The following is a 57,671-nucleotide window of genomic DNA, read 5'->3' as shown; positions in this document are numbered from 1 at the left end:
TATCATTTGCTGTTTTGAATAAATCAGGAACCCTTTTATATGGTCCAGCGGCCAATAACACCGTTTGGTCTGGTTTTGGTGGTGCCTGCGAAAATGAAAATTCGGGTGACCCCATTGTTTTGTACGATCAAATTTCTGATCGTTGGTTGTTGTCACAATTTACCTCAGCTGGCCCCCAGTATTATAACTGTGTAGCCATTTCACAGACTTCTGACCCAACCGGTGCTTATTATCGATGGGCCATCTTGAATAACAATGGTCCAGGCAACGGTAACCAAGACTTGTTTCCAGATTACCCTAAATACGGTATATGGAGCGATGCGTTTTATATATCAACCAGAGATTTCAGTGGTGGTTCCTATGAAGGTGTAGGCGCTTATGCATTAAACAGAGCGGATTTAGTGTCTGGTAACCCTTCACCAGGCATCATTTATTTTTATGTTCCCAGAGGAACCAGTCCATGGCAAGTTGGTGATGGCTTGTTACCTGCAGACCTTGATGGAATGACATTACCACCCAATGGTTCTCCTCAATATTTTGTTGGAACCATGGATGACGGTGCCGGCTACTCTGCCGCTGAGGATGCTTTGACTTTTTGGGAATTTCATGCAGATTTCAATAACATAAGCAATTCCAGTTTTACCCGTACTGCCATCATCAGTATGACTGATATTGACACTCAATTTCCATGTGTCAGTGGCAGAAATTGCATACCACAGTTGGGAACAACCAATGGTATTGACATCCAGTCTTACCGCCAAAGACCCCTACACAGATTGGCGTATAGAAATTTTGGTTCCCATGAATCATTGGTAACCAATCAATCAGTAGAAGCCTCTGCTGGTATGGCTGGCATTCGTTGGTGGGAAATCAGAGACTTAGATACCACACCCACTTTATTTCAGGAAGGCACTTTCGGTCCTGGAGCCACAGACGGCATTCATCGATGGATGGGGTCAATAGCTCAAGACGGTGATGGCAATATGGGACTGGCTTACAGCGCATCCAGTGCCAATATGAATCCAGCCATCCGATTTACTGGACGTTTGGTCAGTGACTCACTGGGTGTAATGGACAGAACAGAAGGATCAATCATTGAAGGTACTGGCAGCCAAACGGGTTCTCAACGATGGGGCGACTACACATCCACCAATATCGACCCACTTGATGATTGTACTTTTTGGCATGTCAATGAATACTTGAATGCCAATGGTGGTGATTGGCAAATACGGGTAGGCTCATTTAAATTTGACGAATGTGGTGACCCTGGCTTTTACTTAAATGCCACCACCAGCTCCCAAGCCATCTGTGTTTCTGAAACAGCCAATTATGCATTAACCGTGGGTCCCGTTGGTGGGTTTAATGACTCAGTCACTTTAAGTGCCAACGGAACACCAGGGGCTGCAACCAGCAGTTTTACAGTCAACCCAATTCCCTCACTTCCTGGAAACACCACATTAACCATTGGGAACACCGCAGGATTATCTACGGGAAATTATGCCATCAGTGTCCTCGGTACAGCAGCAGGTGTCAGTAACCAATCAATTGATTTATCGCTCAATGTTTTCGCCATGCCTCCTGAAGTTGTCACATTGGACTCACCAACAAATAATGCGGTGGCGGTCGACTTACAACCCAGTTTAAACTGGACCGGGACCAACGCCCTAAATTACACCGTTGAAGTGGCCTCTGACAGCAACTTTAACAACATAGTTTTCAGTGATGTGCTCAGTAGCAATACAGTGGCGCCAACCAACAGCCTGGCTTCCAATACCACTTACTATTGGCGCGTTAAGTCAGCCAACAGTTGTGGTGAAAGTACATATTCATCCGTTTATGTGTTCACCACCATGCCGGCTCCTGGCGATTGTCCCTTGATTGTATCTACAGCCAAAACTGCCTACGCCAATGATTTTGATGGCGATGTGTCTGATTGGGGTTCGAGCAGTTTAAACGGCAGTAACAGTTGGGATATTTCCAATAACCAATCAGTTTCAGGTGCCAACTCTTTTTATGCAGCAGACATTGGAACGACCAGTGACACGGTGTTGATTTCACCACAAATCACCCTGCCATTGCTTGATGAATTACAGAACAACCTGACTTTACAATTTTGGAATAAACAAACCATGGAAAGCAATGGAGCAGAATGTTGGGACGGTGGGATGATTGAAATTTCTACCGACAGTGGTAACAATTTCACGCAAATCAGTAATGATAAATTATTAACAGACCCATACGATGGACCCTATACAAGTGGTCTATTGTCAGGTGCTGATGCATGGTGCGGTGACCCACAAGCTTGGCTAAATTCTGTTATCGACTTGACAGATTGGGCAGGTATGAACGTGGTATTTAGATTCCGGATAACCACAGATGGATCCGTTGCTCGTGAAGGCTGGTATCTTGACGATTTTAAGGTCCAATCCTGTGAATATCCAGACTTGATCTTTGAAGATGGGTTTGAAGCACAGCTTTAATCACGCAGCAATATCAGTTATCAAGGAGTGTTTAAAGCACTCCTTTTTTATACAGAGAACAGTTTCTTATCATCAAGCCTCAATGCAGTCAGTTGACCACCCCAAACTTTTCCTGTGTCCAGACAAGTTACATTGTTGTCTTGATAAAAACCCAATGCAGACCAATGTCCAAACACCAGGTGTTTTTCTGTGTTGGAAATGCTTTCAAATTGAAACCATGGTTTCAATGATTTCATCGTGCTGATCTTTTTATTTTCGGAAAAATTCAAACGGCCATCGGTTTTAACAAAACGCATGCGAGTACAGGCATTAATAAAAAAACGATGGGTGGAATTCATGTCCAATGAATCAATCCATTTACTGGGTTTGTTGCCATACATTGCAGCAAGGAATGATGAAGTGTTGCTCACCAATTCCTGCTGAGTATTGGCAGCCAAAGCTTTGAATTGGCTTAAGGTCCACAACGGATATAATCCGGCATGGTTAATAAAGTAGTCATTGGTTTCAATATAAAAAGGCCGCTGTAACAGCCAGCCAATCAATAAGGAGACATCACTGGCTAAAAAAACTGCATTGAACTCCTTGTTTGTGCCTATTTTTTTATCACTGAAGTACTTACTCAACAGGCTCAAATCATGGTTGCCTAATACAGTGTCACAACTATTTTGGTGGGCATAGACCCAGCGCAAAACATCGAGAGACTTACCACCACGATTAACCAAGTCACCACAAAAGATCAATCGATCTACTTTGGGGTCATAGTTAATCAGTTTTGTTAATTGCATCAATGGGTCGAAACAGCCTTGCACATCGCCGATGACATAAGTAGCCATATCAGTTAAACACCATATTTTTGTCGATAATTGGCCACTTTGTTCAACTTATTTTCGTCTCCTTGTAAGTAATCAAATAACGAATCTAAATTGGCAATACTGATGGTAGCCAAATCAAATGTTTGTGCCAGTTCTTGCATGGCAGATAACTCGCCATCGCCCTTTTCCTGTCGATCCAAGGCCACCGCAATACCAACCACTTCTGCAGCTTGTTGGTTAATCACTACAATAGACTCACGCACAGAAGTACCTGCAGAAACCACGTCATCAACAATCAATACATTGCCTTGTACTGGAGCTCCAATGAGCACCCCTCCTTCACCATGGGATTTTTTTTCTTTGCGATTGAATGCCACTGGTATATTTTCATCATACAAACGATACCAAGCAACAGCAATGGCAGTAGCCAAAGGAATGCCCTTGTAGGCTGGGCCATACAACATATCGAACTTCAGTCCTGACGATTTGATTGTTTGGGCGTAGTATTCGCCCAGTAATGACAATGAATAACCATCATCAAATAATCCAGCATTAAAAAAATAGGGACTGACCCTCCCTGATTTCAAAGTAAATTCCCCAAATTTAAGAACTTTTTTCTTGATGGCCAGCGCCAGAAACTCATGTGCAATATTCATATCAATATCTATTTTGATCAAGGATGTTATCATCGGAGAACTGATGTCATTTTTCAAGTGTTATAATTCGTGCTTTTGATAAATGACCTTAAAATGAAAATCATAACCCTCAATGCCAACGGTATTCGTGCAGCACAAAGAAAAGGCATGTTTGACTGGTTCAAAAAACAAAACGCCGATGTTTTGTGCATTCAAGAAACCAAAGCACAATTGGACCAACTGGACCCCAAATTATTTATTCCTCAAGGTTATCATTTTTACCAAGCGGATGCCGTAAAAAAAGGCTATTCAGGCGTCTCTGTATATACCAAACATCAACCTGAGGCCGTAAATTATGGCATTGGATGGGACTTGTTTGACAATGAAGGAAGGTGGTTACAGGTTGATCTGGGACATATCATTGTCGTTTCCTTGTATTTGCCATCTGGATCTGCAAAAGATGAAAGACAAGATTTTAAGTATGTTTGTATGGAACGCTTAGAGGCGGTTTTGCAACAACTTAAAAAAACTGGCAAACCCTTTGTGGTTTGTGGGGATTGGAACATCGCTCACAAAAAAATAGACATCAAGAATTGGCGTGGCAATCAGAAGAATTCAGGTTTCTTACCTGAGGAACGTCAGTGGATGACTAAACTGTTTGATGAGTTCGAATTGGTTGATGCATTCAGAGAAGTCGAACCTGCAGAGGAACAATATTCTTGGTGGTCAAACCGAGGTCAGGCTTGGGCCAATAACACGGGATGGCGGATTGATTATCATGTGGCCTCTCCTTGCTTAGCAGGCAAAGCAAAAACAGCCAGCATTTATAAAGAAGAGCGGTTTTCAGACCATGCACCTGTAATTATTGAGTACCAGCTATAAAGCAGTTTAAAGACCCAGATCAATACTTGTTTTTACTGCCTAAATCTTCAATCAAACTGGATTCATCCCAGCCTGAATCTTTATTCATGCTGTGTTGTTTTACGTGCTGATCATTGGACAGCACTTTAGCCAAATTATCTAATTGTTGTTGAACTTTAAGCAGATGCCCTTTTTCATCTTCCGCAAAAAATGATTCTGCCAATTGTGCAACCAAAGCTTCGTCTTCTTGTTGGTACCTGAGTTTGGCGCGCTTGGCTTGATAGGCCCTCATACCCAGGTGTTTCAAGACATCCTCACCCATGGTTGCTGATGACTCAAAGGTTTCACGGTATATGTTTTTAACCCCCATGCGGTGAAGTTGATAGGCCACAGTTCGGTCTCTGGCTCTGACAAACAGTGTAAGGTTTGGATGGTGTTTGATTAAATAAGCAGTCAACTCCAAAACTTTATCTGGATCATTCATTGCTATCACCATTCCTGTGGCTGAATCGATACCGGCAGCATGCAATAAATCCATTCGGGTGGCATCGCCAAAAAACACTTTCCAACCATACTTCCTTAAGGTGTCGATCATATTAGGGTCATTATCTAATGCCGTGACATTAAATTGATTGTATTGCAGCAATCGACCCACTATTTGGCCAAATCGACCAACACCAGCAACTATGATTTTATTCTCTTCATCTATGTCATCGGCTGCTCTGTCATCAGAATCAGTGGTCATCATTTTTTTGAGCAATACTTTTTCATACAATAAAAACAACAATGGAGTAATGGCCATAGACAGGGCGACGACAATGCGCAACGTGTCAGCGATGCTGGGATCAATCACGTTTTGCCCCACAGCCAAGGTGAACAAAACAAATGCAAACTCACCGCCCTGAGCCAAGGCCAAGAAGAACAAGGCATGTTCAATTTTTTTCAATCGAAGGACCTTGCCAACCAAATACAACACCGAAGCTTTTAACAAAATAAGGCCAACTGTCAGCAATCCAATCAGCATGAACTGCTCACCGAATAAACTGAAATTAAAGGCTGCACCAACGGTCATAAAGAAAACACCCAACAACAATCCTTTGAATGGCTCAATATCGGCTTCTAACTCATGTCGGTATTCACTTTCACTCAAAATTACCCCAGCAATAAAAACCCCCAAAGCGGGAGACAAACCAATCAGAGACATGAATGCCGCAATGGTGGTTACCAATCCCAGGGCAGCCGTGGTAAATATTTCTTTTTGTCTGGCCCTGGCAATATAATCAAATAAAGGGTTAATCAAGTACCTAGACAAGATATAAACCAAAACAATGGCGAGTATAACGACTATGGGCTTGAGCCATGTGGGCAAATATGCCGTGATGTCGATGCCGTGTGCGATTTCATTGTGACTGGCCACGCTCGACACAGCCAATAAGGGAATCACGGCTATGATAGGAATGACCGCAATGTCTTGAAACAACAAGGCGGCAAATGAAGCTTTTCCTCCAACAGTGTTCTGCCACCCTTTTTCTTTTAAGGTAGACATGATGATGGCCGTAGAGGACAATGACAAAGTTAATCCAATGGCTAAGCCAACCTGCCAAGTTAAATGAAAGACCAGCATGGATACAGCCATAATCAACAATGCAGTGATACTGACTTGTAAACCACCTGCACTCAAAATGGTCGATTTCATTCGCCACAAATGACTTGGGCGTATTTCCAGACCAATGACAAACAACATCAAAACCACACCAAATTCTGAAGCGTGGTTTAACTGCTCCAACAAATGGGTCGTCTCCATACCCAACATCGGTGCTACGTAGGTCAGGACAATTCCAACAATGGCTCCTGCAATCAAATAACCCAACACTGAACCCAAATTCAATCGATGGGCCAAAGGCACCAAAATAACGGCCATACCTAAAAACAAACTGGCAATAACAAACGCAGCTGTCATTGGCTAACCTCAGTCAAATCAAAGCGCTCATTCATGGTGGCATATTGTTCACAGGCTTGTGGGTCGATGCGATCATGAATCAAATCCTCAATCAATTGATTGAAATTACTGACCTGCTGCGTTAAATAATCTGTTGTCAGGTTTTGATCAAAATTGCCCGCTTTGATTTTGAGGCCACCATAGGTTATGAAGGGTGGCAAAAATTTCATATTGCATAAATTCGCTGTAAACTCAAATGGTTGCAATAAATTTCTGATGTTCTTTTCACCTTCATAGTTACCTACATCTCCACCCGATGTGATGGATGAAATAAAATACTTGTCCTTTAAGGCAGTGGCACCTGTGCCATAAGCATAACCATGTTCTAACACCAAATCCATCCACTCTTTAAGCAAAGCTGGGCATGAATACCAGTACATAGGATGTTGAAAAACGATCACATCATGAGACTCAAGCAAGGCCTGTTCTCGAGCGACATTAATCATGAAATTAGGATAAGTCTCATACAAGTCATGCAAGGTTACATGTTCTGAATTTGGTAACCCAGCAAGTAATGACTTGTTTAATAAAGAAGTTTGGTAAACAGGATGTGCAAACAGAACCAGTACTTTATTCATTACTGGTTCCTTGAGATTATTGGGTCCATTAAAAAGTCATCAATCTGTTTCTTTATTGATGTCTTTATACCTTGCTTTTGCTGACAACAATGCATCGCGTAACTGGGCTTCGGTTTTCTGTAGTTCAACCACTGCACCTTCTCGCTTCGCTTTGCCTTCTTCGGCAATTCGCAAACTGTCATCGATGGTTTCAATCAGTTTTTGATTGGCCAATTTAACCACTTCTATGTCAAACACCCCACGCTCCATTTGTTCACGTACTTTGCGGTTTGCAATCTTCAGGTTTTCCGCATTGGCAGCCAACATGTCATTGGTTAAATCAGTGGCATCTTTGATGGTATCAGCTGCTTGCTCAGAACGCCAAATGGTAACTGTTTGTGCCAGTTGTTGACGCCACAGCGGCACTGTATTGGCAATGGTCGAATTGATTTTGTTGATCAATCCTTTGTCATTTTCTTGAACCAAACGGATGCTTGGTAAGCTTTGTAAAGTCACTTGTCTGGTTAAGCGTAAATCATGAACACGGCGTTCTAAATCAGCTGTTGACGAGCGGATGTCACGAAGCTTTTGTGCCAGTAGCATGTCATCACTGCCCTCGGCTTCTTTCTCCATCGCTGGAATGACATCACTGTGTAGCTGTTTTATTTTTTCTTCGCCAGCTTTGATGTAATCTTCTAGCGTATGAAAATATTCAAGATTGGCAACATACAAACGATCAAGACTAGTGATGTCTTTCAATAAAGTGGTCTTGTGTGATTCGAGTTTGTTGGTGATTTTATCAATTTGTTTGCGCACCTCTTCATACCGCTGAAGAAATTTAACCAAAGGCTTGGCACGACCAAATAACCGAGCGAAAAAGCCTGGTTTTTTATTGGGATCTAATTCATCAATATCAAAACCACGAATGGTGGCTACCATTTCATTCAGTGCTTCACCGGATTTACCCAAATCCTTGTTTTTAACCCCATCGAGCATTTTGTCCGAAATTTCCGTGACTTTTTCTTGAGCTTTGCTACCGAAGAAGATCACAGAATTGGCGTCAGAAATATCAATTTCATTCATCAAAGCATCAATTCGAATCCTTTCTTCGTCATCAACATCTTTGTATTCAACCATTTCGTTCATTACGCCAGGGACAATTTCACCTTCAATGGTTCCCATTTTTACATCAGTTGCTGTTTTGGTATCTTGTTCGTTCATTATATTTTACCTATTAATTAATGCCTTGTTTTTCCATTAAAGTATTTAACACCTCAATATCCACATCTAAATCAAACACTTGATTTTGTAATAACTTTTGATTTTGTTCGTTAAAAACTTGATCAATGTTTTGTAAAACTTGTTTAAAATTTTGTTCCAGCTTTTCATCTTCAACCAACGTGTGGGTGTCTGCATAACGCTTAATAACACTTTCCGTGGCTGCCAAATATGAATGTAGGAATCGCCTCGCTTGTGGTATCTTTTCTGGATGATTGACCAGGGTGTTGACCACTTCCCTACTGGTTTTCACAATGTTATTGAGGTAATTTGATAACTCATGGTTCTTGATGTGTTTATTGGATTGTTCGATGTTGACGATGGATTGTTCACTCAAAGCCAATATTTCTTTTGAATCTTGATCTTGTACAGCTCCAAATGATGAAGAAGCCACTTCATCCAATCCATACCACAACACAGAACCCACTGCTGCACCTAATCCATAAGCCAAAGATTCAAAGAGACCAAAACCACCAACAAACCAAGAACCAATGAACGAGCATGCGCCCAATGTCAATGAGGCCAACATCATCAACGGAAACGGTTTATTGATAACAAACTTTCTTTGGCGGTAATGAAATTTATTTCTCAAGCCTTTACTCATCCATGTTGCTGACAACAAGGTGCCAAAAAACACACCGCCACTGATCAAAAACTTGAATAAATTGGCCTGTGCCAATTGTGAAAAGGCCGCTATCATGAATAAAATAGAACCGATGTACAACAACCAAGCTGTAGACTGAAATTTCACAATTGAAATTTGGGCCTTTTCACGGTATTTAACTGGCATTAAAACATCCTCACAGCAACATAAGCCAATGAAATGGTCATCAGACCAAAGCCAGCAAGTTTTCTAATAAATTCAAGCATATATACTGATCTCTTTATTTAATAATCTTAAAATGTAGCAACTCGTCACGGTTTGAAAAGTCCAATTCCCCAAAAGCAATTTGTCCTGCTCCGTGGAGCACCATTGATTCACGGTGAATCCGAATGGGCTCACTGCCATCTTGTTGAATCCAAGTGCCATTGGTGCTCTCATCGGTGTATTTGAAATTTCCACCGCCAAATTGAATGTCACCATGAAAGCGTGATGCCATCAACATCGCCACTTGAATGTCACAATCGTCTCCACGTCCAATGGTTTTAGTTGGTGATTGGTCTGTCATGATTTGTTTGCGACCATTCAATTCAATTTGTAATTGAGATTTACTGGTCGGGATTTTAATGTCAATTGCAGAAGTCACACGGGTAACTTGACTGGTGTCCTGTTGCCATAAGATTTCGACAATTTCAACCGGCAATAACTTCCCCTTTATTTTGGTTTTACCGAGTGACCTGTGGTTTAAAAATGGCGGTAATATACACGCTTTAAAAGTAATTGAATTGGTAATGACTTGTCCTTTTTTGGCATAGCCAGTCATCCTGGCAGCCACGTTCACCGCATCACCAAATACATCACCATCCTCTTCAATGACATCGCCAAAATGAAAACCAACTCGAATGGCAATAGGGTGGTTTCCTAATACAAAATTACCACTGACACTGTTTTGCATTTCAATGGCTGCCAGTAAAGCGTGATTGGCTTTAGGAAATACACACATGATTTCATCGCCGATCGTTTTAACCAACTCACCTTGGTGTTTTTCTGCTTCTTTTAATAAGGCATCCAGAACAGCTGCGATTGCACTGCGCGCGGCTTCATCCCCATGTTTTTCAAACAATGAGGTGCTATCAGCAATGTCAGCAAATAATATGCAAAGTTCAGTCAATTCCAACCTCAGATTCAATAAGTGTTTGTAAAATTACTTCTTCATCTGGCAAAACCAATTTAGCTGCATCAGCCAATGGAGTGAATGTATCAGCTCCTGTAATTAATTTTAAATAACGACTGTTCATACCATGTTCTGCCAAAATACTGATGACCCCCTCTCCCACACATGCAGATCGACGGCCTTCATCTACAATGATTATTCTATCAAATTTTTCGGCATGTTTCTGTATTGCTTTTTCGTTCAAGGGCTGTAACCAACGCAAATCCATCAGCTTCACCCTGCTTTTATGGGTTTTCTCAAATGCTTTGATGGCTCTTAAACTCATTAAGACCCCATTGCCATAGGTTATGATTAAAATGTCTTCAGCTTTGCCCTGGTAAATCCTGGGAGTCCCTAAGGGTGCATACATACCAGGTTTGGGATATGGCTTATTCCACAAGCCATCTCCCTCATCATACAAGTCTTTCTGCATATATAGCGCAATCGGTTCAATAAACAATGAAACCCTTTTGTTCACTTTTGATAAGGCCACCAAGGTTCTCATCATGTTAACTGCATCATCGGGACGTGAAGGACAGGCCACTGTTACGCCGGGTATGTCTCTGATGGCTGCGATGGAATTGTCATTATGAAAGTGACCACCAAACCCTTTTTGATATCCCAGTCCTGCAATTCTAACCACCATCGGGTTACTGAATTGGCCATTTGAAAAAAACTGTAAACTTGCCGCTTCACCTCGAATTTGATCACATGCATTGTGAAAATAAGCCAAATATTGAATTTCTGGTATCGGTAACAAACCCAGTGTTGCATAACCTTGGGCCAAACCTAAAATGGTTTGCTCATCCAACAAGGTATTGAAAATCCGTTTGGCACCAAACTTTTTATACAGTTGCTTGGTTATGGTGTAAACACCGCCTTTCTGAGCCACATCTTCACCAAAAATAACCGTTTCTGGGTATTTAAGCATCAGATCCTGCAAACCCCGATTAATTTGAATGGCCATGTGTTTATGATTCATTTGTTCAGGCAATGCTTTTTCACCACCAAAGGATTCAATCCTCTTTGTCTTGTCGATGGCTCTGGCGGCTTCTTGATGCACTTTTTCGATGTCCAGTGGCGCCAAAGGTGCCATCACATCTTTCAGTGCAGTTATTTTATGGTCGGTATGGGCTTTATTTGCTTTGTCCATACATTCTTCGTGGATGCGGTGATACATATCAAGGACTTCACCTGATCTCAAAATACCATGATTGATTACTGCCGCAGCTGATTGCAACAACGGATCTTGTGCTTCACAAGATTCCAAATCCTGCATCTTTCGATAATCCACTTCAAAATCAGTCCCTGCATGACCCATCAAACGAGTGGTTTTCATATGTAAAAAGACTGGTTTCCTCTCTTGTCGACAGTAATCTACGGCCCTTTTCACTTGTTGATATCCGGTTTCCAAATCCAAACCATCAGCATAAAAATATTGCAAACCGGGCCTGAACTTAAAATTCTCACTGATCCAGTTTTCTGGCGTTTTAACCGATATACCGATTCCATTGTCTTCACAAACAAACAAAATCGGGGTTTTCAAGCCTTGGAATGATGACCAACTGGCTGCATTAAAAGCTCCTTGAGCCGTTGAATGATTTGAACTTGCATCACCGAAGTTACACAACACAATTGAATCGTCAGGAATAGGTAAATCGGCTTGTGTTCGCTGCGCCAATTCAATTCCCAAAGCACAACCAAGCGCCTTAGGCAGGTGGCTGGCTATGGTGCTGGTTTGTGGAATCACCCACATTGGCTTAGAGCCCCATACTTTGTGTCTACCACCGGAAGCTGGGTCGTTTTTACTGGCTGCAAACGATAAACAGGTGTCCCAAATAGGATCAATACCAGCAACATGCCTAGATCGCTCCATCATCAGTCCACCACTGCGGTAGTGTAAGAAAGCTGGGTCTGTGTGTCTGAGTATTTCACCCAACATCACATTGCCTTCATGACCTGATGAACCAATGGTATAGAAAACTTTATTTTCTAGCTTCAAGATTCTCGCCATTAAATCCAATTGCCTGGAACGCACTTGAGATTCAAATAGATTAAACAGTTTCTTTGCGGTCAGGCCATTGGTCGCCAAGTCTTGCTTGGGTTCAACGGCTTGGTATTTTTTAACAAAATCGATGAAATTTTGATTGACAACTTCTGCACGATTGATGACCTTACTTGCTGGATTGGCCATAATCAGAATGCGTTTTTACCCGTTAACTCACGACCCACAACCAATTGATGGATGGTTTCTGTACCTTCATAAGTAATGACACTTTCTAGATTTAACATATGTCTGATAGCCACATGTTCAGTCGTGATTCCGGCTCCGCCAAGCATGTCCCTGCACTCTCTGGCAATATCAATGGCCATTCTGACATTGTTCCATTTAGCCATTGAAATTTGAGTCGGTTGCAATTGATCGGCATCTTTTAACTGCCCAAGTCGCAAGGCCAGTAATTGTGCTGTTGTAATTCGGCGAGACATGTCGGCTAATTTTTGTTGAATGATTTGATTACAATTCAATGACCGATCAAACAACACACGTTCCTCAGTGTAATCCAAAACTTCTTGTAAACAGGCTTGAGCCGCGCCAATCGGGCCCCAAGATATTCCATACCTGGCATTAGACAAACAGCTTAACGGCCCTTTCAAACCTTTGACTTTAGGCAAACGGTTGGCATCGGGAACCCTGACATCATCAAAGAACAGTGCTGATGTGATGGATGCCCGCAGTGACATTTTTCGATGTATCAGTTCAGTATCAAATCCAGGCATGTCTTGCTCAATAATAAACCCTTGTATGCCCTCTTCAGTTTGCGCCCAGACGATTGCAATGTTGGCAATAGAACCATTGGTGATCCACATTTTTGACCCATTGATGATCCAATCATCACCGTCTTTTTTGGCATGGGTTTTCATTGATGCTGGGTCAGAACCTGCGTGGGCTTCAGTTAAACCAAAACAACCAATCACTTCCCCTTTGGCCATTTGTGGTAACCAACGTTCTTTTTGTTCATCACTGCCAAAAGCAAAGATTGGGAACATACACAAAGAACTTTGAACCGAAGCAAAGCTTCGTAAACCACTATCACCACGTTCCAATTCTTGACAAATCAGTCCATAGGAAGTGTAGTTTAAACCGGCACAACCATAGCCATCGATGGTGCTACCAAACAATCCCAGGTCTGCCATTTCAGGAATTAAATCCATTGGAAATTCATGATTGTCAAATGCCAGTCCAATGATGGGCAAAATACGATCATCGACCCAACGTCCAATGGATTCCTGAACCATCAGCTCTTCTTCTGAAAGTAATGATTTGATGTTAAAAATGTCTAACTTGTCGAGTTTTGCCGACATAGGTGTCCCCGCTTGATTTATGAGCGCTGTGACACCTGAGCAGTGAATGAGGGTCTTGCGCTGGATACAAAAAGTCTTACCCAGTCAATTTCATTCAAATATATGAGAAAGACTTCAGCAAGACGCTTAATAAACCAATATTTTACTCGAGAGAAAGGATAAGAGATAGGGCTTACCAACAATTTAAAACGAGTGTTTAAATTGTTGGTAATCTTTAAAGTCCTGATAATAAATTATTAGGCTTTTGCCATTTAATTTATTCAATGCCTTTTTTAGAACCTTGTGTATACATCAGGTATTTTTCTAACTCACTGTCATATTTTTCTTCAGTGGTGGCAATTTCTTCTGTTTTGTCCTGAATAAATCCTTTCTGGTTTTCTATTTGCGCCTTGATTTGATCAATTTGTTTTAAAAACGTATCAGAGACCACTTCACCACTGCGTTCTTTGTCAGCGGCTCTTTTTAATAAGTCTTCCAAGTTTCTATTTTGTATGACCAGATTTTCTTCTGCCATTTGGATGTTGCGTTTCAATGCTATCACTCGTTCTGATTTCAAACGAGTAATTTGATCGGCACTGGAGTAGGATTTAATTAAAGCATTGCGCTCCTTTTCAATCCTTTCGGCTTCAAGTCTTATATTCTCTAATATTTCGCGCTCTTTTTTCAGTTCAGCTTCTTTGATTTTTCGTTCTTCAGGAGTAAGTGCACGTTCTACTTTGTCTTTCACTATGCCATCTTTATTCAATTCTTGATGGGCATTTTTTATTTGGTCAGGGGGCATTTTATCGCTGTAATGAACCTTGCCATCTTCATCAACCCATTTATAAAGTTTAGCTTCTGCTGTAAAGGCACATGCCAGCAGCAAAAGTACCGAAATTATTACTGTATTTTTCATCTTGTTAACCTATTGAAAATATAACCATAAGTGCTGAAAACACCAACCAAACCACCAACATTCTTTTTAACACTTTATAAGTTGTTAACTCAATGATTTGAGACTTGTTTTCATCATTTTCTTCTATTTCACATTGCTCAACAGCAAAGTCCATAGATTTATACATATATTGACTGTTTAAACCAGTGATGGTTTCAGTTGTTAAATATTGTTTACAATGTTTCCATATCTGATCAAAGTCGCTGGCCAATGCCAATGACAATGTCATCACAATGGTGACTGGAAATTCAATCACTTTCATCACAGATTGTAATTTGACTTTAATGACTTCACTTTTTTCCGATTGACTGATATGACACAGCAGTCGATAAGCCAAAGCACCATAAACATTAAACACCACATACCAGAAAAAAATTGCAAACCAACGATGCAGTGCCGCATCGGTTAATTTATAAACAACTTCAGCGGGGGCCTCTTCCTCATTGATCCCTAGATGTTGCTTAGTTTGCCCTTTTTGAATCATTTCAAAAATTGTCGCAGGGCCCAAACAATAATACAGCACCGCAACATGTACCAACAAATAGCCAATCGAATTATCAGCGAAGTTAAATAGGTGAGTCATCAAAATACTGAGTATCAACAGCGGTAAGATCACCACTGTAACAATCAGTGCATATTGATTTTCAATCCATTTTTTCAAACTTTGCTGCAAATCATGCAGCCAATCAAATGACCGCAAAAACATGGGTTTATTCACATATTGAAACAAACCAAAAGCCAAAATAATTGCCAACAACTTCATCTTAAATTACCTTCATTTTCGGGTGAATATAGCCATCGATTCAACATGTGATGTATGAGGAAACATGTCCATGACGCCAGCTTTTTCTAAGGTGAAGCCCAATTCATTAACCAGCCGGTCTGTATCGCGAGCCAAACTGGCTGGGTGGCAAGATACGTAAATCAGGGTTTTAGCAGCCGTTTCAGCAATCAAAGGCAATATTTCCCAAGCACCACTTCTTGGTGGATCAATCAAAACCTTGCTGTATGGAACATTAAACCAAACACTTTTGCTGTGATCGTGTGTAAGGTCGGCTTCATAAAACTGTACTTGATCAAGTTGATTTATTTCGGCATTGTGCTTTGCGCGAGCCACCAACTGAGCATCACCCTCGACCCCAACCACTTGAGCTGCTTTTTGAGCCATTGGTAAAGTAAAGTTGCCTAAACCACAAAACAAATCGAGGATCACATCATCCGATTGGATGTCCATGGCATGTAAAGCTTGAGTAATCATTTTTTCATTCATTTTTCTATTAACTTGAATGAAATCATTGGGTAAAAATTCATATTTCAAATTAAATGACTTCAATTCAAAACCCAGCGGATCATCATATGATTCAAGGGCTTTGATTGTTTTAGGCCCTTTTGACTGTAAATACACTTGCAGGTTGTAATGATGTGAAAAATCAACCACTTTTTGGTGGTCATCACTGGATAAAGGCTTCATGTGTCTGATTATGATGGACGTGTTTGACTCACCCATTGAACATTCTACTTGAGGAATAAAGGCTTTGATTGACATTGACTCGAACAAGGTCGCTAAAGGCTGAAGTAAATCAGCCAACGGTTTTTCAAGCACTTGACAATTGTTCATATCAGCCACAAAACGGCCATTTTTTTCTCTGAACCCAACCAAAACTTTTTCTTTCGCAGCCACCCATTTAACGCTGAGTCTGGCTCGACGTCGGTAATTCCAATGAGAATCAGTCAATGGCTCCATCCATTCATTGGGTTCCACATGAGACATTTTATGAAAATTACTCTTTAATGTATTGAACTTAAAGCTAATTTGCTTTTCTTCTTTTAAGTGCATCATAGAACAGCCATTGCACAATGTATAGAATTCGCATTTAGGATCAACACGATCAGGAGATGGATTTTGAATTTCAGTGGCCAAGGCCTCATCAAAGCTTCTGGTTTTTCGATTCAATTTAGCCATCACAGTTTCACCCGGTAATGCATTTTGAACAAACACCACTTTATCATTCCATTTAGCCACACCCCTGCCATCATGACTTAAATCTTCAATCACCAATTCAATGGGTTCTTGTGGCAGTTTACTCCTCGATCTTCTGTTCATATCCTATTAATTCCTTATTTTTTTATCCATTGACCATCGGCATTTTGGTAGAACCAACCTGCTTCAGCTTGTTCATTCCATTGTTTTACGAAGGCCTGTCTGATTTGATCTTCCCATTCAGGGTGATTGTTGGCAATGGCCACTTCACGATAAAGAGCTGCCCTGTCTCGGTTTTCATCCGCCACGATTTTTTTAACCAATTGGCGGTCTTTAAGCCCCAGTGCGCCAGCATCAACAATTTCAACAAATCCATCATTGGTAAAACCAACGACATTGCTGGCTAAATAGCCACGTAATGATTCGGATATGCGAGTCTTCATTTTATTTTTTAATGCAGTGATTGCAGGTGACGACAATGTGATGTCAGCTTGAGCATGGGCACTGGAAATAAACCAATTTATTGGGTTCATATGATGGGCCACATTTCTCATGGTCGCAGGATTCATCCATTGAGATTGGTCATCATTGGGTGACTCAGTCTCCCCTTTTAAAACATCTTCAACAAATTCTTTGGCTGCAGATTCAACTTCTGCCGCTGGGAAATACACATTGATGGTGACACATGCGGCCACCCAAACAAAGGAAAACATCAACATTGATTTAGACCACTTATTCATAATTGATTACCTATTTGAAAATTAAGCTCATTATACAATGCGCAGATAAATGTAGTCTGAATCAATTGTTATAATTTGCATTCAATAATCGATCCATAAATTCTTCCCAATTGATGGTTCTGATATAACCCACAATATTGATTTTGGGTATGCCACCCCCTTCAACAATAACAAATTGATTGTTCTGATTTTTCAACCCGCCAATCAAACACACTGAATTGTGTAACTTGCAACTGAGTTTTATTTTCTGGTAACTGAAATCATCGAAAAAACGCAGGAATGTCTTCGAAATCGCGCCCTTTATACCACCCAAAGAAGAAATGTTTTCAATTGCACGTTGACTGATGGTTTGCTTAACCCCTTTGGTCTTTACGGTATAAACCTGAGCATCTAGGCGATCAGTTTTCCAATTGGTTATTCTCAGTTGATTGATGACTCCTGAAAGCCTCCCAGTGATTTCCCCAAAACCAAAAGCTTCCGTTAAAAGTGACAAATTGAAAAGTTCAAATGACACATCCGCAGCAATCACAGGAGCAACCCCAAACAAGCGTTCTAAGGACAAATTTTCAATCAACATTTCACCTTCCAGTACCGACAATTTCAATGCCCCAAGAAACTCTATCACACTGCCTGTTTTTACCATGCCTGGTATATCACCACTGATTGTACCTGCCATCACCGGCCAGCCTAATTTTTCGGTAATTTGTTTCAATGAAATGGGCAAAACCTTGGCATTTAAACTCATGCCTACAGATGAAGAAAACATGGAATCTACTGTCAGCTCATTGAGTTGAATTGATCCGTCAAAGATAGGAAAATCGTGGGAGTCTAATAGTTTAAAATGATCTTCTGAAAAATTAAAAGCCATGGCAGCTTGGCTGATTGGCATCCCCGCCAGAACCAAAGTATCCCAGTTTATTAATGAATTTTCTGCCAAACCATTCCTGTGCCAATTGACCACACCATCTAAGGCATCAATTTGAATTTTCCTGTTGTTGTTTAACACGTAGTAGTCATTGAATTGAATCTTCCAAAAGTCAAATGGCATGACTGCTGATTTGATCATGAGTTTAAAACCACCTGACATTTCAGTTTTGCCAAAACCATAAATGCCCAAGACACTGCTCAGTATATTTTGATTGAAATGATGGCTATCAAAAACATCAATGGAAACCATGGGTAAGACCCAGTTGAACGAATCATCGATGTTCAGCCTGGCATTGAGTTGCAGTGACTGTTTATTAGCGATGGATAAATTGGCTTGGTAATTAACCCCATCATTGGTCGTTAGTTCAAGCTTGATGCTGACTGGATAATTGGCAAAATTAACATACAATTCATCAAGCAACATCTCACCCGCAGTCATATTAATATCAAGGTTGAGGGTTTGATTGGCCAGGTTAAAATTCACCTGCAATTCACCAGATAAATCCGCAACAATTAAGTCGTCTGAATACTCGTAATTAAATTGACTGAATGTTATAGGCAGGTTTGTCTTGGCAGACAAATTTTGAAAATCGGTAACCAGATTACCATCAAAAATACCATTGATTGATTTCAATGAATTTTGATGGTCTTTGAACAAATTCTGTATTTCAAAACCCTTCAACTGAACCGCACCCGTTGGCTGTTCGCTGGCTAAGTTTAAAATCAATTGTTGATTGGTTGAGGAAAGTTTAACGACCCATTGCTTGTCAATGACGTTCAGTTTTGTATCAAGAATGGCTTCATAGACTTGCTGATTAACTGTAAACTCAATAAAAGCATTGTCACATGTATGCATTGGATAGAGCTTAACTGCACCAGGACAAGAGTAATTGAGATGACTAACCGCATTGTCACCTATGGATATCCGGTCAATTTTCATTCCAACACCAGAATCATCTCCATTGATGGTTAGTCCTGAAAAGTTCCAACGCTCATCAGCATGTACTGAAAGCGAACAAATCAACAACATCAATGAAAATCCTACAGCCGGTTTCAAATAAAGAACTTGCAATATTAGATGGCTGACATTATTCTTTAAAATCAAGGACACGATGATTATTGTATGGATAAACTTCACATTTTAGTGGTAGATGACAACCACATCAATCGACTTTTCTTTCAATCCTCATTGAAAAAACTCAACTGTGTGGTAACGACTGCAAAAGATGGTTTTGAAGCCATCGCTCAATGTAAATTAACTGCATTTGATCTGATCCTTATGGACATCAGAATGAATGGCATGAATGGTATCGAATCCGCAGCACTGATAAAAAAATCAGTCAACAACAGCATAACACCCATTGTAGCAATTTCCGCAGAAACATTTGATACTGATGAACATTCAGATTTTTCTGACAGCTTACTCAAACCTGTCAAACTGGAACTGTTGGCTCAAACCATCAATCAATTCACCCAAAGAGTTCATTGTTTCAACCATGAAAAAGCATTAAAAATTTCACACGACAATGCAGAAATTGTAAAACACTTAAGGAAATTATTTGTTACACAGCTTAATCAAGTTAAAACCGAGTTGATCAGCTTATATACAACCCAAAACCATGATGAATTAGAAGATGCCCTGCATAAATTATTGGGCTCTGCAAAGATTTGTGCTGCTGAGTTGTTAATAGAAAGGATCGAAAGTTATCAACTTGCGGTTGAAAAGTCACAAAATGATGCGGAACAAAGATTCAATGAATTGTTAACTGCCATTAATCAAACAATTCAGTCCTGACGGCAAACTCAAGTAAGTCTAAAATACTTAAGAACCTACTTTGCCTTTGACTTGTTCTTTTAAATCTTTACCAGGTTTGAAATGAGGTGCATATTTGGCACCTAAAGGAACAGGCTCTCCTGTTTTGGGATTTCTTCCCATACGCGGATTCCTTTGACGCAAAGTAAAACTGCCAAATCCTCGTATTTCAATGCGATCACCATTGGCAATCGTCGAACTCATGTGATTGATGATTTCTCGAACAGATAAACTGATATCTGATTTAGAAAGTTCACTGCCTTCAAATTGAGAAGCCAATAAATTGATGAGTTCAGAGCGTGTAATAGAATCTTTCATTATCTTTAATTATAACTAAACAATCCAAAATAGAAAGTGAATTATTTCAGAAAATAAAAAAGGAACCGATTTAACTAAAAATCGATTCCTTTCAATGACTTAAATCAAACGATTAATCGTCCAATTGTTCTTTCAGTAAATCACCTAAGCTGGTGGTTCCTGAGCTGCCTTTTTTGTATTCATTCAATACATCATTCAACTCATCACTCTCTTTCGCTTTAATCGAAAGTACCAACATTTTCTTGCGGCGATCCATTGAAACAAATTTAGCTTCAATTTCATCACCAACTGAAAGTACAGCGCTGACGTCTTCTGTGCGTTCTTTGGCTACGTCAAAAGCTTTGATCAAGCCATTAACACCTTCTTCCAATTCAACAACAGCTTCTTTTTCGTCAACTTCAATCACTTTACCAGTCACCAAAGAACCTTTAGGGTTATTAGCTACAAATGAACCAAATGGATCTTGTGCCAATTGTTTAATACCTAAAGATACACGTTCTCTTTCTGCATCGATTACCAATACAGTGGCTTTAACCAAGTCGCCTTTTTTGAAGTTTCTGATTGCAGTTTCACCTGGCTCATTCCAAGAAATGTCAGACAAGTGAACCAAACCATCAATACCGCCTTCCAATCCAATAAAGATACCAAAATCTGTAATAGATTTAATCTTACCTTCAATCAAATCACCTTTCTGAGCACTGTCAGAGAAGATAACCCATGGATTAGGTTTACATTGTTTCATACCTAAAGAGATGCGACGTTTGTTTTCTTCGATTTCTAGGATACAAACCTCAACTTCATCACCTGGTTGAACCACTTTAGCAGGGTTGATGTTTTTGTTAGTCCAATCAATTTCAGAAACGTGAACCAAACCTTCGATACCGTCTTCGATTTCAACGAAACAACCATAATCTGTGATATTAGTTACGTTACCGAAGTGACGTGAACCAACAGGATGACGACGAGACAAATCTTTCCATGGATCTTCGCCCAACTGTTTCAGGCCCAGAGAAACCCTTTGTTGCTCTTTGTCGAACTTCAATACGCGAACCTCAAGCTCTTGTCCAATTTCAACCACTTCAGAAGGATGGTTTACTCGTTTCCAAGACATGTCAGTGATGTGCAATAAGCCATCAATGCCACCTAAGTCTAAGAAAGCGCCGTAATCAGTTAAGTTCTTAACGATGCCTTTAACGATCACGCCATCTTCCAATGAATCCAGTAATTTATCACGGTCTTCAGAGTAATCAGATTCAACCACTGCGCGTCGTGAAACCACGACATTGTTGCGTTTTTGATCTAATTTAATGACTTTGAATTCCAAGTCTTTACCTTCAAGGTAACCAGGATCACGAACAGGTCTTACATCAACCAAAGAACCAGGCAAGAAGGCTCTGATGTCTTTCAATTCAACAGTGAAACCACCGCGAACTTTAGATGTGATTTGACCAATAACGATTTGATCGGTGTCCATAGCGATTTGTAGTTGGTCCCAAACCAGCATGCGCTTGGCTTTTTCACGAGACAATACGGTTTCGCCGAAACCATTTTCATATTTTTCCAGTGCCACTTCAACAACATCGCCAATTTCAACTTCGTTGCCAAATTCTTCTAGTGGGATGACACCCTCAGATTTTAAGCCGGCATCAACAACAGCAAAGCCGTTTTCAATGTCAACAACTTTACCTTTAACAATGGTACCTGGGATTATGTTCTTACTGGACAGCTCGGATTCGAGCATTGCTTCAAAATTATCACTCATTTAATTATTTCCGGTAAACCAAAAGATCTGTTTACCTTAGTTTTCTGTATCAGTTTGCCCGATACTCGTTAATAAAACAGTTGTCATGGAAATCATTCCATTCAAACTTTCACATTCTGCTCAACCAAATTCATGATTTGAGCCAAAACTTGTTTGATACTCAAATCACTGGTATCAATGACATGGGCATCTGCTGCTGGCACCAAAGGCGCCACTTTACGAGTAGAATCTCGAAAATCACGAGCTTCTATGTCCTCTAAAAGCGCGCGGATTTTAACATCTACACCTTTTAGTTTCAATTGTTTATGCCTTCTTTTCGCCCTTTCTTCGGCATTTGCCGTCAAAAACACTTTTAAGGGTGCTGATTTAAACACCACAGTACCCATATCACGACCATCTGCAACCAATCCTGGATGCCGTTGAAATGCTTTTTGTCTTATAAACAAAGCCTGTCTTATCGCTGGGATGGGTGCTATTTTAGAAGCCATATCACCACAGGCTTCACTGCGCAATTGTTCATTGACCACTTCTCCATCCAATTTAATTTGGGTGGTCCCGTCATCGGCCACTGTAAAAGACAACTGTAATGATTTGGCGGTTTCAATTAACAAGGCTTCATCTTTGGTATCTATGGACGCTTTCATGACTTTAAGTGCCAGTGCGCGATAAATTGAGCCAGAATCCAACAAATGCCAGCCAAGCTGCTCCGCCACCAAAGCACATGTGGTGCCTTTACCAACCCCTGATGGACCATCAATGGTGATGACTGGGATGGGTTGGTTAACTTGAATCCCCAAAGATTTAACTAAATCAAAGAACTCAGGAAATGAAGTACCAATGTTGTGGCAGCCTTTAACGGCAATTTCTTGTCCTTGGCTTAAAGTGCCGGCCAGTAAAAAACTCATGGCACAACGATGATCACCATGACCATCCACCAAGCCACTTTGTAATTGACCACCATGGATGACAGCCCCATCAGGCTGTTCCGAACATTCAATGCCTAATAATTTCAGCCCATCAACCATGACTTTGATTCGATCACTTTCTTTGTGTCGCAGTTCTTCAGCACCCGTCAATGTGGTTCTGCCTGTTGCCAATGCAGCAGCAACAAACAGTACAGGAAACTCATCGATCGCACTTGGGATAAGTTCATGTGGTATGTCTATACCTATAAGTTCTGAGGATTGAACCCTGATATCAGCCACCTGCTCACCTGCCTGGTTTTTGATGTTATCCATTGTCAATCGGCCGCCCATGGCTTTTAATATTTTAATGACACCGTCGCGCGTAGGATTGATACTCACATTTTTAATCACAAAATCAGCTTGAGGGTGACAAAGACCCAAAACCATAAAAAATGCAGCAGATGAAATATCTGCCGGCACTTCAATTTTTTGTCCAGCTAAATCAGGTTTCCCCTGAACACTGATGGTTAAACCATCGATATGTACATCACAGCCGAAGCCTTTGAGCATGGTTTCTGTGTGGTCTCTGGATTTATTCGGTTCAGTAACTGATGTTGTTCCATCAACATATAAACCAGCAATCAGTATGGCTGACTTGACTTGAGCACTGGCTATGGGACTGATGTAATGTATCGGAGCCAATTTTTGCTTATAGGAAAATTTCAAAGGAGCCTTGAAGTCAATAGAATCAATCGATGCACCCATTTGTGTCAACGGTTTAATCACTCGGCCCATGGGGCGACCAGACAATGATTCATCGCCGGTTAATGTGGCGTTGAATTTTTGTGCTGCCAACAATCCTGACAACAAGCGCATGGCCGTACCAGCATTGCCACAATCTAAATCATGTTTTGGTGCTTTCAAGCCATTAAGACCAACCCCATTAATCACAATTTCAATGCCATCGTCAATAATGTCAACACCCAAATCTTGCATCACTTTTAGGGTTGCTAAACAATCTTCCGACCTTAAAAAACCTTTAATTTGGGTGATTCCCTTGGCAATAGATCCGAAAATAATTGATCGATGTGAAATGGATTTATCTCCAGGTACAGAAAACTGACCGGAAAGTTGATCAATTGCGCCTAAACTAAAAACATCCAATGAATTTATTTTAGCCACAGACTTGTTCCAGCACTGTCGTCATGCGTTGCATCTCTTCTTCTGAACCTATGGTGATGCGCAAACAATTGGGTAAGCCATAATTCGCAACGGGTCTGGTGATAACCCCCAGTTCTAACATTTGTTGGTAAATGGGCATGGCATCTTGGGCGAAATCCACCAGTAAGAAATTTCCTTTTGATGGCACAAATCTTAAGCCCAATCTATCGCAGGATGCCGCCAATAATTTCATTCCTTTGGCATTGACTGCCATCGATTTGGCTAAAAACTCATCGTCTTTGATGGCTGCAGTGGCCGCAGCCAATGCCAATGAATTGACATTAAACGGCTGTCTTATGCGATTCAATACATTGGCAATGTCTGGGTTACTCAAACAATAACCCACCCGAAATCCTGCCAAGCCATAGGCTTTAGAAAAGGTTCTGGTAATCACCAAATTTTCGAATTCATTCAGCCACAAACTGCCATCAACACGTTCCTCAACAGATGAATATTCCAAATAAGCTTCATCCAAGACCACAATGACATCTTGAGGCACGCTTTTGATAAAAGCCAACAATTCATCTTGGCCCAAAAATGATCCTGTTGGGTTGTTTGGGTTGGCGATAAAAATCAATCTGGTTTGCTCATTAATGGCAGCCTTCATTGCTGGTAAATCACAGCCCAAGGGCATTTCATCATCCCAAGAAGTGGCATCAATCATTTGGTGTTGAGCACCAACGGCTTGAATTGCAATGGGATAAACCGCAAAACTGTACTGGGAATATATGGCATTGTGTTCAGGTGATAAGAAAGCTTCAGCCAATAACACCAAAACATCATTTGAACCATTACCCAAAGTAATACAAGACATGTCAATGCCATGCTTTTCTGCCAAGGCTTTTTTCAACTCAAAACCATTGCCATCTGGGTACAATGCCAACTCAGACATTTCTGCTTTGATGGCTTGCATCGCCAAAGGACTTGGTCCCAATGGATTTTCATTGGAGGCTAATTTGATGATGTTTTGAATCCCCAGCTCTCTTTCTAATTCAGAAATGGGCTTTCCTGGAATGTATGGATTGAGTTTTTGAACGCCGGGTACGGCCATTTTTTTGAAATCAGTCATGCTAAGTGGGTGCCAAAGTCAGAAGCGGATATTTTGCCCATTTAGAGCGTATAAAGCAAGCAAGCTAACGGCATATAACGACTGATTCAGTGAATTGATTGGATTTACTTATATTCCTCAAATGAAAGATACCTTGACTATAGTCAAGGAAATTTTATGGTTGATGACTAAAATATGTTACATTCAATTTAATGGTCTGACTATAAAACCATGACACAATCAAATGTAAGCTTTGACGTCGAACTGATAAAAAAATACAACTTATCAGGCCCTCGCTATACTTCCTATCCAACGGCAGTGGTTTTTAACGAATATTTCAGAGAATCACAGCACCGTAAAAATTTATTGAGCTATTTCAATGAATCAAAAAATAAGCCCCTGTCATTGTATTTTCACATTCCATTTTGTGACACGCTATGTTTTTTCTGTGCCTGCAACAAAGTGGCCACTAAAAAACGTGAAAAGGCTGACATCTATTTAAACTATTTAGAAAAAGAAATTCAAATGCAAGCCGCTTTGATTCCTGCTGAACGTGTGGTTGAACAGATGCATTTTGGTGGTGGAACCCCAACCTTTTTGACTCACCCACAATTAAAAAGAATGATGGCCATGATTGATGCCCATTTCAACCTTTTAAAAACTGATGACCGAGACTACTCAATTGAAATTGATCCCAGAGAAGCCGCCCCTGATACCATTCAATTATTGGTAGATTTGGGTTTCAATCGATTTTCCATGGGCGTTCAAGATGTACAGGAAAAAGTACAAAAAGCAGTGAATCGAATCCAACCGATTGAATTAACTGCACAAGCCATAAGCATGTGTCGAAATAATGGCGCCAAGTCCATCAATGTAGATTTGATCTATGGTTTACCACACCAAACACAGGCATCATTTAAGGATACATTGGCTCAAGTAATCCAATTATCCCCTGATCGATTATCCGTGTTTAACTATGCCCACCTGCCACATTTGTTTATGCCACAAAAACGCATCTCTGAAGCCGACTTGCCTTCACCTGATGAAAAGCTAGGTATCTTACAAATGACCATTCAGGACTTAAGTGATGCCGGTTACGTTTATATTGGCATGGATCATTTTGCCAAACCAACTGACGAACTGGCTGTGGCTCAAAAAAATGGTGGCTTACAAAGAAATTTTCAAGGATATACCACCCACGCAGCCTGCGATTTATTGGCCATGGGTGTCAGTTCAATCAGTTTAATCAACGGTACTTTCAGTCAAAACAACAAAAACTTGGAAGCATACTACCAACAAATTGAATTAGGACAAATTCCTGTTATGAAAGGATACCAGCTGAATCAAGATGACAAAATCAGAAAACAAGTGATTCAAGACCTTTGTTGTCACTTTAGTTTAAACACTGACAAAATCTCACATCAATTTGATGTTGATTTTTCTGACTATTTTGCTGAAGAAATCAAGCGATTGTTACCCTTTGAATCTGATGGACTGATCTCAATAAACGATGGGGATATCACTGTGAGTAAAAAAGGCAGGTTATTGATAAGAAATATTTGCATGGTATTTGACCAGTACTTAAACCAACAATCCCAACAACAATTTTCTAAAGTCATTTAACTACAATACCAAATAATTTTATGGATAATGGTTAACTAACAGCAAGAAGCCAAATCAATAGACCTGGCCTCCTTGGTCATGTTAGTTAACCATGGTTTTGACCTTTAATCAGTTATTTCTTGATGATTAAAACACCAAAAGTAGCCAGCAAAAAGCTTAACAACATCATCATAAGCACCGACAAAGTAGGCACTGACTGTGGTGGGCCACCAGACCACGCATTTGGATTTGCGGTACTTGAAGAACCAGCAACACCAAAAGCAAAAGTGCCACAATCTACATTTCCTTGTGAAGCATCAAATCCAACAGATTCTGGCACTGGTGTACCAAAAAACAAATCTATTGTGTGTTGGTTTTCAGTTGGCGCCGTATCTGACTGTCTTATATAAAGCGTCCATGATGCAATGTTTCCCTGACTGTTGGTTGTTACATCAAATTGACACAGGATTGAATTACTTTGGTCTCTGGTTGCAACCCCATCAGTAAAACTAAACCCTTGAATAGAATTGGTTAAATCTAAAGTGCTGTTTTCAGGTAATGCATCTGCCAATTCAATTGAACCAACCACTCTTGAATTTGCAGTATAGGGAGGATCGAACTGATCAAAAGCAGTACCTTGATATGTGTATGTGACTTGTGCACTCACTGAGCCCACTGACAACAACAAAAAAACAACTGAAATGATTCGATTTAACATAAATTCCGTCCTCATAATTAATAAAACTGCATCATAACATTTCACAGCAATTTTGTTAAAAATTAATTTTAAACCATCAAATAATTTTGCTTTTGAAGTATCAGTTTATGATTGCGCCATAAAGTCATATCTGTTGGTTGACAATCGGTAATTCTGGTTCAATTCGACCTTCCGCTTGTTGTTGTTTGAATTTTTCAGTGGCTGCATCCAACTTGGCCTGCTCTTCCAGTAAAGCGATGTGCATTTTGCGGTACATTTTCAGAGAATAAAAACTAAATGGGCTGAAAAATAATTTAATGATGACAGGCATCAGTTCAATCGCAATGAAGAAAATTTTAAGCATGTAACTGAATAACAGTGCAGCCTCACCAAGTTCAGGGTCTGTATGTATTTTATTCAAAGCCAGATACCGCACCAACATGCCAGTTTTTTGTTCATAAAACAAACCATCATTAACCAACTTGGTTTTATAATCTTTCAATTTATTTTGTTTATCATCGATCTGGTCAGTTAGTAACACTTGCTGTTGTTGTAAATCAGCGTTCAGTTGATTTAACCGTTCATCATTGATGGTTAATGTGGTTATCTTTTCACTCAAAGTGTTACTTTTTAATTGATATTCATTCAAGGTGTTGGTGGTATTCATGATATTTGCTTCAATACCAATTAAACGTTGTTTGGTGTCTTCAATTTCAGCTTCTATCACTGGAATCAATTCAGCCAATTGTGTGTAAGTTTTCACTGCTCGCTCGTATTTAGGGCCCTCAGTTGCCGGCCTACCGTCTTGGCCGGTGCGCTCAAGAATGGATTCATTGAACCAGTACTGGTAATCTGACCTGGTTTGGGACAAACGCTCATTCAAAGCACCGATGGTGTTGATGGTGTTCTTCTGATCTCTTTGCAACTCTTCCAATGTAACTTGGTAGTTATCAATGCTGTTAGCCACTGTGTCTTCATCGTACGATTCATCGGTGTTCTTAATTTGTTCCTGAGCAGTCCTTAAAGTCAATATCTCTTGTTGAATTTGAGCAATTTTATTTTCTGTGGCATTGACTGTGGTGTCCAACTCTTGCTCATACTCACTCATGCGAGAAAAATACACTTGATTATTTTCAACCACGTTTTTTTGAATTTGTTCATCAATGGCATTCGACTGCAAGCTGATTTCTGCCAAAGTTGCCAAGCCAATGGCGATAATCAATGAATAAACCAATCGTGGAATCAAACCCAATAGTTGTCTGAATGGCAAACCTCGCTTAAATGGGTTGCGCAAAGCCCAATCTGAACCAATGATGGCTTGATCCAAAAAAAACAAAGTCAAAGCAAACACAAATCCAACGGTATAGGCCGCCACTGGGTTTAAAAATATGGATACACCATAGGTGAACAACAGGAAGGTAAAAGCAAAGGTGACCAATTGCCTGAACACCATGGCATACGCCATCATCCGATCATAACGACCACTTTCTGCCAACACATCGGTATCAGTTAAAGATAAAAACGCACAAAGTTTAAACCAAAGTGATTCTTTGGCGATGGAGGATTGACTCATTTTAGACCTCTTTTTAAAATACTGAAGTCCAATACAGACCTCACAAAATATCCGATTGCCATGGATTTAGGAAAGCCACTAACCATCACTTCATAGAACTTGGTTTAGCAGATCTCTGTATTTGTGACTGTCTATTCTGAATTAAGTTCATTTATATTGCTACAAAATCAGCACTTAATTCATAGACAGGGAAAAGTCTTTAATTGACAACAAACATAAATTGAATCAGTTTGATGCTGGAAACAAATTGTTGATTTGTGACTCCAAATCCTCAATTTCATCCGTTTTCCCCATTGCTTTTAACACAGTCATAAGGTGTTGATAAGATTCGATGTCTCGCTGGTTATTTTTAATGGCCAACCTCAAGTATTTTTCAGCTTGTGCCAAATCTCCTTTCTTGTAATAGATCCAACCAACAGAATCTAGCACTGCTTTATCATTCGGTCTGATTGCATAGGCCCTCATGATAAGATCATAAGCACGGTCGAGGTTCATGTCTCGATCTGCCCAGGTATAACCCAAAGCATTAAGCGCATCGGCATTTTCAGGATTTTCTTCTATCAAACTTAATAAATCTTTTTCTAACTCTGGTATGTTATCTACACGTTCATAAATCATGGCTCGGGTGTATAACAGCCCTGCATCTAGGCCAAACATACTTAGCGCACGATTCACTACAGCCAAAGCCTCTTCATATTGACCTTGCTGCCTCAATAATTCGACTTCAAATTGGTAGGCCGGAATGGCTTGGGCTTCTGGCCCGTTCTGAACTTGGTTAAAGACAATAATGGCTCGATCTGTATCTCCCTGTTCCATCAACACTCGACCAATCAATAACTTCGCTTCACTCAATTCATCGCCCGAATTAACTTTCTGCAGCAACTCCAAACTGGTTGCATAATCCTCCAACCAATAGGCCAATTCACCAAATTGCAAATACTCTTCAGTGGTTAAACTTTTCCCAGCTATCAACATTTTCAATTGATTAAACTTCTCATCAACAGCTTCATTTTGCTCACTTTGCAACAACAAAACAATGAGCCTAAATAACAATGTGGGCTCAGTTTGGTGTTTTGCCAGCAAACTAATGGCATCATCATCTCGGTCCAAATGACTCAATAAAGTGGCATATTGTCCAATATAATCTACATTATCATTGTCCTGATTAATCAACCAAATATAATCCTTTTCCGCCAAATCTTCTTGCTCAGCCAACAAATACAACCTAGCCCTCCAATATACAAAATCATCTTTCTTGTCTTTTTTCACAGCCTGATTAATCAACTGCAAAGCCCTTTTTTGATTTTTGAATTGAGTTAAAACACGACTAAACCCATAAAGTTGTGCTGCGTCCTTTCGCACAGATTTAAGGCCCAAAGCTTGATCAATCAAAGGCATGGCCAAATCTTTTGGCATGGTAACCAGAGCCATTCTGATGTATTCCCAACGCTCGTTGTCAGAACCAGCGAGGTCCATCATTTGTTTTATCTGATTTCCTGCAACACCGTAGTTTTTTTCTTGAAGGTTGAAAAGTATTTTTTGTTGTAATGAAGTCCATGCCAAAGATGCTGATTCCACTTGTTCTTGGGTCTTGGTAGATTGCTTTTCACAGCCCATTAACATGAGCATCAGCATCAGTGGGAAGGCGTAATAATATTTTTTATTGGTCATGGGTTTATTGGTTCATTTGAGTCAAAAGTTCAGCTTGGGCTTCTTGGTTTAACGGTTCAACCACTAATCCCAAATCTCCATCTATGATTTCATTCAACTTATAGATTGTCAAGTTGATCCTGTGATCGCTTATTCGACCTTGTGGATAGTTATAAGTTCGTATTCTTTGTGACCTATCACCACTGCCCACTTGCAATTTTCTTTCTTTGGATTGCTCAGCTTTAACTTTGGCTTGTTCTGCATCTAAGATTTTGGCCGATAACAAAGACATCGCTTTGGCTTTATTTTTATGTTGGGAACGTTCATCTTGACACTCAACCACTGTATTGGTCGGAATGTGCGTAATCCTGACTGCTGAATCCGTGGTATTGACATGCTGACCGCCTGCACCTGAAGACCTGAAAGTGTCGACTCTTAAATCAGCAGGATTGATGTCAATCGCTTCAACACTTGCGACTTCTGGTAAAACAGCCACGGTACAAGCTGATGTATGCACCCTGCCCTGTGATTCTGTATCTGGAACCCTTTGTACTCGATGGGTACCCGATTCAAATTTAAATTTTGAATAGGCACCATCACCTTCAACCAATGCGATGATTTCTTTAAAGCCGCCATGATCACCTTCATTAACACTGATTATGCTGATGCGCCATTTTTGTTTTTCAGCGTATCGGCTGTACATTCTAAAAAGATCGCCTGCAAAAATGGCCGCCTCATCCCCTCCTGTGCCAGCCCTGATTTCTAAGTAAATGTTTTTGCTGTCATTGGGGTCTTTAGGTAATAACAGAATTTTTAATTCTTCGTCCAGTTCATGCAATAATTTTTCAGCTTCTTGTAAACTTTCCTTCGCTAAATCAGCCATTTCGGAGTCAGCCATCATTTCTTGTGCTTCAGAGGCATCTGTTTGCGCTTGTTTATAAGAACGATAATTCAAAACCAGAGGTTCAATCTGGGCATATTCTTTAGAATAATCTCTGAATTTATTTTGATTTGCCATCACATCAGGGTCAGATAACATCAAGGCCAATTCTTCATAACGATCCTGGGCATGTTCTAATTTTAATTCAATTTCAGGCGTCATCATTTATTTCCAAATCAAACAGTTGTGCAATTAACTTAATGTGGTCTTCATTGCCAGATTCAATGATTTTTTTCATACCAATCATTTGATGATGTGACATTTTCTTACTGACTTGATGTGCTATGGTCGTTAATTTATTGGCCTGATCATCAGGCAAATCTTTACTCATATGTTTAGCGACAACCGTGTCTTTGATGTTTTCAATTTTTAATTGATATTGTTTGAGCAAATCATGGTGCTTTTTGGTTTGTAACCACTGCCCAAAGAGTTCAGCTTCAGCATGAATGATGCGTCCGGCTTCATCAATGGTGCTTTCTCTGCGCTGCATATTTTTGGTGATTACTGTTTGCAAATCATCAACCGTGTATAAAAAGACATCATCTAAACTTTTAACATCTTCTTCAATGTCTCTGGGTACCGATAAATCAATCATTACAATGGGTTTATACTTTCTTAGTTGCAGCGCCCTTGCTGCCGTATTGAATGAAACGATTGGCCTTGGACTTGCAGTGGCTGTAAAAATCAAGTCAAATTCATGAAATGTCGATTCAAGGGATTCAAATGAAAGGGTCTTGGCATTGAAGTGAGCCGCTAATTTTTGTGCGTTTAGATGCGTTCGGTTGCATATGGTCATGTTTCCAGCATGATGATTAATCAAGTACCTTACCAACAGTTCTGCCGTTTCTCCTGCACCTATAATCAAAACTTTTTGTTGGTCTAATGAACCAAATATTTGTCTACCCAATTGAACCGCACAATGAGCCACAGAAACTGGGTTCCTGCCTATTTCAGTTTCAGAACGAACCATTTTTGCAGTTTTAAAAGCCATTTGAAATAATTTGTTTATTTCACTGTTAACACCACATCTTTTGGCTTCATCAAATGAACGTTTGACCTGGCCCTGAATTTGGGTTTCCCCTATAACCAATGAATCCACACCGGCTGCGACTGAAAATAAGTGTACTGCACAATCATGGCCTGATTTCAAATATACAAACTTGGCTTTAAAGTCAAATTCAAAAATTTTAATTAAATGCTTTTTCAGGAATTCAATTGATGGTGTAGATAAATAATATTCGGTTCGATTACAGGTACTCAAAACCACAGCTGAATCAATGGCAGGATGCTTCAATAACAATTCATTGTGTTTTTGGTAATCTGACTCCGCCACAGTGAATTTTTCTCTGATATTGATGTCAGCAGTTTTGTGGTTAATTCCGAGTAAACAAATGGCCATGTTTGGTTGTGGCTGTAAGGCATTAAAAGCCTGAACAGCTAAAGTTGAACGCCCAGTTTCTTGACTAAATTGACTATTTTATCATGCAACTGTTGTGGCGATGAGGCCAATAATGTTGAGTGACCAATTTTTCTGCCTGGTCGTGGTTCTTTGCCATATATGTGCCAAAACAGGTCGGGTTCGGTGATACTCAAAACACCATCAGGAAATGCACCAATCCAATTCAACATGGCAGCCATACCAGTCATTTCAGTGGATCCCAGCGGTAAATTCAGGCCAGCCCTGAGGTGATTTTCAAATTGAGAAGTATGTGCACCTTCAATGGTCCAATGACCAGAATTATGCACACGTGGTGCCATTTCATTAACAAATATATGGTCTTCAGTTTGGAAAAATTCAATCACCAAGACACCTATGTAATTCAAAGCAACCGCCAATTGTTTGGCATATTCAATAGACAAATCATCTAGAGGCAGTGACTTTGCAGGAACGATGGTGGTGGTCAGAATGCCCTCTTTGTGTTTGTTTTCACAAAGTGGCCAAGTTTTGATGTCACCCAAACCATTTCGAGCGACTATCACTGAAACCTCACGCTTAAAAGCAACACGCTTTTCTAATATCAAATCTTGTGAAAATATATCTTCTGGTAATTGATTGATATTTTCAGCTGACTTTATTCTGTATTGACCTTTGCCATCGTACCCCATCCGGCGGGTTTTGAGGATTGCATCATAATCAAACTTTTTAGCCGCAAATTTTAATTCAGATCGACTGTTGATGGTTTCAAATTCGGCTGTTGGAACACCTATGGAGTGACAAAACTGTTTCTCTAAAAGACGGTCTTGAGCAATTTCTAACACTTCTGGGCTGGGAAAGACGGGCTTCTTTTTTTGCACAAACCTGAGAGTCTCTACAGGCACGTTTTCAAAATCTAAGGTCACAATATCGACCTTTTGACAAAACTCTTCTAATGCCAATTCATTGTGATACTCGGCAACCATTAGTTCCCCCACATGACCTGCACATGCTTCGGGGTTGGGGTCAAAAAAAACAAATTCAAAACCCATTGGATAGCCTGACATTGCCATCATTCGAGCCAACTGGCCAGCACCCAATATACCAATTTTTGGATTCATTATTTTATTTCCGGATTTGGATGATTGGTAACATGTTCACTTTGTTGTTTTCTGAATGTATTCAGCGCTTCTGCTATGTCAGAATTATTCAATGCCAAAATAGCTGCAGCAGACAAGGCGGCATTTTTGGCACCTGAAACACCAATACTCATGGTTAACACAGGAATACCAGCCGGCATTTGTACAATAGAAAGTAATGAATCAATACCATTCAAAGTTTTGGACTGAATGGGGACGCCTATGACTGGCAGTGGTGTTTTTGCAGCCACCATACCTGGTAAATGCGCAGCACCTCCGGCGGCAGCTATAATCACTTTTAACTGTCTTTTTGCTGCTGACTCTGCATAACTGAACATTTTATCTGGTGTTCGATGAGCCGAAACAACCTCTTGTTCAAAAGGCACGCCTAAATCACTGAGTAACTTAGCACAGTGCTGCATGGTTTCCCAATCAGATTGGGACCCCATAATTAAACCTACTTGAGCCATTTGATCTTTCATTTTAGAGTGATTGAGTGACCAAGATACAATATTGAAACAACACCGGTACGACAACCAACAATCCAAGTTGTGCCAAAGCATTGATACTGAGTACAGTTTTAACATCGAATCCAACATCAATGGCTTGATCCGTTTCTGGCTCTTCAAAATACATGACCTTGATGATTCTCAAGTAATAGAAGGCACCAATAACGGCAAATATTAAGGCGATCACCGCCAACCATATATAACCTTGATCAATGACTGCTTTTAACACATAAAGTTTTGAGAAAAACCCAATCAATGGAGGGAAACCAGCCATAGATGCAATCAACAGCAACATCAAAAACGCATACCAGCCATTTCTTTGGTTCAAACCTTTGAAGTCTTTGATGTCATCTGCTTCATAACCTTTTGATGACAACAACACAATCATGCCAAAACCACCAATGGCCATGATGGTATAAACAATGATATAAAACATTGAAGCAGCTATGCCCTGCTCACCACCAACCAGTCCCAATAACATAAAACCGATGTGAGAAATCGTTGAATAGGCAAACAGGCGTTTTAAATTGGTTTGTTGTAAAGCAAATAAATTACCCACAATAATGGACATAATTGCCAAGGTTGCCAACATCGACTGCCAGTGAATAACCAACACGTCTAAACTCTGCCCTAATATCCTTACGGCCAAGGCAAATGCAGCAATTTTTGGGGCTGAGGCAATAAACAATGTAGTTGCTGTGGGTGCACCTTCATAAACATCAGGAACCCACATGTGAAACGGTGCTGCGCCCAGTTTAAACCCAATTCCAACAATAACAAAAATCAAGCCAAGCACCAAAAACATGTCATTATTTTGACTGGCAATTGCTTGTGAGATTTGATCCAGCTGCAGGGTTCCAACGGCACCATAGATTAATGACATCCCATACAACAACATACCAGAGGCCAATGCGCCAAGAATGAAGTACTTCATGGCAGCTTCATTGCTTTTAACATTATTGCGGTTATACGCCACCAAGGCATATGAACTCAAAGCCAGTAACTCCAAGCCCAAATACAGGGCAATGAAATTGTAGCCAGATATCATTACCATGATACCTAAGGTAGCAAATAACAACAGCGCAAAATATTCACCTTGCAAGTTGTTTTGCTGCCTCAAATATTGCTTGGCGTAGAAAAACACACCAATCATCAATAAATACACCACAACTTTAAGCATGTCACCAAACCCATCACGAACAAAGGTTTCGTTGAACAATAACTCACTGGTAAATTGTGCACCAGCAACATGATCTTTTAAGGTCAATATTGCAGCAAACACCATTGTGATTACTGATAAAAATACGATGAAACCACCTTTGTTTCGTTCTGTGAACAAACCAGCAATTAACACGACACACGCCATGCTAAGCACCAATAATTCAGGTAAAGCAGGAACTAATTCAGACCAATTAAACATTTATATCACCTTACTCACAGACACGTATTCAATGACTTGTCGAACAGAAGCACTCATCACTTCAATCAACGGCTCAGGCCAAACGCCTAACAACAAAACCATAATGGCTAAAGCAGCCAAAATAAAGAACTCTCTGGGGGTCACGTCTTTCAATGAGGCAACTGAATCATTGGTTATAGATCCAAATACCACACGTTTAACCATCCACAAAGAATAAGCAGCACCAATAATTAAAGTGATGGCTGCCAAAAATGCTATCCAGAAATTGGCTTGGAAACTGGCCAATATCACCATGAATTCACCCACGAACCCAGATGTACCTGGTAGACCAGAATTGGCCATTGCAAAGAATACAAAGAATGCGCCAAACCATGGCATGGTATTAACCACTCCGCCATAATCTTTTATCATCCTTGAGTGCAACCGATCATAAAGCACACCTACGCACAAAAACATCGCGGCAGAAATAAATCCATGAGAAATCATCTGTACCATCGCACCTTCAATAGCCATTTGGCTGCTGTTGCTACCATTTTTGATCAGTAAGAACACCAAAAACAATCCAAGTGTGACGAAACCCATGTGTGAAATCGAAGAATAAGCAATCAGCTTCTTCATGTCTTTTTGTACCATGGCAACCAAACCGATGTAGACCACGGCAATCAATGACAAAGTAATCAACAACCAAGTGAATTCAGAACTGGCGTCTGGCGTTATAGGTAATGAAAATCTTAAAAATCCATATCCGCCTATTTTTAACATGATCGCAGCCAACACAACAGACCCACCTGTAGGTGCTTCAACGTGCGCATCGGGTAACCATGTGTGTACTGGGAACATCGGGATTTTCACTGCAAATGCAGCCAAAAACGCAAAGAATAAATAGCTTTGTTCTTGTAAACTTAATGGGTGCATTGCCAAATCGGTTAAATTCCAGCTTCCAGATTTATTGTATAAATAAATCAAGCCAATCAACATGAAAACTGAACCTAAGAACGTGTACAAGAAAAACTTAACCGTTGCATAGACTCTGTTTGGGCCACCCCAAATACCTATAATAACAAACATAGGAATTAACATGGCTTCAAAAAAGATATAGAACAACATCGCATCTTGGGCAGTAAACACACCAATCATCATCCCTTCCAAAATAAGGAAAGCAGCCATGTATTGATGAATATTGGATTTAATGACACGCCATGCCGACAACACAATCAATACAGTGATAAAGGTAGTCAATATCACCAAAGGCAATGCGATACCATCTATCCCTAAATGATAATAGATGTCAAAAGAATCTATCCACAGGACTTTTTCTACAAATTGTAATTGAGCCGTTGATGAATCAAACTGAGTCCATAAAGGCAAACTGATGATCAGTGTGAGAACAGAAATCAACAAGGCAAGCACCTTAACCAATCCTGACCTGCCTTGTCCAAATGGCAACAAAGCCACACCACCGAGTATTGGCAGCCAGATTAGTACGCTTAATATCGAACCTTCAAACATAAAATAAATCCTATTTAAATACGTAAAGACCAATGAACACGATAACACTCACCACCATGACCAATGCATAATGATAAACATAACCTGACTGTATTGACCTGATGAATTTAGAAACTGCATTAACTGCCTTGGCGCTGCCATTGACTAAAATACCATCAATGAGTTTTGAATCTGACCACTTCCAAAGTGCTTCGCCCAATTTAACACTACCACCTGCTATGAACTTTTGATTGAAAGCATCAAATCCATATTTATTATCTAAAATCTTATGGATGGGAGCCAAGCGTTTCTTGATTTTACCTGCCATAGATATATTTCTGGTGTAGATATAAGTGGCCACAGCAAAACCTGCCAAGGCCAGCCAAAATGGCGGCATTTGTAAACCATGTAAAACAAAAGCCCCTGCACCATGGAAGTCATTGCCTAACTCACCAATCACATCATTGACCCTATTAACATGGATGGCATCATCCATGAACCCACCAAATAACAACGGTTCAATCGTTAACCAACCAATCGCCACAGATGGAATGGCCAAAAGAATCAATGGTAAGGTCACGACCCATGGAGATTCTTTTAAATGCTCCTTGGTGTGATGATCCATCCGCTCCTTACCATGAAAGGTCAAATACAACAATCTGAAACTATACAAAGCTGTGATAAACACACCCAACAAAACGGCTATGTATGCCACGCCAGAGCCCCAACGATCAGACAAATGAGTGGCTTCTATGATGGCATCTTTTGAGAAAAATCCTGAAAAACCAGGAAATCCAGTTAATGCCAAAGTTCCAATCCAAGCAGTGATAAAAGTGATCGGCATATACTTTCTGAGCCCACCCATTTCTTGCATGTCTTGTTTGTGATGCATCGCAATGATGACTGAACCTGCACCTAAAAACAGCAATGCTTTAAAGAATGCATGGGTCATCAAGTGAAAAATAGCCGCAGAATAGGCAGATACACCCAATGCAACTGTCATATAACCCAATTGTGACAGGGTTGAATAGGCAATGACTCGCTTGATGTCATTTTGTACGATACCTATCAAGCCCATAAAAAAGGCGGTGAATGCACCGACCAACATCACAAAGCTCAATGCAGTATCTGACATTTCAAACAATGGAGACATTCTGGTCACCATAAAAATACCGGCTGTTACCATGGTTGCAGCATGTATCAAAGCAGAAATGGGCGTTGGTCCTTCCATAGAATCAGGTAGCCAAACATGCAACGGAGCTTGGGCTGATTTACCCATGGCACCGATAAATAAACAAATACAAATGACCGTCATCATTGACCATTGACTGTCACCGAAAATATTGATGGTTTCATTGGCCATTTGCGGTGCTTGATTAAAGACTTCTACATAGTCTAAAGTTCCAAAGGTCATCAACACAGCTGCAATGCCCAGCAAAAATCCAAAGTCACCCACTCGGTTAACCAAGAATGCTTTCATATTGGCAAAAATGGCCGTTTCCTTTTTGTACCAAAAACCAATCAACAAGTATGACACCAAGCCCACAGCTTCCCAACCAAAAAACAATTGCATGAAGTTGTTTGCCATCACCAACATCAACATGGCAAAAGTAAACAATGAAATGTAACTGAAAAATCGTTGATAACCAGAGTCTTCACTCATGTAGCCAATGGTATAAATATGTACCATTAAAGATACAAATGTCACCACACTCATCATGATCGCTGTCAGAGAATCGACCATAAATCCGACATGCATGGATAAATCTCCTGTAACCATCCATGTGTATAAATTTTCATTAAAAGCGACCGCTTCACCATTGATAAACTGTAGCAGCACTTTGATTGACAAGAAACATGACAGGCCTACGGCTGCAATGGTAAGGGTGTGTGCACCTACTCTGCCAATTTGGCGCCCAAATAATCCTGCGATGGCTGCAGCCACCAATGGGGCAAAAGCGATAACCATCAAAGTTGTTTTCATATCCATCTTTACCCTTCCAACTCGTTGATTTCTTTGACTTCAAGTGTTTTCTTGTTACGGAACAACACCACCAAGATAGCCAATCCAATTGCTGCTTCAGCCGCTGCAACAGTTAAAATGAAAAACACAAAAACCTGGCCTTGAACATCGCCTAAATATTTTGAAAATGCCACCAAATTGGTATTCACCGCAAGCAACATCAATTCGATCGACATCAGTACCACCAACACATTGCGACGATTAACAAAAATACCAGCCATACTGATAACAAAAAGAATGGCAGAAACAATTAAATAACCTTGTAAACTCATGATTCTTCTCCCTGACCTTGGCCTTTCTCTGCCTTCATAGTCACTACCCTAATGCGCTCAGCAGGATTGATGTTAATTTGTTTGGCTGCATCAAGTTGTTTGTTGCCTTCCCGTTTGCGCATTGTAAGCATTATGGCTGCAACAATAGCAACCAAAAGGATGACCGCAGCAATTTCAAATGGATAAACGTAATGCGTAAATAATTCCATACCCACTTCAGCCACATTACTGTATCCAGCCTCTTGTCTGATCAACTCATCGGTAGGAATTTGTCCACTGAGTTTATAGGCGAACAGCATCATTAACTCAACTAACATGGCCGCAGCAATCAGTAAAGCTGCTTTGGTATATGATTGTTTCAGTTGTGAGGCTTTTGCTTGCTTGACGTCTAACATCATGACCACGAATAAAAACAACACCATCACAGCACCCACATAGACAAGTACCAAGGTGATCGCTAAAAATTCGGCTTCAATCAACATCCACAATACGGCCGTGTTAAAGAAGCACAGCACCAAAAATAACGCTGAGTAAATGGTGTTTTTAACGGTGACCACTGCCATCGCAGAACCCACAGTGAATGTGGCAAACACATAAAATATTAATTGTTGAAATAATTCAGGACTTATCATCATCTGTACTTCGCATCTTGTTGTTTGGTATCAGCAATTTGTTCTTCATACATATCACCAATGGCCAGTAATTGTTCTTTGGTCATGACATTTTTGCCCATGGATTCAAAATGATATTCATGTATATCAGTCTCTACAATTGAATCAACGGGACATGACTCTTCGCAAAATCCACAATAAATACATTTAAACAAATCTATTTCATATTTAGTGGTTCGCCTAGAACCATCCTCTCTGACATCAGAGTCAATGGTAATGGCAGCTGCTGGACAAACAGCTTCACATAATTTACAAGCAATACAACGTTCTTCACCGTTTGGATAACGTCTTAATGCATGTAAACCTCTGAATCGTGGAGACTTCGGAGTTTTTTCCTCTGGATAACGCACGGTAAATTTTCGTTTGAAAAAATACTTTTGAGTTAACAGCAACCCTTTGCGAATTTCATTCAGAGTTAAACTTTTTAAATACCTTATAATTTTAGTCATCATATATCTCTAAACAATCAATTCCACCAAGGGCCTACGTTATATACTTTCCAAACCGCAACAACCATAATCCAGACAATGGTGATTGGAATAAAAACCTTCCATCCCAATCGCATGATTTGATCATAACGATATCGGGGTAAAGAGGCACGAAACCAAAAATACGCGTACATGAATATACAGGTTTTACCTAAAAACCAAACTATACTGGGTTGAGCAATCCAACTATCACCACTAAATGGTGAATACCACCCGCCCAGAAACATGATTGCGGTCAAAGCTGAGATAATGATCATGTTGGCATATTCTGCCAAAAAGAATATTGCAAAGGCTGCACCTGAATATTCAACGTGGAAACCAGCCACAATTTCTGATTCACCTTCCGCAACATCGAATGGGGCACGGTTGGTTTCAGCCACCCCAGAAATATAATAAATTATGAACAAAGGGAACAAAGGCCATAAATACCAATGCACAATGCCACCTTCTTGAGCCCTAACAATGTCAGATAAATTCAATGAACCGGAGGCAACCAATACACCGACCAAAGCAAAGCCCATAGCAATTTCATAGGAAACGATTTGAGCGGCCGATCGCAAAGCACCCAATAAAGCGTATTTAGAATTTGATGCCCAGCCAGCAATAATAACACCGTAGACGCCTAATGAAGTCATGGCCAAAACATAGACCAGACCTGCATTGATGTCTGCCAATACCAATCCATCTTCAAACGGTACAACAGCCCAGGCAGCAAAGGCGGTAGCCAATGTAATGATGGGGGCAATTAAAAATAGAAATTTATTGGCATTTTTAGGAAAAATGATTTCCTTGGTCAATAGCTTCAGTACATCGGCAAAAGGTTGTAACAGACCCCAAGGCCCTACACGATTGGGCCCCATACGAACATGCATGAATGCAATCACTTTACGCTCAAAATATGTGGCATACGCCACACACAATATCAATGGCACAATTATGGCGAGGATTTTAATTAACGTCCAAACCACCATCCAAATTTGATCCCAAATCATGACTGTACTCCAATAATACCGACATTCAATTCAGAGGCATTGAGATTCAATGCCGAAGTTCGGCCCATATTGACCATGGCGGTGCCTTCAGCAATACTTGATGTCACTGCCAAAGTCAATTCAGCGTACCTGCCTTCTTGTTCTACAGTAACCAAATCACCTTCATTAAATCCAATTGATATTAAATCCTTGGGATTGACAAAAACAGTGTCAGACGTGGCTAAAGCACTGGTTTGCAGTGGTTCCGACCTTCTGCAAAGTGGATCTGTGTCATAAATGCCATGGTTAGCAAACAAAGCCAAGCCTTTAACTTCAACATCATTAACTTGACAATCTTGATTAATCACAGGATCTTGAGACTGAAATTTTACAGTTTTTGCCATCACATCATTGATGTCTTCATATTCAAACCCAGAATGACCCAACAAATTGCCCAGAACCCGCAACACCCGCCACCCTGGCTTTGTCAAACCAGGTGCTTTTTGAGCCACCATTGAAACTTGTCTTTCACCATAGTTGCTGACTAAACTTCCGGTGATTTCAGGTAATAAGGCAATCGGGAACACCAAATCAACTCTCGACAACAATGATTCATCACAATAAGCATTAAAAGCCACTGAGAAGTCACTGTTTGTTAAAGCATTTTTAATGGCTGCCTGATCTGCAAAATCTTGAATTTCTGCTTGATAAATAATATTTAAACTGTGGGATTTTTGTTTGATGTCACCAGGTGAATGCAGGCCTGCCAGAAATGCACCTGAAGTATTAGATCCTGCAATCAATTCATTGACTTGCCCAGCAGTGACTTGTGCCAACCAAGCAGTCAAAGCCTTAATCATATTGGCTTGGGGGTGGGCTTCTGAAACTTGACCTACAATAAACAATGCATTAACACCGTCCTTTAACAGTTGCTTGGCTAAATGATTGATGTCTTCATCGGTTTTTTGCGATTTAACCCAGTCAGCCAAGGAGCCTGAAGGGTATTGTTTACTGATTTCAGCAACACTTTTAGCCAACGAACCCAATTGTTTAACCCAATTGATTTGGTTACCGACAAAATCGTGAAGTAAATTGTAATTTGCACCATAAGACTTAGGACCAAATGATGAAACTTCAGCTCCATTTAACCAAGCTTGACGAATCTTGTGGTTAAGTATAGGTTGTTCATGACGTATATTGCCGCCAACAATAACCACTTTCTTTTGCTTGGCTACTTGAGCCAACTTCACATCGACACGAGGCAAACGATCATGTTCGGAAAAATCAGTTATATTGATTCTGTGTTCACAGTCATGACTGCCTAGATTATCAAACAACTGTTTCAGTAAGTAATATTCTTCAGTTGAGGCATAGTTTGAGGTAAATAATGCAATTTCTTCACCATCAAATTTTTTGAATTGTTTGACTAAAGTCGCCAGCGCATCTTCCCATGACAGCTCATTCCACTGACCATTTTCCTTAATCATGGGGTATAACAATCGATTTTTGGTGTTTTTAAAACCATGAATGGCGTATCGATCTCGATCTGAAATCCATGCTTCATTCACCTCATCATTGTCTTGAGGAACCGTTCGAAGAATTTCACCATTTCTGGTGTGGTAATATAGGTTAGAACCAATCCCATCATGCATTGAAACAGCTGAAGTCGCCATCAATTCCCATGCTCGGGCTTTGTACCTGAATGGTTTGTTGGTCAAAGCACCAACTGGACATAAATCAATGATATTACCTGACATTTCAGATTGTACTGAATTACCCACTGCAGTACTGATATTGGTTTTATCACCTCTACCAATGCCACCCAATTCGTCGGTTCCAGCCACTTCATTCAGAAATCGAACACAGCGTGTACATAAAATACAACGTGTCATATCGGTTGCAATCAATGAACCTAAGTTTTCATCCTTTACCACTCTTTTTGAATCGACATAACGTGATACATCACGCCCATAACCCATGGAAACGTCTTGCAATTCACATTCGCCACCTTGATCACAAATGGGGCAGTCCAGCGGATGGTTGATTAATAAAAACTCCATCACATTGCGCTGTGCATCAGTCGCTCGTTTTGACTGTGTATAGACTTTCATGCCATCCATCACAGGCGTAGCACATGCTGGCATGGGCTTAGGTGCTTTTTCGACATCCACCATACACATGCGGCAATTCGCAGCGATAGACAGTTTTTTATGATAACAAAAACGTGGGATTTTAATACCTTCCCGGTCTGCAGCTTCAATAATCATGCTGCCTTTTTCTGCCTGAACAGCTCGACCATCAATTTCAATAGATACTGTGTTATCGGCTACTTTATTGGTGGTATCGGTCATGAAGTTAACCTCTCATTTTTTGATTTTTTGTGCTCAACAAAATATTCAAACTCATCCCAGTAGTATTTCAATATACCTTGTACTGGCCATGCGGCTGCTTCACCAAACGCACAAATGGTATGACCTTCAATTTGTCCAGCGGCCTGTTTTAACATTTCAATGTCTTTGGTTTCGCCCTTACCTTCAAGGATCCTGGTTAAAACACGGTACATCCAGCCTGTTCCTTCTCGACAAGGAGTGCACTGACCACATGATTCCATGTAGTAAAAACGTGACAATCGCTGGCACACTTCAACCATACAAGTTCCTTCAGCCATGACAATAACAGCCCCAGAACCCAGTCCAGATCCGGCTGCGCCTATGGCGTCAAAGTCCATGGTAATACCCATCATGACTTCTGCTGGCAAAACTTTCATAGATGATCCACCAGGGATCACTGCTTTAAGTTTTTTCCCATCCAGCACACCGCCTGCCATTTCAAGCAAATCATTGAATGGAGTCCCTAACGGGATTTCATAATTACCTGGTTTATTTACATGGCCTGAAACAGAAAATATTTTCACGCCACCGTTATTAGGTTTGCCTAATTCTAAGAACCATTCAGCACCATTGCGCATGATGGCTGGTACCGAAGCAAATGATTCTGTATTGTTAATTGTTGTGGGCTTGCCATAAATGCCAAAATTTGCTGGAAAAGGTGGCTTGAATCTTGGCTGCCCTTTCTTACCTTCTAAAGATTCCATCAAGGCCGTTTCTTCACCACAGATATAAGCACCGGCACCATGTACACCATACAAATCAAAATCTACACCTGAATCTTGAATGTTGCGACCCAATAGACCCGCATCATAGGCTTCTTTTAATGCCGCCTCAAAATTTTCAAAAGGCTCGTGATGGAACTCACCACGCAAGTAATTATAGCCAACAGTCGCACCCATGGCATAACCACCTATGGCCATACCTTCAATCACAGCATGTGGGTTGTAACGAAGGATGTCTCGATCATGGCAAGTACCTGGTTCTGATTCATCAGAATTACACAGCACGTATTTTTGCCCGGGAGCATCCTTTGGCATGAAACTCCATTTCAATCCAGTTGGGAATCCAGCACCACCACGTCCACGCAAAGCCGAGGCTTTGACCGTATCGATGATTTCATTTTTATCCGTTTTTTCAGACAGGATTTTTTTCCAAGCCTGGTAACCACCTTTGGCCAAATAATTATCTAAAGAGTGGTCTTTATCAGGGTTTAAACAAACATTCACAGAGGCCATTAGGACAACCCTCCAAGCAGCTCATCTATTTTCGCTTCAGTTAAATTTTCATGATAATGACCATTGATTATCATCATGGGTGCGCCAGTACACGCTGCCACGCACTCTTCTTCTTTAACCAGCGTTACTTGTCCATCAGCTGTGGTTTCACCCAGTTTAATACCCAGTTTAGCTTCCGCATATTTAACCACTTTATCAGCACCTCTAAGCATGCAAGATATATTGGTACATATGGCTATTTTATTTTTACCTACTGGTTGAGTGAAAAACATCGAATAAAAATTCGCTGCTTCATAGACCCATACTGGAGGAATCTCTAAATATTCAGCAACTGCCTTCATGATTTCTTCGCTTAACCAGCCTCCATTTTGATCTTGTGCAGCATGTAATGCACCAATCAAAGCGGATCTTCTTTGATCATGTGGATATTTAGTCAACCAATGATCAATGTGATCTCTGGTTGCATCTGTCAACAAATTCATGGCTAATGCTTTGTCTTTCGACTGTGGATTGACTTGATACATTATCTATCGATCTCCCCAAATACTATGTCCATTGTTCCAATGACTGCCACCACATCTGCCAACATATGACCTTTTACCATGTCATTCATTGCAGACAGGTGTGCAAAACCAGGCGCTCGAATTTTCATCCTGAATGGTTTATTTGAATCATCTGAAATCATAAATACCCCAAATTCACCTTTGGGCGCTTCTACAGCTGCATATACTTCACCAGCTGGAACGGTATACCCTTCTGTAAATAATTTAAAATGATGTATCATCGACTCCATGTCTTCTTTCATCATTTCTCTGTCAGGTGGTGCCACTTTATACTCATCAACCATCACAGGCCCAGGGTTGTTTTTCAACCACTGTACACATTGTTTGATGATTCGAGTTGATTGCACCATTTCTTCCATGCGAACCAAGTAACGGTCATAACAGTCACCATTAACCCCAACAGGAATATCAAAATCGACTTTGTCATAAGCGGCATAGGTTTGCTTTTTACGTAAATCCCATGCCACGCCACTGCCCCTTAGCATTGGCCCCGTAAAGCCCCAAGCCTTGGCCTCTTCAGGTGAAACCACACCGATACCCACTGTTCTTTGTTTCCAAATACGGTTGTCTTGCAGTAAGGTTCTGTACTCACCAATCTTGTTTGGAAAATCATCAGCGAATGCTTCAATAAAATCAAGCAATGAACCATTTCGCCATTCATTGGCATAGGCTAAATTTTTACCTTTGGTCCACTTACTTTCAGCATACTGAGGCATGTGATCTGGCAAATCTCGGTAAACGCCACCTGGTCGATAATAGGTGGCATGCATTCTGGCACCAGAAACGGCTTCATACATATCCATACAATGCTCTCTTTCACGAAAAGCATACAAGAACAATGCCATTGCACCTAAATCCAAACCATGCGTACCGATCCACATCAAATGGTTCCTCACACGGGTGATTTCATCAAACATGGTACGAATATATTGAGCCCTGATAGGCGCTTCAATACCTAACAACTGCTCGATGGCTCGAACATAGGCGTGTTCATTACACATCATTGAAACATAATCCAAACGATCCATGTATCCAATGGATTGATTGAATGGTTTTGATTCTGCTAATTTCTCAGTGCCTCGATGCAATAACCCCACATGAGGGTCAGCATGTTCAACAACCTCACCATCTAACTCAAGAATCAAGCGCAATACACCATGAGCTGCTGGGTGCTGTGGCCCGAAATTCATTGTATAATTTTTAATTTCTGACATTATGAGTTCTCCTGCTCATTCATGCTTTCTACATAGCGAGAATCACGTCTTATTGTTTTAGGCACCAATACTCGAGGCTCGATTGAAACAGGTTGATAAACCACACGGCCTTTGTCTTCATCATATATCACTTCAACATTGCCAATCAGCGGAAAATCTTTTCTGAAAGGGTGTCCAATGAAGCCATAATCGGTCAATATCCTTCTTAAATCTGGGTGTCCTTTAAATATGATTCCATACAAATCAAAGGCTTCTCTTTCAAACCAGTTAACACCTGGCCAAATTTCTACCAATGAAGGTACCATTAACATACCCTCATCTGGAGCAAAACATTTAATGGTTAATCGACGGTTGTATTTAAGTGACAGTAATTGTGCGACCACAGCAAACCTATTAGGAATTGATTCCTCTCTGCGTTCACTCCACGAAAATCGACCTGGCCCATTAGATTTAACACCACGACTGAAGCCAGTTGAAGAAACATCGTCTGTTTGCCACTCAGCTTCACCGTAAGTGAGGTAATCAACACCACATACATCCAAACATTGTTCAAATTGGAACGCATCATCATCTCTCAGCGTTTTTGACACCTCAAGCCACGATTCCAAAGGAACCGTACATGCCACGCCATGGACCGTCTCTGACAATTCGATATTGATGTCAGCAAATTTTTCTGACATCTCTTTACTTAATTTATATTTAAAGTTACTCATGACGTTCTTGCGATGGTATTGGTACGTTTGATTTTTTTCTGCAATTGCAAAATGCCATAAATCAATGCTTCAGCTGTAGGAGGACAGCCAGGTACGTATATATCAACAGGAACGATACGGTCACAACCCCTAACAACTGCATATGAATAATGGTAATAACCACCACCGTTGGCGCATGAACCCATTGAAATGACATATTTAGGTTCTGGCATTTGATCGTAAACTTTGCGCAAGGCAGGTGCCATCTTATTAACCAATGTTCCGGCAACAATCATGACATCTGATTGTCTTGGAGATGGCCTGAAAATCACACCAAATCTGTCCAGGTCATAACGAGAAGCGCCTGCTTGCATCATCTCTACTGCACAACATGCCAAACCAAAGGTCATCGGCCATAACGACCCAGTCCTCGCTCCATTTAATAAGGCATCCACTGTAGTGGTGACGAATCCTTTGTTTTCAAAACCTTGATCAACAACTGGTTGTATGATGTTATCGACTATTCCCATTCTAACGCTCCTTTTTTCCATTCATAAATGAATCCGATTACCAACAAAAAGAGAAAAATGAACATAGAAACTAAACCAAATGGACCCAATTCTTCGAGTACCACAGACCAAGGGAACAAAAAGGCAATTTCTAAATCGAAAATGATGAACAGAATAGCCACCAAATAGAATCGGACATCAAACTTCATGTGAGCATCATCAAATGCTTCAAAGCCACACTCATAAGCCGATATTTTTTCATCTGTTGTTTTTCGGGTTCCAAACAACAAACCCAAGGACATTAAAGCAACACCCAAACCTGCGGACACTGCTAAAAACAATAAAATTGGAAAGTACGGAGCTATCATTCAGCCATCCCCTGTTTCAATTTAAAAATTGGTGCCGAAGGCCGGACTTGAACCGGCACGACCGTTGGCCACTACCCCCTCAAGATAGCGTGTCTACCAATTCCACCACTTCGGCACATAAAATTACACAGCTACTATTAACTGCGCATTAACCATTGGTTCAATTTACTTGAACACTCAATTATCAGTTATTATCACCATCAGAATCTGTTGATTCATCGGTTGTTTCTGCTTCAATTTTTTCAGTCAATTCCGTTGCTTTGTCTTCGATTGTATCGACAGCCTCACCGGCTGAGTCAATGGCATTATCAAGACTAGAGTCAATAGATTCAACGGCATCAACAGGAACCAATGACGGCTCTTGTGTTTCACCATCTAACACACCAAATACGCCCAAATCTTGCTCAGCTGCTTCACCAGTTGAAGAATACGCCTCTCTGGCATCAATGGCAATCAACAATGTAATGATGAAAAACAAGGTGGCCAAAATGGCCGTTGCTTTGGTCAAGAATGACCCTGAACCTTTGGCACCGAATACAGTGCCTGAAGCACCACCGCCACCGCCACCAAATGCAGATCCTGCTGTTGCACCTGGGCCACGTTGAATCAAAATAAAACCGATCAGTGCCATGGCCACCAATACCTGGGCAATGTTTAAAAAGTTAATTGTCATTTATTAATCTCCTTGTGACAGCTTGTCTGCTTGTTGACAAATTGCCATAAAATCTTTAGCTGTTAATGAAGCCCCACCTATAAGGCCTCCGTCAACATCGGGCATCGAAAAAAGTTCATATGCATTTGAACCTTTACAACTTCCTCCGTAGAGGATGCGGATGCGGCGCGCTATTGTATCATCATTTAATGCTAATTGAGAACGGATAAATTGATGAACTTCTTGCGCCTGTTCTGCACTGGCAGTTTCACCGGTTCCAATGGCCCAAACAGGCTCATATGCAATGACCCCTTGAGACAACGACTCCATCCCAATATGCTCAATAACTGTGTTGATTTGATCCCAGACAACATCAAAGGTTTGATCACCCTGTCTTTGTACAGACGATTCTCCCACACATAAAATAGGGGTTAAATTGAACTTCAAAGCTTGGGCAAATTTTTTCGCCACTTCTGAGTTGCTTTCATTGTTTTTGATGCGCCTTTCGGAATGGCCAACCAAGACCATATCACAACCCAGGTCTTGCAACATTTCAGCACTGACCTCTCCCGTCACAGCACCGTTGTCATACTCACTCAGGTTTTGTGCACCACACAGTACTGAATCAGGCTTGTTATTGATCACCTCGTACAAATGTATATAAACAGGAAAAACAGCCACATCATACTTGGGTTGATCTGGTAATGATTGGCGCAATGCTGACATCATTTCATCAACAAAAGCCAATGAACCATGCATTTTCCAATTGCCAGCAACCAATAATTTACGATTCATCATGGCCATCGGTGTCTTCGCTATTTTGAATCACTACATCACCATCAACCACATCAACATCAAGTTCTTCGTCACCGTCCAAGTTGACCACTTTCGCGATACTCACCAACTTTTCTTTTTTGGCCAAACGAATCAAAGTCACACCTTGGGTGTTTCTACCTACTGTCGAAATACCGTCAACAGCTGTTCGGACCAAAGTACCACCGTTTGAAATCAACATGATTTGGTCTTCACTTAACACTTGGCAAGCACCCACGACTGCACCATTTCGGTCACTGGTCTGAATCGCAATGACTCCCTGACCCGCTCTTCTTATTCTAGAAAATTCTTCTAGCTTGGTCTGTTTACCAAAACCATTTTCAGTACAAACCAAGACATTGCCTTCCTCAGCCACAAACATAGAAACCACTTTATGATCATCTTTAAGGGTAATACCACGAACACCGCGTGCTGTGCGCCCCATTGAACGAACATCATTTTCATTAAAGCGAATACATTTACCGGAACTTGAGAATAAGAATACATCCTGATCTCCGGTAGTCAGCTCTACATTAACCAAATGATCACCATCCAACAAGCCCAATCCAATGATGCCGTTGGCACGAGGTCTTGAGAAATTCGACAATGGGGTTTTCTTAACCACGCCTTTGGCAGTAGCGAAGAAAACAAATTTATCATCTTCATAATCCCTTACTGGCAATATGGCTGTGATTTTTTCATTTTTATCTAACGGCAACAAATTAACCAGCGGCTTACCCCTGGCAGTTCTTGATGCCATGGGCAATTCATACACTTTCAACCAATAAACTTGTCCTTGATTACTGAAACACAATAACGTGTCATGAGTATTGGCAATCCACAATCGTTCAATAAAATCTTCATTTTTCATTGCCGTAGCTGACTTACCTTTACCTCCACGGGTTTGCGCGCGATACACGTCCACTTGCTGCATCTTGGCATAACCTTCGTGAGACAGGGTCACCACGACATCTTCTTCAATAATCAAATCTTCCATGGTTAAATGAAGTTGTCTGTCCATAATGACAGTTCGGCGTTCATCACCATAATTCTCTCTGATTTCTATCAACTCGTCCTGCACCACTTCTAACAAGCGATCTGGGTTGGTCAAAATTTCAAGGTACTCTTTGATGTGTCCAATGATTTCTTTGAACTCATCGGTAATTTTATCTTGCTCCAATCCTGTCAATCGATGCAATTGTAAGTCCAGAATTGCTTTGGCTTGAATTGGCGACAGTTGATACCCGTCTTCAAAAAATCCATACTGGTCTTCCAGGTCTTCAGGACGACACAGATGAGCATCGTTATCCAACAAGGCATTGATTAATGAAGAGTTCCATTTTTTAGCCAATAACCGCTCTTTGGCTTCTGTTGGGTTTTTAGATTGTTTAATTAACTCGATGACTTCTTCGATATTAGCCAGTGCGACGGCCAAACCTTCCAGTACATGGGCACGGTCTCTGGCTTTTTTCAGTTCAAATATGGTTCGTCGAACCACAACTTCTCGCCGATGTTTAATGAATTCATTCAAGATTTCCATCAAACCCAATGTTTTCGGTTGCCCATTGATCAATGCAACCATATTGATACCGAAAACCGTTTGTAATTGCGTCAACTTATACAGTTGATTCAACAAAACCTCGGCCACTTCACCACGACGCAATTCAAAGACTATTCGCATGCCGTCTTTATCAGACTCGTCTCGCAAAGCTGTAATGCCTTCGATTTTTTTCATCTTAACCAGCTCTGCCACTTTTTCTATCAGCCTGGCTTTATTGACTTGGTAGGGTAGCTCTGTGACAACGATGGTTTGCTTGCCCGAGGCATCATCCGTTTCAATCTCTGACCTGGCACGCATATAAACTTTACCGCGACCTGTGTCATAAGCATCTCTTATTCCTTCAGCACCATTGATAAAAGCAGCCGTTGGAAAATCAGGCCCAGGTATATGAACCATCAAATCATCAAGCGTGGCATTTGGATTTCGCGTCATTTCAATGGTGGCATTGATGACCTCTGTCAGGTTGTGTGGCGGTATGTTGGTTGCCATTCCAACCGCAATGCCAGATGACCCATTAACCAGCAAGGCAGGAACCCTGGTTGGCATCACCTCTGGCTCTGTATCGGTTTCATCATAATTGGGAACAAAATCTACAGTATCCTTGTCAAGATCAGCCATCATTTCATGTGAAATTTTGGCCATTCTGACTTCGGTGTACCTCATGGCAGCGGGCGAATCTCCATCCACAGAACCAAAGTTACCCTGTCCATCAACCAACATATAGCGCATTGAAAAAGGCTGGGCCATCCTAACAATGGTGTCATAGACAGCCGTGTCTCCATGCGGGTGGTATTTACCAATCACATCACCAACCACACGAGCTGACTTTTTGTGCGCTTTGTTCCAGCTTACACCCAATACATTCATGGCATACAGTACACGCCTGTGTACCGGCTTAAGACCATCCCTTACGTCAGGTAGCGCCCTACCCACAATCACACTCATCGAATAATCGAGGTATGATTTTTGCATTTCATCTTCGATATTTATCTTAATGATATCGCTTGAATTTTCCGCCATAAATCAAATTTACTGTCAGATTAATAAGGAACGAAATTGTAACACAAAACAGACCTTGAAAGCGCAACAAAATCACGAAAAAACGATTTCAAAGCCCTGGGTTAAGGAATTCGACAAAAGACATATAATTACAGCCACCCAAGACTTTAAGGGCTTAGAAGCAATTATATTAAGAAAACCACCAAAATCACGATGATGACTTTTTATGACTTTCGATTCTGCGGTAATAATTGTCAGCAAACAGCTCAAGATCATCAGTATCAATGGCCTCCCGAATTTTTTGCATGAACTCCTGATAAAAATACAAGTTATGTATGGTATTCAAACGAGAACCCAGCATTTCGCCGCACTTATCTAGGTGACGCAAATAAGACTTCGAAAAATGTTGACAGGTATAACACCCACAATCTTTATCTAATGGTGTCGCATCGAACTGATGTTTGGCATTGCGAATTTTTACCACCCCATCCCAGGTAAACAAATAACCGTTGCGTGCATTCCTGGTAGGCATCACACAATCGAACATATCGACACCCAACAACACCGCTTCCAATATATCTTCTGGCTTCCCTACACCCATTAAATACCGTGGTTTGTCGGCAGGTAATAAGGGGGTGGTGGTTTTCAACACCTGTTCACGCAAGTCTTTGGGCTCACCCACTGACAAGCCACCAATGGCAAAGCCATGAAAATCAATATCGGCCAAACCTTGTGCTGAAATTTTCCGTAAATCATCGTACATACCGCCCTGTACAATACCAAATAAAGCATTGGGATTATCAGCAAAGGCGTTTTTACTGCGTTGTGCCCAGCGCAAAGAAAGTTCCATCGATACTTTCGCCTCTTCATGGCTGGCAGGGTATGGTGTACACTCATCAAATATCATCACAATGTCTGAGCCCAGTTTTCTTTGTACTTCCATCGATTCTTCTGGCCCCATGAAAACGGTAGAACCATCCACTGGTGATGCAAATGTAACACCCTCTTCTGTGATTTTTCGTCGCTTGGCCAATGAAAACACTTGAAATCCACCAGAATCAGTCAATATGGGTTTATCCCAACCCATAAAATCGTGCAAGTCCCCATGCGCTTCTATGACTTCCGTTCCTGGGCGAAGCATCAAATGGAAGGTGTTGCCCAAAACAATTTCAGCACCAATTCCCTTGACCTCTTCTGGAGACATGGCTTTTACGGTTCCATAGGTACCCACAGGCATAAAACACGGGGTTTGCACTGTTCCACGTTCAAACGTCAACTCACCCCTTCTGGCCAGACCATCTTGTTTTTTTAAATCAAACTTCAAAACTGTTTCTCACTGTTCTTTATTCAGCCGGCCATTATAACGGTGTTACTTTATTTTCGGTTAAAAATTCATACAATCCGTTGCAGGCTTGCTCCAGCAAATCCAACACCAACTCAAAACCATCGCCTTTACCATAATACGGATCAGGCACTTCATCGTAAGATGAATCTTTGGCAAACCGCATCATTGACACCACCTTGTCTTGTTGTTGTGCTGGAAACATCTTGATTAAATTGTCTCTGTTGTCTTCATCCATCACAACCAACCAGTCGAACTTTTCGTAATCTTCTGAAACCACCTGCCTTGCGCGCAAATGACTCATATTGAGCCCCCTTTTCGCAGCTGCGAGCATGGAGCGACGGTCTGGCTTAGATCCAGCGTGATAAGAAAGGGTACCGGCAGAATCAACATAATAAAACTGATCCTCACCCTTTGACTTCAGTAATTGAGTAAACACTGCTTCGGCAGATGGTGACCGACAAATGTTTCCCATGCAAATAAACAGGATTTTTTTTACACTCATTGATATCCCCTTTGATTCTTTTTATATTATGATAATCCCACCTTTCGGACATTATCAAAATGCATTATGCCAAAAATAAAAGAATTTAAACACAGCAACAGTTCACCTCGGCCCAATCAACAACAAATTTCAGACTTCATCACCACCAATGGCATCAACTTAAAAAAAAATGCCAAACAAATTGGTGAGCTACATGCAGCATTAAAAGCTGAAGCCAAGAAGGGTGTATTGATCATTTTTCAAGCCTTGGACGCAGCCGGAAAAGACAGTACCATACGCAATGTGTTTAAATTTTGCGACCCTGCTGGATTTAATGTGGCTTCATTCAAGGCGCCCAGTAAGCTAGAAGCTGCTCATGATTTCATGTGGCGTTGCTACCTTGAATTCCCACCCAAAGGTCAATTAACCGTATTCAATCGAAGTTACTATGAAGAAACACTGGTGGTAAAAGTTCACCCTGGGTTCCTCAAAGGTCAAGGTATTGATTTTGCAGTTGACAAATCATTCTGGCAACAAAGGTATGATTTTATCAATCAAGTTGAGGCACACTTGGTCGCATCTGGCACCAAAGTCATTAAATTTTTCCTTGATGTCAGCCAAGACACGCAACACAGTCGATTTATCAGTCGATATGCCACACCTGAAAAACAATGGAAATTCAATGTAGGTGACTTGAAAGAAAGCTTGCTTTGGGCAAAGTACCAAAAGGCATTCAATACGATGCTTAAAAAAACTTCCAGCAAAGTGGCGCCTTGGTATGTCATTCCAGCCGATGACAAACCCAAAATGAGGGCGTTGGTTTCAGAAATTGTGATGCAAAACTTAATTGGCATGAATTGCCAATACCCAACCATTCCAGAATTCGATGTGGAAGATTTGGCATTGATTGATGATTTGGTTAAAAACCACAAAACATAAAAGTTTCAGACCTTTATGGTTTTATGCGCCGTAATTAATTACATCAGTTGAAATTTTAGGTGGCAATTGAAGGTGATACCCCTGAGCGACCAGGTTTTCTTTAACCTGTTCAATGTTTTGAGAAGCCAGTTTATTTCTTTTGGCCAAGTTCAATTGCATCACTTGGACACAACTTCCCAGTGTTGACATCAACTCTTCAGGCACATCCTCCAAGGATTTTCCACGCGCCAAATACAAATACGCCCCTTGCTTCTTTTCAGATCGATAAACATAACAAATCAAAACAAACTCCTTACTCTGCAGCTGAATCTTTATTTTTGTCACTTTCCGCTTTCTTGGGCTGATTGCCAATGACACTTTTTAAGGGACAAACTTTAAGAATGGGACATTTTTCGCACCCAGCAACCATGGCATATGGACATAAAGTCATCAACACTACCTTCATTTATATGAACAAGCGCCAATTTTAACATGACCAGAGGTCTGATTATGATTTTACACCCGTAATTCGACACGATTGCAATTCAGGGTGCGTGTCTAAGATGGTAAATTCACCATTACCTACATCAGCCTTCAATTGACGAACACCACTGGTTAAAAAATAAGTAACTTCAATATTACCTTCGGTTTTCAAATAAGAGTTCCAACGATCACCTGGTTGTTTACAAATCACCTCACAACCCTCCTTCGAATCACAAACTATGGTCTCATGATGAATCAAATCATTCATTGTCACGGCTGCCGAATCGTCATGTGCACTGCATACACCTGATACCACTAAACCCAAACCCATTAATATTGCTTTCATAACACACCTTTCATTTAAAGAATGTACCCATTATAAATGACCGTCATGAACTAATAATTAACTAAGTCACACACAAAACTGTGAACCAGTTCCATGTCATTATACTTTTGTACAACGACTGATCACTGCTTTTGCAATTTTATTAATAATGGAAAAACTTTCATCAACAGCCGCTGAATCAGTTTGCCAGTTACAGACACTGATTCGCATGGCCAACCGATCTTTCCAAATTGTCTGTCCGACCCAACAGGTCCCGTCTTTTTGTACTTGGTCCATAATTTCTAAATTCAATTTTTCAGAACCAAAACAAACCACCACTTGATTCAACACCACTTCATTCATCACTTCAAATTCTGCGCCTCTCAGTAAATCAGCGAAATACTTGGCACAATCACAGCAACGATTAATCAATGCCTCAACACCTGAGCTTCCTAAATGTCTCAATACCGCATAAACATCTATACCACGAGCCCTTCTGGATAACTCTGGCGTGTAATCAGATGGATTGCGACCCGCGTTTTCTGTTGGCAAGTATGACGCAGTAATGGCCATAGCTGCTTTGAGGGCATGTTCGTTTTTCACAAATGCCAAACCTGAATCATAAGGTACATTCAGCCACTTATGTGCATCAGTTGCCCATGAATCCGCCAATTCAAGACCAGCACCTAAATGTTTGAGTTTGCGTGAGGCCATTGCCCACAGCCCAAACGCGCCATCTACATGGACCCAGGCATTTTTTGTATGGGCCAGTTGGCAAATTTGGCCAATGGGGTCAAAGGCACCTGAATTGATGTTAC

The 57,671-nt window shown here is 40.7% G+C and carries 52 protein-coding genes, 1 tRNA gene and 1 pseudogene (2 of these 54 running past the window's edge); 5 read left to right on the top strand and 49 right to left on the bottom strand.

Annotation, left to right across the window (positions count from 1 at the left end; all coding sequences use genetic code 11):
* Positions 1 to 2,480, top strand: partial view of an Ig-like domain-containing domain gene (locus CCS90_RS11485; RefSeq protein ID WP_099019690.1) — the 3' portion only. 367 nt of this gene lie to the left of the window's left edge; only the last 2,480 of its 2,847 coding nucleotides appear in the window; the start codon falls outside the window, past its left edge; its stop codon occupies positions 2,478 to 2,480.
* 47 nt (positions 2,481 to 2,527) lie between these two features.
* Here the strand turns inward: CCS90_RS11485 and CCS90_RS11480 are convergent, their stop codons facing one another.
* A complete protein-coding gene (locus tag CCS90_RS11480; protein ID WP_099019689.1) occupies positions 2,528 to 3,313 on the bottom strand; it encodes a symmetrical bis(5'-nucleosyl)-tetraphosphatase in 786 nt (261 codons plus the stop codon).
* A gap of 5 nt (positions 3,314 to 3,318) precedes the next feature.
* Positions 3,319 to 3,948, bottom strand: coding sequence for an orotate phosphoribosyltransferase (gene pyrE / locus CCS90_RS11475; RefSeq protein ID WP_099019746.1), 630 nt, complete (start codon positions 3,946 to 3,948; stop codon positions 3,319 to 3,321).
* Between the two features lie 93 nt (positions 3,949 to 4,041).
* Here pyrE and CCS90_RS11470 point away from each other — a divergent pair, with 93 nt between their 5' ends.
* Entirely contained in the window at positions 4,042 to 4,809 is a 768-nt protein-coding gene (locus CCS90_RS11470) for an exodeoxyribonuclease III (RefSeq protein WP_099019688.1), read from the top strand.
* A gap of 19 nt (positions 4,810 to 4,828) precedes the next feature.
* On the opposite strand, the gene CCS90_RS11465 is transcribed toward CCS90_RS11470, so the two are convergent.
* The 12 genes from CCS90_RS11465 to CCS90_RS11410 form a co-directional block, all read right to left on the bottom strand.
* A complete protein-coding gene (locus CCS90_RS11465) occupies positions 4,829 to 6,748 on the bottom strand; it encodes a cation:proton antiporter domain-containing protein (RefSeq protein ID WP_099019687.1) in 1,920 nt (639 codons plus the stop codon).
* Positions 6,745 to 7,365, bottom strand: a complete 621-nt coding sequence (locus CCS90_RS11460; RefSeq protein ID WP_099019686.1) for an NAD(P)H-dependent oxidoreductase — start codon at positions 7,363 to 7,365, stop codon at positions 6,745 to 6,747. The genes CCS90_RS11465 and CCS90_RS11460 overlap by 4 nt, the downstream gene beginning before the upstream one ends.
* 39 nt (positions 7,366 to 7,404) lie before the next feature.
* The gene (locus tag CCS90_RS11455; protein WP_099019685.1) at positions 7,405 to 8,565 is read right to left on the bottom strand and encodes a toxic anion resistance protein; all 1,161 of its coding nucleotides are present in this window, start codon (positions 8,563 to 8,565) and stop codon (positions 7,405 to 7,407) included.
* A 13-nt stretch (positions 8,566 to 8,578) separates the two neighbouring features.
* Positions 8,579 to 9,412, bottom strand: a complete 834-nt coding sequence (locus CCS90_RS11450) for a 5-bromo-4-chloroindolyl phosphate hydrolysis family protein (RefSeq protein WP_099019684.1) — start codon at positions 9,410 to 9,412, stop codon at positions 8,579 to 8,581.
* Between the two features lie 94 nt (positions 9,413 to 9,506).
* Positions 9,507 to 10,394: an adenylate/guanylate cyclase domain-containing protein gene (locus CCS90_RS11445; RefSeq protein ID WP_162846884.1), complete on the bottom strand. Its 888-nt coding sequence runs from the start codon at positions 10,392 to 10,394 to the stop codon at positions 9,507 to 9,509.
* Entirely contained in the window at positions 10,387 to 12,630 is a 2,244-nt protein-coding gene (locus CCS90_RS11440; protein WP_099019682.1) for a thiamine pyrophosphate-dependent enzyme, read from the bottom strand. Before CCS90_RS11440 ends, CCS90_RS11445 begins: the two co-directional genes overlap by 8 nt.
* A gap of 2 nt (positions 12,631 to 12,632) precedes the next feature.
* On the bottom strand, positions 12,633 to 13,799 hold the full coding sequence (locus CCS90_RS11435) for an acyl-CoA dehydrogenase family protein (RefSeq protein ID WP_099019681.1): 1,167 nt from the start codon (positions 13,797 to 13,799) through the stop codon (positions 12,633 to 12,635).
* Between the two features lie 256 nt (positions 13,800 to 14,055).
* Positions 14,056 to 14,694 (bottom strand): DUF4124 domain-containing protein, encoded by a 639-nt coding sequence (locus CCS90_RS11430; RefSeq protein WP_099019680.1) that lies wholly within the window; start codon positions 14,692 to 14,694, stop codon positions 14,056 to 14,058.
* Positions 14,695 to 14,698: 4 nt separating this feature from the next.
* A complete protein-coding gene (locus CCS90_RS11425) occupies positions 14,699 to 15,496 on the bottom strand; it encodes a hypothetical protein (protein WP_099019679.1) in 798 nt (265 codons plus the stop codon).
* A 12-nt stretch (positions 15,497 to 15,508) separates the two neighbouring features.
* Positions 15,509 to 16,837 (bottom strand): 23S rRNA (uracil(1939)-C(5))-methyltransferase RlmD, encoded by a 1,329-nt coding sequence (gene rlmD, locus CCS90_RS11420; RefSeq protein ID WP_099019678.1) that lies wholly within the window; start codon positions 16,835 to 16,837, stop codon positions 15,509 to 15,511.
* 14 nt (positions 16,838 to 16,851) lie between these two features.
* On the bottom strand, positions 16,852 to 17,454 hold the full coding sequence (locus tag CCS90_RS11415) for a YdbL family probable chaperone protein (RefSeq protein WP_099019677.1): 603 nt from the start codon (positions 17,452 to 17,454) through the stop codon (positions 16,852 to 16,854).
* A 61-nt stretch (positions 17,455 to 17,515) separates the two neighbouring features.
* Entirely contained in the window at positions 17,516 to 19,411 is a 1,896-nt protein-coding gene (locus CCS90_RS11410; RefSeq protein ID WP_099019676.1) for a hypothetical protein, read from the bottom strand.
* 93 nt (positions 19,412 to 19,504) lie between these two features.
* Between CCS90_RS11410 and CCS90_RS11405 the strand changes: the two genes are divergently transcribed.
* Positions 19,505 to 20,176: a response regulator gene (locus tag CCS90_RS11405; protein ID WP_099019675.1), complete on the top strand. Its 672-nt coding sequence runs from the start codon at positions 19,505 to 19,507 to the stop codon at positions 20,174 to 20,176.
* A gap of 27 nt (positions 20,177 to 20,203) precedes the next feature.
* Here the strand turns inward: CCS90_RS11405 and CCS90_RS11400 are convergent, their stop codons facing one another.
* From CCS90_RS11400 to hisC, 5 genes and pseudogenes are all read right to left on the bottom strand, one after another.
* Positions 20,204 to 20,500, bottom strand: a complete 297-nt coding sequence (locus CCS90_RS11400; protein WP_099019745.1) for an integration host factor subunit beta — start codon at positions 20,498 to 20,500, stop codon at positions 20,204 to 20,206.
* A gap of 124 nt (positions 20,501 to 20,624) precedes the next feature.
* A complete protein-coding gene (gene rpsA, locus CCS90_RS11395) occupies positions 20,625 to 22,274 on the bottom strand; it encodes a 30S ribosomal protein S1 (RefSeq protein WP_099019674.1) in 1,650 nt (549 codons plus the stop codon).
* 101 nt (positions 22,275 to 22,375) lie between these two features.
* A complete protein-coding gene (gene cmk / locus CCS90_RS15245) occupies positions 22,376 to 23,065 on the bottom strand; it encodes a (d)CMP kinase (protein WP_281275188.1) in 690 nt (229 codons plus the stop codon).
* A 9-nt stretch (positions 23,066 to 23,074) separates the two neighbouring features.
* Positions 23,075 to 24,361: pseudogene (aroA, locus tag CCS90_RS15240) on the bottom strand (3-phosphoshikimate 1-carboxyvinyltransferase); the annotation flags it as partial.
* Entirely contained in the window at positions 24,354 to 25,469 is a 1,116-nt protein-coding gene (gene hisC, locus CCS90_RS11385; RefSeq protein ID WP_099019673.1) for a histidinol-phosphate transaminase, read from the bottom strand. The pseudogene aroA and the gene hisC, both read right to left, overlap by 8 nt.
* A gap of 210 nt (positions 25,470 to 25,679) precedes the next feature.
* On the opposite strand from hisC, the gene hemN reads away from it, so the two are divergent.
* Complete coding sequence (gene hemN, locus CCS90_RS11380; protein ID WP_099019672.1) at positions 25,680 to 27,071, top strand: oxygen-independent coproporphyrinogen III oxidase; 1,392 nt, start codon at positions 25,680 to 25,682, stop codon at positions 27,069 to 27,071.
* Positions 27,072 to 27,183: 112 nt separating this feature from the next.
* On the opposite strand, the gene CCS90_RS11375 is transcribed toward hemN, so the two are convergent.
* From CCS90_RS11375 to CCS90_RS11245, 27 genes are all read right to left on the bottom strand, one after another.
* Positions 27,184 to 27,768 carry a hypothetical protein gene (locus tag CCS90_RS11375; RefSeq protein ID WP_099019671.1) on the bottom strand — a complete coding sequence of 195 codons (585 nt, stop codon included), beginning with the start codon at positions 27,766 to 27,768 and terminating at the stop codon, positions 27,184 to 27,186.
* A gap of 124 nt (positions 27,769 to 27,892) precedes the next feature.
* Positions 27,893 to 29,320: a DUF4407 domain-containing protein gene (locus tag CCS90_RS11370; RefSeq protein WP_099019670.1), complete on the bottom strand. Its 1,428-nt coding sequence runs from the start codon at positions 29,318 to 29,320 to the stop codon at positions 27,893 to 27,895.
* Positions 29,321 to 29,545: 225 nt separating this feature from the next.
* Positions 29,546 to 30,991, bottom strand: a complete 1,446-nt coding sequence (locus tag CCS90_RS11365) for a tetratricopeptide repeat protein (protein ID WP_099019669.1) — start codon at positions 30,989 to 30,991, stop codon at positions 29,546 to 29,548.
* Positions 30,992 to 30,995: 4 nt separating this feature from the next.
* Positions 30,996 to 32,072 carry a peptide chain release factor 1 gene (gene prfA, locus CCS90_RS11360; protein WP_099019743.1) on the bottom strand — a complete coding sequence of 359 codons (1,077 nt, stop codon included), beginning with the start codon at positions 32,070 to 32,072 and terminating at the stop codon, positions 30,996 to 30,998.
* Entirely contained in the window at positions 32,062 to 33,309 is a 1,248-nt protein-coding gene (gene hemA, locus CCS90_RS11355) for a glutamyl-tRNA reductase (RefSeq protein WP_099019668.1), read from the bottom strand. Before hemA ends, prfA begins: the two co-directional genes overlap by 11 nt.
* A gap of 38 nt (positions 33,310 to 33,347) precedes the next feature.
* Positions 33,348 to 34,445, bottom strand: a complete 1,098-nt coding sequence (locus tag CCS90_RS11350) for a 5-(carboxyamino)imidazole ribonucleotide synthase (protein ID WP_099019667.1) — start codon at positions 34,443 to 34,445, stop codon at positions 33,348 to 33,350.
* Positions 34,445 to 34,945, bottom strand: coding sequence for a 5-(carboxyamino)imidazole ribonucleotide mutase (gene purE, locus CCS90_RS11345; RefSeq protein WP_162846885.1), 501 nt, complete (start codon positions 34,943 to 34,945; stop codon positions 34,445 to 34,447). The genes CCS90_RS11350 and purE overlap by 1 nt, the downstream gene beginning before the upstream one ends.
* 1 nt (position 34,946) lies before the next feature.
* The gene (nuoN, locus tag CCS90_RS11340; protein ID WP_099019666.1) at positions 34,947 to 36,392 is read right to left on the bottom strand and encodes an NADH-quinone oxidoreductase subunit NuoN; all 1,446 of its coding nucleotides are present in this window, start codon (positions 36,390 to 36,392) and stop codon (positions 34,947 to 34,949) included.
* On the bottom strand, positions 36,393 to 37,901 hold the full coding sequence (locus CCS90_RS11335) for an NADH-quinone oxidoreductase subunit M (RefSeq protein WP_099019665.1): 1,509 nt from the start codon (positions 37,899 to 37,901) through the stop codon (positions 36,393 to 36,395). It lies immediately after the preceding gene.
* A 10-nt stretch (positions 37,902 to 37,911) separates the two neighbouring features.
* Positions 37,912 to 39,870, bottom strand: coding sequence for an NADH-quinone oxidoreductase subunit L (gene nuoL / locus CCS90_RS11330; RefSeq protein WP_211337055.1), 1,959 nt, complete (start codon positions 39,868 to 39,870; stop codon positions 37,912 to 37,914).
* Positions 39,871 to 39,872: 2 nt separating this feature from the next.
* Positions 39,873 to 40,175, bottom strand: a complete 303-nt coding sequence (gene nuoK, locus CCS90_RS11325) for an NADH-quinone oxidoreductase subunit NuoK (protein ID WP_211337056.1) — start codon at positions 40,173 to 40,175, stop codon at positions 39,873 to 39,875.
* Positions 40,172 to 40,807, bottom strand: coding sequence for an NADH-quinone oxidoreductase subunit J (locus tag CCS90_RS11320; RefSeq protein ID WP_099019740.1), 636 nt, complete (start codon positions 40,805 to 40,807; stop codon positions 40,172 to 40,174). The genes nuoK and CCS90_RS11320 overlap by 4 nt, the downstream gene beginning before the upstream one ends.
* The gene (nuoI, locus tag CCS90_RS11315; protein WP_180236526.1) at positions 40,807 to 41,295 is read right to left on the bottom strand and encodes an NADH-quinone oxidoreductase subunit NuoI; all 489 of its coding nucleotides are present in this window, start codon (positions 41,293 to 41,295) and stop codon (positions 40,807 to 40,809) included. The genes CCS90_RS11320 and nuoI overlap by 1 nt, the downstream gene beginning before the upstream one ends.
* Before the next feature lie 17 nt (positions 41,296 to 41,312).
* Positions 41,313 to 42,326: an NADH-quinone oxidoreductase subunit NuoH gene (gene nuoH, locus CCS90_RS11310; RefSeq protein ID WP_099019662.1), complete on the bottom strand. Its 1,014-nt coding sequence runs from the start codon at positions 42,324 to 42,326 to the stop codon at positions 41,313 to 41,315.
* Positions 42,323 to 44,656, bottom strand: a complete 2,334-nt coding sequence (gene nuoG, locus CCS90_RS11305; protein WP_099019661.1) for an NADH-quinone oxidoreductase subunit NuoG — start codon at positions 44,654 to 44,656, stop codon at positions 42,323 to 42,325. Before nuoG ends, nuoH begins: the two co-directional genes overlap by 4 nt.
* Positions 44,653 to 45,930 carry an NADH-quinone oxidoreductase subunit NuoF gene (gene nuoF, locus CCS90_RS11300; protein ID WP_099019660.1) on the bottom strand — a complete coding sequence of 426 codons (1,278 nt, stop codon included), beginning with the start codon at positions 45,928 to 45,930 and terminating at the stop codon, positions 44,653 to 44,655. The genes nuoG and nuoF overlap by 4 nt, the downstream gene beginning before the upstream one ends.
* Complete coding sequence (gene nuoE, locus CCS90_RS11295) at positions 45,930 to 46,454, bottom strand: NADH-quinone oxidoreductase subunit NuoE (protein ID WP_099019659.1); 525 nt, start codon at positions 46,452 to 46,454, stop codon at positions 45,930 to 45,932. Before nuoE ends, nuoF begins: the two co-directional genes overlap by 1 nt.
* Positions 46,454 to 47,707 (bottom strand): NADH-quinone oxidoreductase subunit D, encoded by a 1,254-nt coding sequence (locus tag CCS90_RS11290; RefSeq protein WP_099019658.1) that lies wholly within the window; start codon positions 47,705 to 47,707, stop codon positions 46,454 to 46,456. Before CCS90_RS11290 ends, nuoE begins: the two co-directional genes overlap by 1 nt.
* Positions 47,707 to 48,420 carry an NADH-quinone oxidoreductase subunit C gene (locus tag CCS90_RS11285; RefSeq protein ID WP_218961661.1) on the bottom strand — a complete coding sequence of 238 codons (714 nt, stop codon included), beginning with the start codon at positions 48,418 to 48,420 and terminating at the stop codon, positions 47,707 to 47,709. The genes CCS90_RS11290 and CCS90_RS11285 overlap by 1 nt, the downstream gene beginning before the upstream one ends.
* Positions 48,417 to 48,929, bottom strand: a complete 513-nt coding sequence (locus CCS90_RS11280; RefSeq protein ID WP_099019657.1) for a NuoB/complex I 20 kDa subunit family protein — start codon at positions 48,927 to 48,929, stop codon at positions 48,417 to 48,419. Before CCS90_RS11280 ends, CCS90_RS11285 begins: the two co-directional genes overlap by 4 nt.
* On the bottom strand, positions 48,920 to 49,276 hold the full coding sequence (locus tag CCS90_RS11275; RefSeq protein WP_099019656.1) for an NADH-quinone oxidoreductase subunit A: 357 nt from the start codon (positions 49,274 to 49,276) through the stop codon (positions 48,920 to 48,922). The genes CCS90_RS11280 and CCS90_RS11275 overlap by 10 nt, the downstream gene beginning before the upstream one ends.
* Positions 49,277 to 49,305: 29 nt before the next feature.
* A tRNA-Leu gene (locus CCS90_RS11270) sits at positions 49,306 to 49,391 on the bottom strand.
* A gap of 69 nt (positions 49,392 to 49,460) precedes the next feature.
* Positions 49,461 to 49,949 carry a preprotein translocase subunit SecG gene (gene secG, locus CCS90_RS11265; RefSeq protein WP_099019655.1) on the bottom strand — a complete coding sequence of 163 codons (489 nt, stop codon included), beginning with the start codon at positions 49,947 to 49,949 and terminating at the stop codon, positions 49,461 to 49,463.
* 3 nt (positions 49,950 to 49,952) lie between these two features.
* The gene (tpiA, locus tag CCS90_RS11260) at positions 49,953 to 50,723 is read right to left on the bottom strand and encodes a triose-phosphate isomerase (RefSeq protein ID WP_099019738.1); all 771 of its coding nucleotides are present in this window, start codon (positions 50,721 to 50,723) and stop codon (positions 49,953 to 49,955) included.
* Positions 50,713 to 53,322: a DNA gyrase subunit A gene (gyrA, locus tag CCS90_RS11255; protein WP_099019654.1), complete on the bottom strand. Its 2,610-nt coding sequence runs from the start codon at positions 53,320 to 53,322 to the stop codon at positions 50,713 to 50,715. Before gyrA ends, tpiA begins: the two co-directional genes overlap by 11 nt.
* A 187-nt stretch (positions 53,323 to 53,509) precedes the next feature.
* Positions 53,510 to 54,625, bottom strand: a complete 1,116-nt coding sequence (gene tgt, locus CCS90_RS11250; RefSeq protein ID WP_099019653.1) for a tRNA guanosine(34) transglycosylase Tgt — start codon at positions 54,623 to 54,625, stop codon at positions 53,510 to 53,512.
* A 34-nt stretch (positions 54,626 to 54,659) separates the two neighbouring features.
* On the bottom strand, positions 54,660 to 55,148 hold the full coding sequence (locus tag CCS90_RS11245) for a low molecular weight protein-tyrosine-phosphatase (protein WP_099019652.1): 489 nt from the start codon (positions 55,146 to 55,148) through the stop codon (positions 54,660 to 54,662).
* A gap of 66 nt (positions 55,149 to 55,214) precedes the next feature.
* Here CCS90_RS11245 and CCS90_RS11240 point away from each other — a divergent pair, with 66 nt between their 5' ends.
* Positions 55,215 to 56,066, top strand: a complete 852-nt coding sequence (locus CCS90_RS11240; RefSeq protein ID WP_099019651.1) for a PPK2 family polyphosphate kinase — start codon at positions 55,215 to 55,217, stop codon at positions 56,064 to 56,066.
* A gap of 21 nt (positions 56,067 to 56,087) precedes the next feature.
* Here the strand turns inward: CCS90_RS11240 and CCS90_RS11235 are convergent, their stop codons facing one another.
* The 3 genes from CCS90_RS11235 to CCS90_RS11225 form a co-directional block, all read right to left on the bottom strand.
* Positions 56,088 to 56,390 (bottom strand): YcgL domain-containing protein, encoded by a 303-nt coding sequence (locus CCS90_RS11235; RefSeq protein ID WP_162846886.1) that lies wholly within the window; start codon positions 56,388 to 56,390, stop codon positions 56,088 to 56,090.
* Between the two features lie 163 nt (positions 56,391 to 56,553).
* Positions 56,554 to 56,874: a hypothetical protein gene (locus tag CCS90_RS11230; protein ID WP_099019649.1), complete on the bottom strand. Its 321-nt coding sequence runs from the start codon at positions 56,872 to 56,874 to the stop codon at positions 56,554 to 56,556.
* A 99-nt stretch (positions 56,875 to 56,973) separates the two neighbouring features.
* Positions 56,974 to 57,671, bottom strand: partial view of a pyridoxal phosphate-dependent decarboxylase family protein gene (locus tag CCS90_RS11225; RefSeq protein ID WP_099019648.1) — the 3' portion only. The gene runs 673 nt beyond the window's last position; only the last 698 of its 1,371 coding nucleotides appear in the window; its start codon lies off the right edge, out of view; the stop codon is at positions 56,974 to 56,976.

The sequence above is a fragment of the Marinicella litoralis genome (genome assembly GCF_002591915.1).
GTDB classification, from domain to species: Bacteria; Pseudomonadota; Gammaproteobacteria; order Xanthomonadales; family Marinicellaceae; genus Marinicella; species Marinicella litoralis.
This window is presented reverse-complemented; position numbering and strand designations above follow the sequence as displayed.

Coding starts and splice junctions, on each gene's coding strand:
- CCS90_RS11245 (WP_099019652.1), bottom strand. CDS start 55,148: ATGAGTGTAAAAAAAATCCTGTTTATTTGCATGGGAAACATTTGTCGG.
- CCS90_RS11425 (WP_099019679.1), bottom strand. CDS start 15,496: ATGAAGTTGTTGGCAATTATTTTGGCTTTTGGTTTGTTTCAATATGTG.
- CCS90_RS11405 (WP_099019675.1), top strand. CDS start 19,505: ATGGATAAACTTCACATTTTAGTGGTAGATGACAACCACATCAATCGA.
- CCS90_RS11415 (WP_099019677.1), bottom strand. CDS start 17,454: ATGAATAAGTGGTCTAAATCAATGTTGATGTTTTCCTTTGTTTGGGTG.
- hemA (WP_099019668.1), bottom strand. CDS start 33,309: ATGGCCATTTGTTTACTCGGAATTAACCACAAAACTGCTGACATCAAT.
- CCS90_RS11230 (WP_099019649.1), bottom strand. CDS start 56,874: ATGAAAGCAATATTAATGGGTTTGGGTTTAGTGGTATCAGGTGTATGC.
- CCS90_RS11335 (WP_099019665.1), bottom strand. CDS start 37,901: ATGTTTGAAGGTTCGATATTAAGCGTACTAATCTGGCTGCCAATACTC.
- CCS90_RS11450 (WP_099019684.1), bottom strand. CDS start 9,412: ATGCCAGTTAAATACCGTGAAAAGGCCCAAATTTCAATTGTGAAATTT.
- nuoL (WP_211337055.1), bottom strand. CDS start 39,870: ATGGATATGAAAACAACTTTGATGGTTATCGCTTTTGCCCCATTGGTG.
- rlmD (WP_099019678.1), bottom strand. CDS start 16,837: ATGAACAGAAGATCGAGGAGTAAACTGCCACAAGAACCCATTGAATTG.
- nuoE (WP_099019659.1), bottom strand. CDS start 46,454: ATGTATCAAGTCAATCCACAGTCGAAAGACAAAGCATTAGCCATGAAT.
- hisC (WP_099019673.1), bottom strand. CDS start 25,469: ATGACTGATTTCAAAAAAATGGCCGTACCCGGCGTTCAAAAACTCAAT.
- hemN (WP_099019672.1), top strand. CDS start 25,680: ATGACACAATCAAATGTAAGCTTTGACGTCGAACTGATAAAAAAATAC.
- gyrA (WP_099019654.1), bottom strand. CDS start 53,322: ATGGCGGAAAATTCAAGCGATATCATTAAGATAAATATCGAAGATGAA.
- CCS90_RS11370 (WP_099019670.1), bottom strand. CDS start 29,320: ATGAGTCAATCCTCCATCGCCAAAGAATCACTTTGGTTTAAACTTTGT.
- CCS90_RS11465 (WP_099019687.1), bottom strand. CDS start 6,748: ATGACAGCTGCGTTTGTTATTGCCAGTTTGTTTTTAGGTATGGCCGTT.
- CCS90_RS11285 (WP_218961661.1), bottom strand. CDS start 48,420: ATGAGTAACTTTAAATATAAATTAAGTAAAGAGATGTCAGAAAAATTT.
- CCS90_RS11460 (WP_099019686.1), bottom strand. CDS start 7,365: ATGAATAAAGTACTGGTTCTGTTTGCACATCCTGTTTACCAAACTTCT.
- nuoK (WP_211337056.1), bottom strand. CDS start 40,175: ATGAGTTTACAAGGTTATTTAATTGTTTCTGCCATTCTTTTTGTTATC.
- secG (WP_099019655.1), bottom strand. CDS start 49,949: ATGACAATTAACTTTTTAAACATTGCCCAGGTATTGGTGGCCATGGCA.
- pyrE (WP_099019746.1), bottom strand. CDS start 3,948: ATGAATATTGCACATGAGTTTCTGGCGCTGGCCATCAAGAAAAAAGTT.
- CCS90_RS11365 (WP_099019669.1), bottom strand. CDS start 30,991: ATGACCAATAAAAAATATTATTACGCCTTCCCACTGATGCTGATGCTC.
- CCS90_RS11290 (WP_099019658.1), bottom strand. CDS start 47,707: ATGTCAGAAATTAAAAATTATACAATGAATTTCGGGCCACAGCACCCA.
- CCS90_RS11240 (WP_099019651.1), top strand. CDS start 55,215: ATGCCAAAAATAAAAGAATTTAAACACAGCAACAGTTCACCTCGGCCC.
- CCS90_RS11375 (WP_099019671.1), bottom strand. CDS start 27,768: ATGTTAAATCGAATCATTTCAGTTGTTTTTTTGTTGTTGTCAGTGGGC.
- nuoI (WP_180236526.1), bottom strand. CDS start 41,295: ATGACTAAAATTATAAGGTATTTAAAAAGTTTAACTCTGAATGAAATT.
- CCS90_RS11410 (WP_099019676.1), bottom strand. CDS start 19,411: ATGTTGTTGATTTGTTCGCTTTCAGTACATGCTGATGAGCGTTGGAAC.
- CCS90_RS11480 (WP_099019689.1), bottom strand. CDS start 3,313: ATGGCTACTTATGTCATCGGCGATGTGCAAGGCTGTTTCGACCCATTG.
- CCS90_RS11455 (WP_099019685.1), bottom strand. CDS start 8,565: ATGAACGAACAAGATACCAAAACAGCAACTGATGTAAAAATGGGAACC.
- CCS90_RS11320 (WP_099019740.1), bottom strand. CDS start 40,807: ATGATAAGTCCTGAATTATTTCAACAATTAATATTTTATGTGTTTGCC.
- nuoN (WP_099019666.1), bottom strand. CDS start 36,392: ATGTTTAATTGGTCTGAATTAGTTCCTGCTTTACCTGAATTATTGGTG.
- CCS90_RS11280 (WP_099019657.1), bottom strand. CDS start 48,929: ATGGGAATAGTCGATAACATCATACAACCAGTTGTTGATCAAGGTTTT.
- CCS90_RS11350 (WP_099019667.1), bottom strand. CDS start 34,445: ATGAATCCAAAAATTGGTATATTGGGTGCTGGCCAGTTGGCTCGAATG.
- nuoH (WP_099019662.1), bottom strand. CDS start 42,326: ATGATTTGGGATCAAATTTGGATGGTGGTTTGGACGTTAATTAAAATC.
- CCS90_RS11440 (WP_099019682.1), bottom strand. CDS start 12,630: ATGGCCAATCCAGCAAGTAAGGTCATCAATCGTGCAGAAGTTGTCAAT.
- prfA (WP_099019743.1), bottom strand. CDS start 32,072: ATGACGCCTGAAATTGAATTAAAATTAGAACATGCCCAGGATCGTTAT.
- nuoF (WP_099019660.1), bottom strand. CDS start 45,930: ATGGCCTCTGTGAATGTTTGTTTAAACCCTGATAAAGACCACTCTTTA.
- nuoG (WP_099019661.1), bottom strand. CDS start 44,656: ATGACCGATACCACCAATAAAGTAGCCGATAACACAGTATCTATTGAA.
- CCS90_RS11430 (WP_099019680.1), bottom strand. CDS start 14,694: ATGAAAAATACAGTAATAATTTCGGTACTTTTGCTGCTGGCATGTGCC.
- tpiA (WP_099019738.1), bottom strand. CDS start 50,723: ATGAATCGTAAATTATTGGTTGCTGGCAATTGGAAAATGCATGGTTCA.
- rpsA (WP_099019674.1), bottom strand. CDS start 22,274: ATGAGTGATAATTTTGAAGCAATGCTCGAATCCGAGCTGTCCAGTAAG.
- purE (WP_162846885.1), bottom strand. CDS start 34,945: ATGAAAGATCAAATGGCTCAAGTAGGTTTAATTATGGGGTCCCAATCT.
- CCS90_RS11435 (WP_099019681.1), bottom strand. CDS start 13,799: ATGTCGGCAAAACTCGACAAGTTAGACATTTTTAACATCAAATCATTA.
- CCS90_RS11470 (WP_099019688.1), top strand. CDS start 4,042: ATGAAAATCATAACCCTCAATGCCAACGGTATTCGTGCAGCACAAAGA.
- CCS90_RS11275 (WP_099019656.1), bottom strand. CDS start 49,276: ATGATAGCTCCGTACTTTCCAATTTTATTGTTTTTAGCAGTGTCCGCA.